This window comes from Novosphingobium soli, assembly GCF_042432915.1.
Classification (GTDB): Bacteria; Pseudomonadota; Alphaproteobacteria; order Sphingomonadales; family Sphingomonadaceae; genus Novosphingobium; species Novosphingobium soli.
The window spans coordinates 1-53,870 of the sequence record NZ_JBHLWK010000021.1 but is presented as its reverse complement, the minus strand read 5'-3'; the positions used below and the strand labels follow the sequence as shown (position 1 = coordinate 53,870).

At 68.8% G+C, this 53,870-nt stretch carries 57 protein-coding genes and 2 tRNA genes; 31 read left to right on the top strand and 28 right to left on the bottom strand.

Going from position 1 to position 53,870, the window contains the following annotated elements:
* Positions 1 to 93: 93 nt before the first annotated feature.
* Positions 94 to 567 (bottom strand): hypothetical protein, encoded by a 474-nt coding sequence (locus tag ACFFJC_RS16860; RefSeq protein ID WP_379488658.1) that lies wholly within the window; start codon positions 565 to 567, stop codon positions 94 to 96.
* 209 nt (positions 568 to 776) lie between these two features.
* Complete coding sequence (locus tag ACFFJC_RS16855; RefSeq protein ID WP_379488657.1) at positions 777 to 1,097, bottom strand: hypothetical protein; 321 nt, start codon at positions 1,095 to 1,097, stop codon at positions 777 to 779.
* Between the two features lie 238 nt (positions 1,098 to 1,335).
* On the opposite strand from ACFFJC_RS16855, the gene ACFFJC_RS16850 reads away from it, so the two are divergent.
* The 7 genes from ACFFJC_RS16850 to ACFFJC_RS16820 all read left to right on the top strand — a co-directional run bounded on the left by ACFFJC_RS16850 (position 1,336) and on the right by ACFFJC_RS16820 (position 8,386).
* Positions 1,336 to 1,605, top strand: coding sequence for a hypothetical protein (locus ACFFJC_RS16850; protein ID WP_379488656.1), 270 nt, complete (start codon positions 1,336 to 1,338; stop codon positions 1,603 to 1,605).
* Positions 1,606 to 1,747: 142 nt separating this feature from the next.
* Entirely contained in the window at positions 1,748 to 2,476 is a 729-nt protein-coding gene (locus ACFFJC_RS16845) for a response regulator transcription factor (RefSeq protein WP_379488655.1), read from the top strand.
* Complete coding sequence (locus ACFFJC_RS16840) at positions 2,476 to 3,798, top strand: ATP-binding protein (RefSeq protein WP_379488654.1); 1,323 nt, start codon at positions 2,476 to 2,478, stop codon at positions 3,796 to 3,798. Before ACFFJC_RS16845 ends, ACFFJC_RS16840 begins: the two co-directional genes overlap by 1 nt.
* Positions 3,799 to 3,928: 130 nt before the next feature.
* Entirely contained in the window at positions 3,929 to 4,618 is a 690-nt protein-coding gene (locus tag ACFFJC_RS16835; RefSeq protein WP_379488653.1) for a carbonic anhydrase, read from the top strand.
* Positions 4,619 to 4,644: 26 nt separating this feature from the next.
* Positions 4,645 to 6,165, top strand: coding sequence for a SulP family inorganic anion transporter (locus ACFFJC_RS16830; RefSeq protein WP_379488688.1), 1,521 nt, complete (start codon positions 4,645 to 4,647; stop codon positions 6,163 to 6,165).
* A gap of 302 nt (positions 6,166 to 6,467) precedes the next feature.
* Complete coding sequence (locus ACFFJC_RS16825) at positions 6,468 to 7,319, top strand: TorF family putative porin (protein ID WP_379488652.1); 852 nt, start codon at positions 6,468 to 6,470, stop codon at positions 7,317 to 7,319.
* Between the two features lie 206 nt (positions 7,320 to 7,525).
* Positions 7,526 to 8,386, top strand: a complete 861-nt coding sequence (locus ACFFJC_RS16820; protein ID WP_379488651.1) for an outer membrane protein — start codon at positions 7,526 to 7,528, stop codon at positions 8,384 to 8,386.
* A 141-nt stretch (positions 8,387 to 8,527) separates the two neighbouring features.
* Here ACFFJC_RS16820 and typA read toward each other — a convergent pair whose 3' ends face one another.
* A complete protein-coding gene (typA, locus tag ACFFJC_RS16815; protein ID WP_379488650.1) occupies positions 8,528 to 10,360 on the bottom strand; it encodes a translational GTPase TypA in 1,833 nt (610 codons plus the stop codon).
* 269 nt (positions 10,361 to 10,629) lie between these two features.
* Between typA and ACFFJC_RS16810 the strand changes: the two genes are divergently transcribed.
* Positions 10,630 to 11,106: an RDD family protein gene (locus tag ACFFJC_RS16810; protein WP_379488649.1), complete on the top strand. Its 477-nt coding sequence runs from the start codon at positions 10,630 to 10,632 to the stop codon at positions 11,104 to 11,106.
* Between the two features lie 18 nt (positions 11,107 to 11,124).
* Here ACFFJC_RS16810 and ACFFJC_RS16805 read toward each other — a convergent pair whose 3' ends face one another.
* A complete protein-coding gene (locus ACFFJC_RS16805; RefSeq protein ID WP_379488648.1) occupies positions 11,125 to 13,674 on the bottom strand; it encodes an ABC transporter permease in 2,550 nt (849 codons plus the stop codon).
* Positions 13,667 to 14,383 carry an ABC transporter ATP-binding protein gene (locus tag ACFFJC_RS16800; RefSeq protein WP_379488647.1) on the bottom strand — a complete coding sequence of 239 codons (717 nt, stop codon included), beginning with the start codon at positions 14,381 to 14,383 and terminating at the stop codon, positions 13,667 to 13,669. Before ACFFJC_RS16800 ends, ACFFJC_RS16805 begins: the two co-directional genes overlap by 8 nt.
* A 50-nt stretch (positions 14,384 to 14,433) precedes the next feature.
* Here ACFFJC_RS16800 and ACFFJC_RS16795 point away from each other — a divergent pair, with 50 nt between their 5' ends.
* Positions 14,434 to 15,135, top strand: a complete 702-nt coding sequence (locus tag ACFFJC_RS16795) for an arylesterase (protein ID WP_379488646.1) — start codon at positions 14,434 to 14,436, stop codon at positions 15,133 to 15,135.
* A 41-nt stretch (positions 15,136 to 15,176) separates the two neighbouring features.
* Here the strand turns inward: ACFFJC_RS16795 and recF are convergent, their stop codons facing one another.
* Positions 15,177 to 16,280 (bottom strand): DNA replication/repair protein RecF, encoded by a 1,104-nt coding sequence (recF, locus tag ACFFJC_RS16790; RefSeq protein ID WP_379488645.1) that lies wholly within the window; start codon positions 16,278 to 16,280, stop codon positions 15,177 to 15,179.
* A 71-nt stretch (positions 16,281 to 16,351) separates the two neighbouring features.
* On the bottom strand, positions 16,352 to 17,092 hold the full coding sequence (locus ACFFJC_RS16785; protein WP_379488644.1) for a queuosine precursor transporter: 741 nt from the start codon (positions 17,090 to 17,092) through the stop codon (positions 16,352 to 16,354).
* Between the two features lie 99 nt (positions 17,093 to 17,191).
* On the opposite strand from ACFFJC_RS16785, the gene ACFFJC_RS16780 reads away from it, so the two are divergent.
* A tRNA-Arg gene (locus ACFFJC_RS16780) sits at positions 17,192 to 17,268 on the top strand.
* A 139-nt stretch (positions 17,269 to 17,407) separates the two neighbouring features.
* Positions 17,408 to 18,658, top strand: coding sequence for an MFS transporter (locus ACFFJC_RS16775; protein WP_379488643.1), 1,251 nt, complete (start codon positions 17,408 to 17,410; stop codon positions 18,656 to 18,658).
* 3 nt (positions 18,659 to 18,661) lie between these two features.
* Here ACFFJC_RS16775 and ACFFJC_RS16770 read toward each other — a convergent pair whose 3' ends face one another.
* The 8 genes from ACFFJC_RS16770 to ACFFJC_RS16735 all read right to left on the bottom strand — a co-directional run bounded on the left by ACFFJC_RS16770 (position 18,662) and on the right by ACFFJC_RS16735 (position 23,534).
* On the bottom strand, positions 18,662 to 19,456 hold the full coding sequence (locus ACFFJC_RS16770; protein ID WP_379488642.1) for an NUDIX hydrolase: 795 nt from the start codon (positions 19,454 to 19,456) through the stop codon (positions 18,662 to 18,664).
* 328 nt (positions 19,457 to 19,784) lie between these two features.
* Positions 19,785 to 20,114, bottom strand: a complete 330-nt coding sequence (grxD, locus tag ACFFJC_RS16765; protein ID WP_379488641.1) for a Grx4 family monothiol glutaredoxin — start codon at positions 20,112 to 20,114, stop codon at positions 19,785 to 19,787.
* 31 nt (positions 20,115 to 20,145) lie between these two features.
* Positions 20,146 to 20,379, bottom strand: coding sequence for a BolA/IbaG family iron-sulfur metabolism protein (locus ACFFJC_RS16760; protein WP_379488640.1), 234 nt, complete (start codon positions 20,377 to 20,379; stop codon positions 20,146 to 20,148).
* A 13-nt stretch (positions 20,380 to 20,392) separates the two neighbouring features.
* On the bottom strand, positions 20,393 to 20,710 hold the full coding sequence (locus ACFFJC_RS16755; RefSeq protein ID WP_379488639.1) for a DUF1476 domain-containing protein: 318 nt from the start codon (positions 20,708 to 20,710) through the stop codon (positions 20,393 to 20,395).
* Positions 20,711 to 20,840: 130 nt separating this feature from the next.
* On the bottom strand, positions 20,841 to 21,440 hold the full coding sequence (gene leuD, locus ACFFJC_RS16750) for a 3-isopropylmalate dehydratase small subunit (protein WP_379488638.1): 600 nt from the start codon (positions 21,438 to 21,440) through the stop codon (positions 20,841 to 20,843).
* Positions 21,440 to 21,622, bottom strand: a complete 183-nt coding sequence (locus tag ACFFJC_RS16745) for a hypothetical protein (RefSeq protein ID WP_379488637.1) — start codon at positions 21,620 to 21,622, stop codon at positions 21,440 to 21,442. The genes leuD and ACFFJC_RS16745 overlap by 1 nt, the downstream gene beginning before the upstream one ends.
* A 13-nt stretch (positions 21,623 to 21,635) precedes the next feature.
* A complete protein-coding gene (gene leuC / locus ACFFJC_RS16740) occupies positions 21,636 to 23,090 on the bottom strand; it encodes a 3-isopropylmalate dehydratase large subunit (RefSeq protein WP_379488636.1) in 1,455 nt (484 codons plus the stop codon).
* A gap of 72 nt (positions 23,091 to 23,162) precedes the next feature.
* The gene (locus ACFFJC_RS16735; RefSeq protein ID WP_379488635.1) at positions 23,163 to 23,534 is read right to left on the bottom strand and encodes a hypothetical protein; all 372 of its coding nucleotides are present in this window, start codon (positions 23,532 to 23,534) and stop codon (positions 23,163 to 23,165) included.
* Between the two features lie 209 nt (positions 23,535 to 23,743).
* Between ACFFJC_RS16735 and ACFFJC_RS16730 the strand changes: the two genes are divergently transcribed.
* On the top strand, positions 23,744 to 24,280 hold the full coding sequence (locus ACFFJC_RS16730) for a sterol desaturase family protein (RefSeq protein ID WP_379488634.1): 537 nt from the start codon (positions 23,744 to 23,746) through the stop codon (positions 24,278 to 24,280).
* 30 nt (positions 24,281 to 24,310) lie between these two features.
* Here the strand turns inward: ACFFJC_RS16730 and ACFFJC_RS16725 are convergent, their stop codons facing one another.
* Both ACFFJC_RS16725 and ACFFJC_RS16720 read right to left on the bottom strand, forming a co-directional pair.
* Entirely contained in the window at positions 24,311 to 24,670 is a 360-nt protein-coding gene (locus ACFFJC_RS16725; RefSeq protein WP_379488633.1) for a YbaN family protein, read from the bottom strand.
* Complete coding sequence (locus ACFFJC_RS16720) at positions 24,657 to 25,067, bottom strand: SufE family protein (protein ID WP_379488632.1); 411 nt, start codon at positions 25,065 to 25,067, stop codon at positions 24,657 to 24,659. The genes ACFFJC_RS16725 and ACFFJC_RS16720 overlap by 14 nt, the downstream gene beginning before the upstream one ends.
* 167 nt (positions 25,068 to 25,234) lie before the next feature.
* On the opposite strand from ACFFJC_RS16720, the gene ACFFJC_RS16715 reads away from it, so the two are divergent.
* Positions 25,235 to 27,289 carry an NAD(+) synthase gene (locus tag ACFFJC_RS16715; RefSeq protein WP_379488631.1) on the top strand — a complete coding sequence of 685 codons (2,055 nt, stop codon included), beginning with the start codon at positions 25,235 to 25,237 and terminating at the stop codon, positions 27,287 to 27,289.
* Positions 27,290 to 27,379: 90 nt separating this feature from the next.
* On the opposite strand, the gene infB is transcribed toward ACFFJC_RS16715, so the two are convergent.
* The 6 genes from infB to pspF form a co-directional block, all read right to left on the bottom strand.
* A complete protein-coding gene (infB, locus tag ACFFJC_RS16710) occupies positions 27,380 to 30,112 on the bottom strand; it encodes a translation initiation factor IF-2 (protein ID WP_379488630.1) in 2,733 nt (910 codons plus the stop codon).
* A 22-nt stretch (positions 30,113 to 30,134) separates the two neighbouring features.
* Complete coding sequence (locus ACFFJC_RS16705) at positions 30,135 to 30,878, bottom strand: DUF448 domain-containing protein (RefSeq protein ID WP_379488629.1); 744 nt, start codon at positions 30,876 to 30,878, stop codon at positions 30,135 to 30,137.
* Entirely contained in the window at positions 30,859 to 32,496 is a 1,638-nt protein-coding gene (gene nusA / locus ACFFJC_RS16700; protein WP_379488628.1) for a transcription termination factor NusA, read from the bottom strand. The genes ACFFJC_RS16705 and nusA overlap by 20 nt, the downstream gene beginning before the upstream one ends.
* Before the next feature lie 3 nt (positions 32,497 to 32,499).
* The gene (gene rimP, locus ACFFJC_RS16695) at positions 32,500 to 33,072 is read right to left on the bottom strand and encodes a ribosome maturation protein RimP (RefSeq protein ID WP_379488627.1); all 573 of its coding nucleotides are present in this window, start codon (positions 33,070 to 33,072) and stop codon (positions 32,500 to 32,502) included.
* 191 nt (positions 33,073 to 33,263) lie between these two features.
* Entirely contained in the window at positions 33,264 to 34,031 is a 768-nt protein-coding gene (locus tag ACFFJC_RS16690) for an EAL domain-containing protein (RefSeq protein WP_379488626.1), read from the bottom strand.
* A 119-nt stretch (positions 34,032 to 34,150) separates the two neighbouring features.
* Positions 34,151 to 35,233, bottom strand: coding sequence for a phage shock protein operon transcriptional activator (pspF, locus tag ACFFJC_RS16685; protein WP_379488625.1), 1,083 nt, complete (start codon positions 35,231 to 35,233; stop codon positions 34,151 to 34,153).
* Positions 35,234 to 35,390: 157 nt separating this feature from the next.
* Between pspF and ACFFJC_RS16680 the strand changes: the two genes are divergently transcribed.
* The 7 genes from ACFFJC_RS16680 (at position 35,391) to ACFFJC_RS16650 (ending at position 38,034) form a co-directional block, all read left to right on the top strand.
* Positions 35,391 to 35,585, top strand: a complete 195-nt coding sequence (locus tag ACFFJC_RS16680) for a hypothetical protein (protein WP_379488624.1) — start codon at positions 35,391 to 35,393, stop codon at positions 35,583 to 35,585.
* Entirely contained in the window at positions 35,582 to 36,397 is an 816-nt protein-coding gene (pspA, locus tag ACFFJC_RS16675; RefSeq protein ID WP_379488623.1) for a phage shock protein PspA, read from the top strand. The genes ACFFJC_RS16680 and pspA overlap by 4 nt, the downstream gene beginning before the upstream one ends.
* Before the next feature lie 29 nt (positions 36,398 to 36,426).
* Positions 36,427 to 36,819, top strand: a complete 393-nt coding sequence (locus ACFFJC_RS16670) for a PspC domain-containing protein (protein ID WP_379488622.1) — start codon at positions 36,427 to 36,429, stop codon at positions 36,817 to 36,819.
* Positions 36,820 to 36,883: 64 nt separating this feature from the next.
* Positions 36,884 to 37,165 (top strand): hypothetical protein, encoded by a 282-nt coding sequence (locus ACFFJC_RS16665; RefSeq protein WP_379488621.1) that lies wholly within the window; start codon positions 36,884 to 36,886, stop codon positions 37,163 to 37,165.
* Between the two features lie 10 nt (positions 37,166 to 37,175).
* A complete protein-coding gene (locus ACFFJC_RS16660; protein WP_379488620.1) occupies positions 37,176 to 37,484 on the top strand; it encodes a coiled-coil domain-containing protein in 309 nt (102 codons plus the stop codon).
* Positions 37,481 to 37,786 carry a hypothetical protein gene (locus ACFFJC_RS16655; protein WP_379488619.1) on the top strand — a complete coding sequence of 102 codons (306 nt, stop codon included), beginning with the start codon at positions 37,481 to 37,483 and terminating at the stop codon, positions 37,784 to 37,786. Before ACFFJC_RS16660 ends, ACFFJC_RS16655 begins: the two co-directional genes overlap by 4 nt.
* Entirely contained in the window at positions 37,783 to 38,034 is a 252-nt protein-coding gene (locus ACFFJC_RS16650) for a hypothetical protein (RefSeq protein ID WP_379488618.1), read from the top strand. Before ACFFJC_RS16655 ends, ACFFJC_RS16650 begins: the two co-directional genes overlap by 4 nt.
* 519 nt (positions 38,035 to 38,553) lie before the next feature.
* Here ACFFJC_RS16650 and ACFFJC_RS16645 read toward each other — a convergent pair.
* Positions 38,554 to 38,865 carry an RcnB family protein gene (locus tag ACFFJC_RS16645; protein WP_379488617.1) on the bottom strand — a complete coding sequence of 104 codons (312 nt, stop codon included), beginning with the start codon at positions 38,863 to 38,865 and terminating at the stop codon, positions 38,554 to 38,556.
* 111 nt (positions 38,866 to 38,976) lie between these two features.
* On the opposite strand from ACFFJC_RS16645, the gene rbfA reads away from it, so the two are divergent.
* Complete coding sequence (gene rbfA, locus ACFFJC_RS16640; protein WP_379488616.1) at positions 38,977 to 39,369, top strand: 30S ribosome-binding factor RbfA; 393 nt, start codon at positions 38,977 to 38,979, stop codon at positions 39,367 to 39,369.
* Between the two features lie 10 nt (positions 39,370 to 39,379).
* Here the strand turns inward: rbfA and ACFFJC_RS16635 are convergent, their stop codons facing one another.
* Positions 39,380 to 40,942: a DUF1963 domain-containing protein gene (locus ACFFJC_RS16635; RefSeq protein WP_379488615.1), complete on the bottom strand. Its 1,563-nt coding sequence runs from the start codon at positions 40,940 to 40,942 to the stop codon at positions 39,380 to 39,382.
* Between the two features lie 152 nt (positions 40,943 to 41,094).
* On the opposite strand from ACFFJC_RS16635, the gene ACFFJC_RS16630 reads away from it, so the two are divergent.
* The 5 genes from ACFFJC_RS16630 to pnp all read left to right on the top strand — a co-directional run bounded on the left by ACFFJC_RS16630 (position 41,095) and on the right by pnp (position 46,077).
* Positions 41,095 to 41,685, top strand: coding sequence for a thymidine kinase (locus tag ACFFJC_RS16630; protein ID WP_379488614.1), 591 nt, complete (start codon positions 41,095 to 41,097; stop codon positions 41,683 to 41,685).
* A gap of 99 nt (positions 41,686 to 41,784) precedes the next feature.
* The gene (locus ACFFJC_RS16625; RefSeq protein WP_379488613.1) at positions 41,785 to 42,291 is read left to right on the top strand and encodes a DUF2239 family protein; all 507 of its coding nucleotides are present in this window, start codon (positions 41,785 to 41,787) and stop codon (positions 42,289 to 42,291) included.
* Entirely contained in the window at positions 42,291 to 43,202 is a 912-nt protein-coding gene (gene truB / locus ACFFJC_RS16620) for a tRNA pseudouridine(55) synthase TruB (RefSeq protein ID WP_379488612.1), read from the top strand. The genes ACFFJC_RS16625 and truB overlap by 1 nt, the downstream gene beginning before the upstream one ends.
* A gap of 5 nt (positions 43,203 to 43,207) precedes the next feature.
* Entirely contained in the window at positions 43,208 to 43,477 is a 270-nt protein-coding gene (rpsO, locus tag ACFFJC_RS16615; protein WP_379488611.1) for a 30S ribosomal protein S15, read from the top strand.
* A 257-nt stretch (positions 43,478 to 43,734) separates the two neighbouring features.
* A complete protein-coding gene (gene pnp / locus ACFFJC_RS16610) occupies positions 43,735 to 46,077 on the top strand; it encodes a polyribonucleotide nucleotidyltransferase (protein ID WP_379488610.1) in 2,343 nt (780 codons plus the stop codon).
* Positions 46,078 to 46,328: 251 nt separating this feature from the next.
* Here pnp and ACFFJC_RS16605 read toward each other — a convergent pair whose 3' ends face one another.
* Both ACFFJC_RS16605 and ACFFJC_RS16600 read right to left on the bottom strand, forming a co-directional pair.
* The gene (locus ACFFJC_RS16605) at positions 46,329 to 47,009 is read right to left on the bottom strand and encodes a peptidylprolyl isomerase (protein ID WP_379488609.1); all 681 of its coding nucleotides are present in this window, start codon (positions 47,007 to 47,009) and stop codon (positions 46,329 to 46,331) included.
* Positions 47,010 to 47,013: 4 nt separating this feature from the next.
* Positions 47,014 to 47,730, bottom strand: coding sequence for a GcrA family cell cycle regulator (locus ACFFJC_RS16600; RefSeq protein ID WP_379488608.1), 717 nt, complete (start codon positions 47,728 to 47,730; stop codon positions 47,014 to 47,016).
* A gap of 92 nt (positions 47,731 to 47,822) precedes the next feature.
* Here ACFFJC_RS16600 and ACFFJC_RS16595 point away from each other — a divergent pair, with 92 nt between their 5' ends.
* A complete protein-coding gene (locus ACFFJC_RS16595) occupies positions 47,823 to 48,716 on the top strand; it encodes an ABC transporter permease (RefSeq protein WP_379488607.1) in 894 nt (297 codons plus the stop codon).
* 141 nt (positions 48,717 to 48,857) lie between these two features.
* Complete coding sequence (locus tag ACFFJC_RS16590; RefSeq protein ID WP_379488606.1) at positions 48,858 to 51,026, top strand: putative bifunctional diguanylate cyclase/phosphodiesterase; 2,169 nt, start codon at positions 48,858 to 48,860, stop codon at positions 51,024 to 51,026.
* Positions 51,027 to 51,062: 36 nt separating this feature from the next.
* On the opposite strand, the gene hspQ is transcribed toward ACFFJC_RS16590, so the two are convergent.
* The gene (gene hspQ / locus ACFFJC_RS16585; RefSeq protein ID WP_379488605.1) at positions 51,063 to 51,443 is read right to left on the bottom strand and encodes a heat shock protein HspQ; all 381 of its coding nucleotides are present in this window, start codon (positions 51,441 to 51,443) and stop codon (positions 51,063 to 51,065) included.
* A gap of 157 nt (positions 51,444 to 51,600) precedes the next feature.
* On the opposite strand from hspQ, the gene ACFFJC_RS16580 reads away from it, so the two are divergent.
* The 3 genes from ACFFJC_RS16580 (at position 51,601) to ACFFJC_RS16570 (ending at position 53,856) form a co-directional block, all read left to right on the top strand.
* Positions 51,601 to 51,690 (top strand) — tRNA-Ser (locus tag ACFFJC_RS16580).
* A gap of 153 nt (positions 51,691 to 51,843) precedes the next feature.
* The gene (locus ACFFJC_RS16575; RefSeq protein WP_379488604.1) at positions 51,844 to 53,043 is read left to right on the top strand and encodes a tyrosine-type recombinase/integrase; all 1,200 of its coding nucleotides are present in this window, start codon (positions 51,844 to 51,846) and stop codon (positions 53,041 to 53,043) included.
* Between the two features lie 165 nt (positions 53,044 to 53,208).
* Entirely contained in the window at positions 53,209 to 53,856 is a 648-nt protein-coding gene (locus tag ACFFJC_RS16570) for a type IIL restriction-modification enzyme MmeI (RefSeq protein WP_379488603.1), read from the top strand.
* Positions 53,857 to 53,870 lie beyond the last annotated feature (14 nt).

Here is a 53,870-nt window from a genome sequence, read left to right as displayed (position 1 = left end):
CTTGGCGAGGGTGCATCATGGCGCACCCGCGACGCGTTGCGAATGGCGGCCGGCCCAAGGGGCCGGCCGCCGAGGGATTAACGCTGCAGCCCGTCAGCGACGGCGATCGTATCGATCGTACCTGTCGTAGCGATCGCCACGCCGATCGTCGCGGCGATAGTGGTCGCGCCGGTCGCCCCGCCGCCAGTCGTCGCGGCCCCGGCTCCAACGGTTGCCGGACCAGCGGTCGCGCGACCACGACGAGTAGTAGCGATCGTAGTACCGGTCGCGATAGTACCGGTTCGGGGCGCCATCGTAGTAGTAGTAATAGCCGGGCCGATCCCGGACGGTGACGTAGCGCCGCGATCCCCAGTAGCCGCGGTCGTAGTAGTAGCGGTCGTCCCGATCCGCCAGCGCTGCTCCCAGTGCAAGACCGATGACTCCGGCACCGATGGCGATGGCCGCGGTGTCGTTGCCGCGGTCGTAGTACCGGTCGCGAGCCTGCGCCGGCGAGGTGGCGAGCAGCGCCGATGCGGACAGTGCCGCACCGAGGATGAACTTCTTTCCAATCGACTTCAGTTGATTCATGACTTTCGTCTCCCTTTCCGGGCCAACCGGGTAACGGCGGTTGCGGTGGGCACGTTGCCTCACAGGATTAACGCGGAGCACTGAACCGCAACTGAACCCGAGGTCCAGTGGGCCGGACGTGCGACAGGCCGACGCGAAGACGCCCGGCCAGGAGGAGGGCCGGGCGTCTCGCCGCCGGGTAGGGGAACTCCGGCGGCATGGGCAGGGGGTCAGTAGCCGCGGCGGTGGTCGCTGCGGTCGTGATCGTAGCCGCGGCGCCAGTCGCCACGCACGGGCTGGCGCTGATACCGGTAGTCGTCGTTCCGCCAGCCGACCGTGCCACGATAGCGGTTGTCATAGTAGCGGTCGTGATCGTCGTCCGACGAGGCGGCGATGGCGCCGATCGCCAGGCCAAGGATGCCGGCGCCGATGGCGACGGCCGCCGTGTTGTCATTGTCCCGGTATCCGTCCCGGGCCATCGCGGGTGTCACGCCGGCGACGGCAGTGGCGGCAAGGCCGGCAGCGATGGCGGTCTTCTTGAAGACATTCATGAGCAAACTCCTGTCGGGACGCGCTTCAACCAAGTCATTGTCCCGCTGTGGAGTTTCTTGTATCGCACCGTGGCTGAACCGCGTCGGAGCGGGTCTGGCAGATACCATTCAAGTTTGTACGCAGATGTATGCGCGGCGCTGCGCCGCAGCGTGGCAACATTTCGTAATCTTCCAGACCGAAGTGCGACACGCGCGGCCCTCAGTCTGCCTCCATTGCCTTGCCCAGTGGAGAAGCCTGATGATGTCCGCCCCCCTTGTTGCCCTCGTCTTGCTGTCGGGCGCCCCATCCCCTGCTGCGGCTTACGCGGGTGACACCGTTGTCGCCGCAAAGGGCCATCCCACGCCTGCCAAGCCTGCTCGGCTCGCAAAGAGCGCCGCGCCCGTGGCCTGTCACCCCGACCCCTCCAAGGGCCGCGTGTGCCGCCACAACATCGTTCAGGCAGAAGAGCAGGAAGGCCGGCGCGCGGTGCTAGCCCACCGTAACGCTGCCGGCGTCGCTCAGGACTGAGTCTCCGGCCGGCCCTGCAAGGGCGCTGGCGGGGACAATTCGGCCGGCGCGGTTCCCCTTGCCGCGCCGGCTCCCTATAAGCACCAGAGACAAGCATAGAACGATGACGGTCGCCCCTCGCTACAGACTCTCTCCGGACACCATGACCACGCCCCCTACCATTCTGCTCGTCGAGGATGATGGCGCGCTTCGCACCCTGACCGCGCGGGCGCTCCGCCAGAGCGGGTTCAACGTGCTGACCGCGGCCACCGGCGCGGAGATGTGGGTCACCTTGCGGGAGACCACGGTGAACCTCGTGGTCCTCGACATCATGCTGCCGGGCACCAGCGGCTTCGATCTCTTCCGCCGCCTGCGCCGCGAGAGCGACGTGCCGATCATCTTCATCAGCGCCCGCGGCAGCGAGGAGGATCGCGTGCTCGGCCTGGAGCTGGGTGCCGACGACTACCTTGCCAAGCCCTTCAGCACGCGCGAGCTCGCCGCCCGCGTCAGCGCGGTCTTGCGCCGCGGCGGCGGCCTGGACTCGGCCAGCGAGCCGATGGGCGAGAGCCGGGCGGCCGACACCGTCAGCTTCGATGGCTGGGAAGTCTCGATGGCGCGGCGCGAGCTCCGCTCGCCCAGCGGCGCGATCGTCGACCTGACCGGGGCCGAGTTCGACCTGCTTTCGACCTTCCTGGGCTACCCCCAGCGCGTGCTCGGGCGCGAACGCCTGATGGAGCTGTCCCGCTCGCGCATCGGCGATAGCTCCGACCGCAGCATCGACGTGCTGGTCAGCCGGCTCCGCCGCAAGCTCCAGGCCGAAGGCGTCGAGCCGCCGATCGTCACCGTCCGCGGCGTGGGCTACATGTTCAAGGCGGAAGTGACACGCAGCTGATGCCGCGCAGGCTCGTCGCCCTGTTCAGGCGGATGGGCCTGCCCGAGCGGCTGCTCGCGGTGCTGCTCCTGGTCGTCGTCGTCGACTTCGCGGCGAACTCGTTCATTTTCGAGCGGGTGAACTCGTTCGAGCTCAATCGTGACGATGCGGAGCGGATCGCCGAGAACCTCGTCCTGGCGCGCCGTACGCTCGAGCATGCGCCACCGTCCGAGCGCGCCGACATCGCGCAGGTGCTCAGCACCGGGCGGTTCACCCTGGACTGGATGGCGCCCGGGGAGCGCAGGAGGGGCTCGCTCGGCCTCGCCAACTTGCGGTCCCAGGTCATGGAGATCGAGCCCGAACTGGCGCTCGCCGACCTGGAACTGCATCTGGAGGAACTGCCGGGGCGTGGGAACATCGGCGGGTCGATCCGTCTGTCCGATCGCAGCCTGGTGCGGTTTCACACGCATGCCAACGCCGTCTGGAAGCTGACGGCGGGGCGCCTCGCCAGCCTGGTGCTGCCCACCTTGCTGCTGATCGCGCTTGCCTGGGTGCTCCTGCGGGCGACGCTCAGGCCCCTGCGCAACCTGATCGGAGCGACCCGTCACCTCGGGTCGGGCCCGCCGCGGCCGGTGCCGGAGCGAGGGCCCGACGAGCTGCGCGAGCTGATCCGCGCTCTCAACGAGATGCAGGATCGGATCCACCAGTCGCTGGTGGATCGGACCCAGACGATGCTGGCCATTGGCCACGACCTCAAGACCCCGCTCGCGCGCATGCGGCTGCGGCTGGACGAGGACAGCGTCGATCCGGAAGTGCGGGAGGGCCTTTCGCACGACATCGAGGAGATGCGCATGCTCCTCGATTCGCTCCAAGCCTATGTCGACAGCGATGGCCGGTCGATCCCCGCGGAGCGCATCGACGTCGCCGTCATGGCCGAGACGCTGGTCGACACCGCGGCCGACCACGGGGCCGATGCCACGTATTCCGGCGTCCCCAACCTGGAGATCACCGTGAGGCCCGTGGCGATCCGCCGCGCGCTGTCCAACCTGATCGAGAACGCGCTGCACTACGGCGGTTGCGCGCGGGTCAGCGTGCGGCGCGACGGTGGAGCTGCGGAGATCGTGGTCGAGGACGAAGGGCCGGGAATTCCCGAAGATCGCATCGCCGACGCCCTGCAGCCGTTCGTGCGGCTCGACACGGCACGCGGACGCGATACCGCCGGGATGGGCCTCGGCCTGCCGATCGTGCGCAAGGCGGTGCGCGCCGAGAACGGCACCCTGGATCTGCGTAACCGTCCCGAAGGCGGGTTGCGCGCCACCATCCGGTTGCCGCTCCCGAAGTGAGTTGCGCTGCATCGCAGCAAACTTTCGTAACGCCCGCGCACGATGATCGACAATCTGGACATCTAGCTTTTCAAGCAAGCTCGAGGCCGTGCGCCGGCGGGCAGTGCATAACAGTTGAAAGGTGTCCAAGGTGAACGAGCTCATCGGTCGCGTCTTCCACTTCGAGAAGACGATCTTCCCCGCCAGCAGCGAACTGTTCGGCAAGCTGACCACCCACGGGCAGGAGCCCAAGGCGCTGATGATTTCCTGCGCCGATTCGCGAATCGTGCCCGAGCAGATCATGCAGGCGAATCCCGGCGACCTTTTCGTGTGCCGCAACGCCGGCAACATCGTGCCGCCTTACGCCACCCAGAACGGCGGCGTGACCTCTACCGTCGAATATGCGGTGGCGGCGCTCGGCGTGCGCGACATCATCGTGTGCGGCCATTCGGACTGCGGCGCCATGAAGGCGCTCAGCGATCCGACCGGCCTGGAGACCATGCCCAATGTCGCCGCGTGGCTGAAGCATGGTGCAGCGGCCGAGCACATCGTCAGCACCTGCCATGCGGACCTCGAGGGCAAGGAGCGCGTGCGCGCCATCAGCCTCGAGAACATCATCGCGCAAATCAGCCACCTGCGCACGCATCCCTCCGTGGCGGCCGCCATCGCGCGGGGCGAGATGACGCTTCACGGCTGGTTCGTGGACATCCATGCCGGGCAGGTGCTCGGTCTGAATGGCGACACCGGTGAGTTCGTGCCCCTGCGCGAGGATCGCGACCTTCCCGTCGCTCTGGCCGCGCGCACCCGATTCGCCACCGAGTTGGCCGAGGCGGCAGAGTGAGCACGTCCGCATCCGCAGGCGTTCCCATCGGGGAGGGCCGATCCGGGCTTTTCGCCCATTTCGGCCGGGACTTCACGGCGTCCATCGTCGTGTTCCTGGTCGCCATGCCCCTCTGCATGGGGATCGCCATCGCCTCGGGCGTGCCCCCGGAAAAAGGACTCGTCACCGGCATCATCGGCGGCCTGGTCGTCGGCATGCTGGCCGGTTCGCCCCTTCAGGTGAGCGGCCCCGCTGCCGGCCTAGCGGTCATCGTGTTCGAGTTCGTGCGTGAGAACGGCCTGGCGGCTCTCGGTCCCGTGCTGCTGCTGGCCGGCGTGCTCCAGCTCGTCGCGGGCGTGCTGCGCCTGGGCGGGCTGTTCCGCGCGATCAGCCCCGCCGTGGTCCACGGCATGCTGGCAGGCATCGGCGCGCTGATCGTGATCGGCCAGTTCCACATCCTGTTCGATGCCAAGCCGCTGTCGAGCGGGCTCCAGAACCTGGCGGCGATGCCGTCCCGCGTGTTCGGCCTGGACTTCTCGAACGCCGCGGCGACTGAAATGGCGCTGCTGATTGGCGTGCTGACGATCGTCGTCATGCTCGGCTGGGAGAAGCTGCGACCCAAGTCGCTGGCGCTCGTCCCGGGCGCGCTCCTCGGCGTTGTCGCTGCGACCGTCGCGGCCTGGAGCCTCGGACTGGACGTCGCGCGCATCGAAGTCCCGGCGTCGATCGGCGCGGCGTTCGCGCTGCCCACCAGCGCAGCCTGGTTCGCCCCGCTCGCCAATCCGGCCCTGATCGTCGCCGCGCTTGCCATCGCCTTCATCGCCAGCGCCGAGACGCTGCTCTCGGCGGCTGCGGTGGATCGCATGCACGACGGCGTGCGGACGCAGTACGACAAGGAACTGCGGGCACAGGGCGTGGGCAACCTGCTGTGCGGCGTATTCGGCGCGCTGCCGATGACCGGCGTCATCGTGCGCTCCTCCGCGAACGTGCAGGCCGGCGCCAAGACACGCCTTTCCACAATCATGCACGGCGTCTGGATCCTGGGCTTCGTGGCGCTGCTGCCCTGGCTGCTGCGCGAAGTTCCGATGGCGGCACTCGGCGGCATCCTCGTGGTCACCGGCTGGCGCCTGGTGAGCGTGAAGCACGTCAGGCACCTGTTCAAGGCGCATGGGCCGCTGCCCGCCGCGATCTGGGCCGTGACCTTCGTGCTGGTTGTGACCACCGACCTGCTCACCGGCGTGCTCGTCGGCCTGGCGCTGTCGGTTGTCGAACTGCTGCCGCACGTGAAGCACTTGCGCCTCAAGGTGGCGGAACACGACGAAGGCGAAGCGACCCGCGTGGAGCTGAACGGCGCCGCCACCTTCGTGGGCCTCACCCGCCTTAACGCGGTTTTGGAGAAGCAGCCGGCCGACCGCCCGGTTCATCTCGACCTCGGCCGGGTAAAGGCCATGGACCATACGACGGCCGAGACGCTGTCCGAATGGATCAGCCGCCGCCGCAAGACCGGGCAAAGCGACCGCGTCACGGGGCCCGATTCCATCCTGCGTCCGCTTCCGCTGGCGGGCTGAGCGATCAAACCTGGCGGGTCGGGATCCTCACACCCGGCCCGGCACACCTGAAGGGCGGAGCGCGCAAGCGTCTCCGCCCGTTTTTCTGTGTGGGGAGCCCCAAGATTGCCTGTGGCACTGCCACCACACTTGCTGCGCTGCAGAACACAGCAACATTTCGTCGCAATTCAGAAAACAACGAGAATGCTGGCCGCCATATCGCTGATAGGGCCGGCGCGAAACGGACCCGCCAAGCAGCGAGATCCGCGCGACGGCCGCAGGACGGAACATACCACAACAGTAACATGAGGGTGTTCCGCGATATGAAGTCTCGTCTTTTCGCCGGCGTCGCCGGCCTCTCTGCCGCTTTCCTTGCGGCCGCGACTCCCGCGATCGCGCAGGAGGAAGCGCCCAGCGAAATCACCGTCTCCGGCACTGTCGGTCTCGTCACTGACTACCGCTTCCGCGGCGTCTCGCAGACGGACAAGGAGATGGCTGTGCAGGGCGGTGTAACCGTGTCGCATGCCAGCGGGTTCTATGTCGGCACCTGGGCTTCCAACCTCTCCGGCTGGGGCACGTTCGGCGGCTCCAATATGGAACTGGATCTCGTGGGTGGCTTCTCCACCGAGGTTGCGAGCGGGGTCAATCTCGACGTCGGTCTGACGTGGTACATGTATCCGGGCGGCGCTTCGGAGACGGACTTCGCGGAGCCTTACGTCAAGCTTTCCAGCACCATGGGACCTGCCAAGGTCCTGGTCGGCGTCGCCTACGCGCCCAAGCAGCAGGCGCTCGGACGGTGGTACTACGACGCGGACGCCTACGCCGAGGGCACTCCCGACGATCCGGGCGCGAAGTCGGACAACTTCTACGTCTGGGGCGACGTCAGCGGCGGCATTCCCGACACCCCCCTCAGCCTGAAGGCGCACCTGGGCTACTCGGACGGCAACTCGGGCCTGGGCCCCAACGGCACCAGCGTCGCGCCCACCGGCAGCTACCTGGACTGGATGCTCGGCGCCGACCTGGCGCTCGGGCCTGTGACCCTGGGCGTGGCCTATATCGACACCGACATCTCGAAGTCGGAGTCCGCCTATCTCTACCCGAACTTCGCATCGACCAAGAACGGATCGTCGATCGCGGGATCGACGGCGGTGTTCTCGCTTTCGGCGGCGTTCTGATCGCCTGATCCCCGCCGGCTCAATGCCGCGGGGCCAACTGTGACAGAAGTGCGACGGAGCGAGGGAACTCGCTCCGTCGTGTGCCATGTAAGCAACACATTGAGTAGAAATGGTTTTCCGTTCTGAGTCCGGGAAACCAAGGGGTCAGCCTGAGACTTCATCCTTCCGCAGGGCGACGTTTGGCCCGATGCATCAGGAAGGACATCATGACTCAGAACACCCGTCTCCTGGCGGCCCTTGCCGTGGCCGCTGCCGTGACGGCGGCTCCCGCCTCCGCCCAGGACGCGACGGCGACCAGCGGCCGCGACAGCCACTTCGATGGGCCCTACATCCAGGCGTTCGGCGGCTATTCCGTCCAGAACAAGGACAGCTACGACACGCTCGTCTTCGACACCGACGGCGATGGCGACTACGACAACGGCGTTGCCACCACCACCGGCGCCGATGCCTTCTCGCCCGGCTTCTGCAACGGCCTGGCGCGTGGTGCGACCCGCGGCGCGGGCGGCTGCCGCGGTGATCGCGACGGGGCCGAGTACGGCGTCCGCATCGGCTATGACCGCCGCATGGGCGACTGGGTCTTCGGCGGCCTGATCGAAGGCTCGAAGACCGAAGCCAAGGATGCGGTGTCCGGCTACAGCATCACCCCGGCCTCCTACGCGATTCAGCGTGAGATGGACTACAACGTCTCGGCCCGCCTTCGTGCCGGCTACACTCCCGGCGGCGGCGCGCTGTTCTATGTCACCGGGGGCGGCGGCATCGCCAAGCTCGACCACAGCTTCTTCACCACCAACACGGCCAACTCGTTCGACCCGCAGCGCGACGGCAAGGTCGTGTGGGGCTGGCAGGCCGGCGGCGGCAGCGAGATCATGCTGAGCGACAAGATCAGCCTTGGAATCGAATACCTGTACAACCGCTATAACGACAACAAGTACAACGTCGTGGTCGGTCCGGGCACGGCGCCTGCGACCAACCCGTTCCTCCTCGACTCGGGTTCGACCCGTATCAAGGGCAACGACAAGAACTTCGACTACCACTCGCTGCGGGCAGTGGTCGGCTTCCAGTTCTGACCCGAGCGCCGCTCCCTGAAGAGCGCGGGTGGTGCAACAGCCCACCCGCGGTCTTTCAACCGGAGGCGGCCCATGAAAAAGGGCGCGACGGTCAGCCGTCGCGCCCTTTTTCTCATTGAAGTGGCCGAAGGGCCGGACGGCTCAGGCCAGTTCCTTCTTCCGGCTCGCCTTCTTGCGCTCGTGCGGGTCGAGGATCGCCTTGCGCAGGCGGATCGACTGCGGCGTCACCTCGACCATCTCGTCATCGTCGATATAGGCGATCGCCTGCTCGAGCGTCATGATCTTGGGCGGGGTCAGGCGGATGGCGTCGTCCTTGCCGGTCGAACGGAAGTTCGTCAGCTGCTTCGACTTCATCGGGTTCACTTCGAGATCGTCGGGCTTGGCGTTCTCGCCGATGATCATGCCCTCGTAGATCTTCTCCTGCGGCTTCACGAAGAGGATGCCGCGCTCTTCCAGCGAGTTGAGCGCATAGCCCACCGCCTCGCCGGTGCCGTTGGAGATCAGCACGCCGTTCAGGCGGCCCTCGATCGGACCCTTGTGCAGGTCGTACTTCTCGAACAGGCGGTTCATGATGCCGGTGCCGCGCGTGTCCGACAGGAACTCGCCGTGGTAACCGATCAGCCCGCGCGAGGGCGCCGAGAAGGTGATGCGCGTCTTGCCCGAGCCCGAGGGACGCATGTCGGTCAGTTCGGCCTTGCGGCGCTGCATCTTCTCCACGACCGTGCCCGAGTATTCGTCGTCCACGTCGATGACCACGGTCTCGTAAGGCTCCGTGCGGTTGCCAGCCTCGTCGGTGCCGAAGAGCACGCGCGGGCGGCTGATGCCCAGTTCAAAGCCTTCGCGGCGCATGGTCTCGATCACCACGCCGAGCTGAAGCTCGCCGCGGCCGGCGACTTCGAAGCTGTCCTTGTCGGCGCTTTCGGTGACGCGGATGGCGACGTTGGTCTCCGCCTCGCGCATCAGGCGGTCGCGGATCATGCGGCTGGTCACCTTGTCGCCCTCACGACCCGCGAGCGGCGAATCGTTGACGGCGAAGCGCATCGCCAGGGTCGGCGGGTCGATCGGCTGGGCCTTGATCGGCACGGTCACTTCGGGCGCGGCGATGGTGTTGGCGACGGTCGCCTTCTCCAGGCCCGCCAGCGCGATGATGTCGCCCGCGCGAGCTTCGTCCACCGGCACGCGTTCGAGGCCGCGGAAGGTCAGCACCTTGGTGGCGCGGCCCACTTCGACGACCTTGCCCTCGGCATCGAGCGCGCGGATCGGGTCGTTGACCTTAAGCTTGCCCGACTGGACGCGGCCGGTGAGCACGCGGCCCATGAAGTTGTCGCGGTCGAGCAGGGTCGCCAGGAACGAGAACGGCGCGTCCACGTCGAGGTTCGGCGCGGGAACGTGCTCGACGATCTTCTCGAACAGCGGCGTCAGCGTGCCTTCGCGCGCATCGGGATCGTAGCTGGCGTAGCCGTTGCGGCCCGAGGCGTAGAGGGTCGGGAAGTCCAGCTGCTCGTCGTTGGCGTCGAGGCTGACGAACAGGTCGAAGACTTCGTCCAGCACTTCCGCATGGCGGCCGTCGGGTCGGTCGATCTTGTTGACGACGACGATCGGCTTGAGGCCGAGGCCGAGCGCCTTGCCGGTGACGAACTTGGTCTGCGGCATCGCGCCTTCTGAGCTGTCGACCAGCAGGATCACGCCGTCGACCATCGAAAGGATGCGCTCCACCTCGGCGCCGAAGTCGGCGTGGCCCGGCGTGTCGACGATGTTGATGCGATAGCCGTTCCACTCGATCGAGGTCGGCTTCGCCAGGATGGTGATGCCGCGCTCCTTCTCGAGGTCATTGCTGTCCATCGCGCGCTCTTCCACGCGCTGGTTGTCGCGGAAGGTGCCGGACTGGCGGAAGAGCTGGTCGACGAGCGTGGTCTTGCCGTGGTCGACGTGCGCGATGATCGCGATGTTGCGCAAGGGAAGCGGGGCGGACATTCGTGTCTTCTTTCGAAAGGAGGGCTTGGCGTGCAGATGCGTGCTGCACTGCAAAATTGGCGCGCCCTTACCCGATGTCGATGATTTCGGCAAGGTGCCTGCGACGGCCTGCATCTGGCCTGCCGCGGCTTAACTATCGAGAAAACGGGGCGGCCGCAGAATCCCTTTGTCTTTTGCGCGTGGGGATGGATAGGTCGGCCCTTAGCGGAGCGCCGGGCACGTGTGCGGCGGCCGAGCGGGTGGCAACTCGCTTGAAAGGGGGATTTCGCATGGTTCCTTATGGTGGTTTCTGGTGGCGCGTGCTCGCCTACTTCCTCGACGCGATCATCCTCAACATCGCGAGCTCGTTCATCGGCGGTGTGCTGGGGCTGGGCGTCGGAATGGCGATGTTCGGGATCGACGCGGATGTGGTGACCGGCGCCGCCGTCGCCTCGTCGGTGGCCATCAGCTTCGTCGTGAGCTGGCTCTACTTCGCCGGCCTCGAATGCTCGCGCCTGCAAGGCACCTTGGGCAAGCTGGCAGTCGGGCTGGTGGTCACCGACTTGCGGGGCGAGCGGATCAGCTTCCTGCGCGCGACCGGCCGCTACTTCGCGAAGATCCTGTCTGGCATGATCTTGCTGATCGGCTTCATCATGGTCGCGTTTACCGAGCGCAAGCAGGGATTGCACGACCTGCTGGCCGGCACGCTGGTCTATCGCACGCGCGACCCCAGCAGCGTCTACGATTCGAGCGACGTCTTCGCCTGACCGGTCGGCTGCCGACGCTCAGAGCTCGCGCAGCGCCTGCGCGGGTCGGGCGCGGAGCAGCGGCAGCGATCCACCGAGGGCGAAGGCCAGCACCAGCATCACCCCCGCGGCCAGGACAGCGAGCACGCGGGGCCAGGCAGGCATCCAGGCGAACTCGAAGAGCTTGACCACGACGAGCCACGCCATGGCGCTTCCCGCCGCCAGCGCCAGCAGAGCGAGCACACCGGCGATGAGGCCGTACTCGGCCAGCTGCAGCACCAGCAGCTGGCCCCGGCTCGCGCCGAGTACGCGCAGGATCACGGTGTCGTAGGTCCGGCTCGCGCGGGCGGCGGCGATGGCGCCGAGCAGCACCGCAAGCCCCGCCAGGACGGCCACGGAGGCCGCCGCCAGGATGGCCGTCGACATCTGGTCCAGCAGGGCCCGCGCATCGCGCAACAGCCCTCCCGTCTCGATCACCGAGGCGGCGGGGAAGGCGCGCACGAGCCGCGGCAGGAGCTCGGTCGTGGCCATACCGGGCGGCACTTCGATGGTCGCGGCGAGGTTGTGGGGCGCATCTGCCAGCGCATCGGGTGAGAAGACCAGGACGTAGTTGAACCCCAGCGTGTCCCAATCGATCCTGCGCAGCGCTGCGACCCGGGCGGTGCGCTCCACGCCGAGCACGCCCACCGTGATGTAGTCGCCCACGTGGAGGCCGATCGCCTCCGCCAGCTGCTCGTCGAGCGAGACCTGCGGCTCGCCCCAGGGGATTTCCGGCCACCACTCGCCTTGCGTGACCGTGCTGCCTTCCGGGACATGGACCGAGTACGTGATCCCGCGTTCGCCCTTGAGCGCCCAGGCGCCCTCCGGCAGGTCCTTGCCGAGGCTGGAGACGCGGGTCATGTGTCCCTTCGGACCATAGGCGAGGATGCGGCCGCGCAAGTTGGGGACCACGTGCGTCGTGGCGCCGGGTGCGGCCTGCTCCACGGTGCGGCGGAAGGCCTCGGCCTTGTCGCGCGGGATGTCGAGCACGAAGAAGTCCGGCGCGCGCTGGGGCACCGTGCGGCGGATGTTGGCATCGAGGCTGGTCTGGACCGCGGCAATCAGGACGAAGGCGGAGAGGCCGAAGCCGAGCGCGGTCACCAGTGCGCCCGTCTGCGCGCCGGGTCGGTGGAGGTTCGCGAGCCCCGCACGCAGCATCGGGCCGCGCGGCCGGGGAAGACGCGCGGCGGCCTTGCGGATCCCGAGACCGGCAAGCCCGAGCAGCGCCAGAAGCGCTGCGGAGCCGCCGAGGAAGCCCAGCGTCACCAGCGGCTGCGCGGCGTTCGCCAGCGCCAGCGCCAGGATCGCCGCCAGCCCCAGGCCAACCGGCAGGGCGAGCGCCTTGCGATCGGCCGAGAGCCGCGCCACGCGGGCGCGCATCAGCGCCATCGCCGGCCACCCGCGGGCGCGCACCAGCGGCGGCGCGGAGAACACGAGCGCGACGAGCAGGCCGTAGGCGGCGGCCGTCGCCAAGGCCGCGGGCGAGACGGTGAACCCGGCCTCGACCGGAAGCAGGCTCTGCAGCGCCGACGCCAGCAGCGGCGTCACCAGCACGCCCGCGGCCAGGCCGGCGGCGCTACCCGCCAACGCCGCGGCGCCGACCTGGAGGAGGTAGATCCGCACGATGTCCCCGCCCGTCGCACCCAGCACCTTGAGGGTCGCGATCGCGCCGCGGCGGGCCTCCAGGTACGAGGACACGCCCCCGCCGATGCCGATGCCGGCGATCACCAGCGCGGCCAGCCCGACCAGAACGAGGAACTCGCCCATGCGGCCGACGAAGCGCTCGGTCGAAGGCGACGCGGCATGGCGCGTGCGGGTCTCGAAAGCATTGTCGCCGAAGCGGACCTTGAGCGCATCGACTTCCGGATCCGGGTCGCGGAGCGGATCGGCGAACCGCACGCGCGTCACGCTCCGGTACATGGCGCCGGGGGCGGTGAGCCCGGAGCGGGACGGCAGATCGAACGGCACGATGGCGCTGTCGCCCAGCGCGAAGCCTTCGCTCATCTGCTCGGGATCCGTCGCGATGATGCCCCCGACCGTGACCGGCACGCCTCCGATCGCGATACGCGACCCGATCCGCGCGCCCAGGCGTGCGGCCGTCTCCTTGGCGATCCAAGCCGTGCCCGCAGCGGGTGCGCCGACGCGGCGGCCGTCGACCAGCGACAGGCGGCCATACAGCGGCCAGGCCCCGTCCACGGCCTTGAGCGCGACGGGTGCGGTGGCATCGCCGCGGCTGGCGATGGCCTGCATGCGCAGCCCGCGCGAGACGGTGCCGAGCCGCGCCAGCGCCGCCCTCTCGGCGGGCGAGAGGGCGCGCTGCCACGCGCGCAGCTCCAAGTCGCCCCCGAGTATTTCGCGCCCGCGCGCGCCGAGCTCGTGCTCGATCGAGCCGGTCAGCGTGCCGATGGCTGCGATCGCACCGACCCCCAGGAACAGGCAGACGAGCAGGAGTCGCAGGCCCTTGAAGCGGGCCGAGAGGTCGCGCCGGGCCAGGGTCCAGGCGGTGCGCCAGGGCAGCGCGCCGGCGCGGGGGGCGGCGCGCTCAGGCATGCGTGTCGCTGGCGATGCGGCCGTCCGCAAGGGTCACCACGCGCTCGCACTGCCGCGCGAGGTTGGCGTCATGGGTGATGATGAGCAGGGTCGCTTCTGCCTCGACCCTGCGGGTGAACAGCAGATCGACGATGGCCGCGCCGGTGCCCGCATCGAGGTTGCCGGTCGGCTCGTCGGCGAAGACCAGCGCCGGCCGTGGTGCCAGCGCCCGGGCGATGGCGACGCGCTGCTGCTCGCCTCCCGAGAGCTGTGCCGGATAATGCGACAGGCGATGCCCCAGGCCCACGGCGGCAAGTTCCGCCTCCGCCCTGGCGCGCGCATCGGGCATGCCGGCCAGCTCCAGGGGGGTGGACACGTTCTCCAGCGCGGTCATCGTCGGCAGGAGGTGGAAGGCCTGGAGCACCACCCCGATGCGGCCACGCCGGGCGCGGGCGAGCGCGTCCTCGTCGAGCCCGGCGAAGTCCTGCCCCGCCACGTGCAGCGTGCCTGAACTGGCGCGCTCCAGCCCGCAGAGCACCGCCATCAGCGAAGACTTGCCCGAACCCGATGGGCCCAGCAGAGCCAGCGTCTGCCCGCGCGGCACCGCAAGGTCGATCCCTTTCAGGATCTCCACGGCGCTAGCGCCCGAACCCAGCGTCAAACGCAGGTCTTGGGCGAGGATGGCGGTATCGGGGGCGGCGAAGTGGTCAGGGCTTGTCACCACTCCCATATGGGATAGCACCGTAGCATCCGGCAAGTCGGCCGCTCCAGGAGAATGTCTTGCGTCCCGTCCCTTTCGCACTGCTCGCCGCGTCCGCCTGCCTGCTGTCGGCGTGCGACAAGGCGCCGTCGCCAGCCCCGCAGGCCAGCGAGGCGGCTGCGGAGGCGCCGCCCGTGATCCCGGTGATGGGGCCGGAGCGGCACATCCTCGCCTTCGGGGACTCGCTCCTGGCGGGCTATGGGCTGGAGGATGGCGAGAGCTATCCCGAACGGCTCGAGCAGGCGCTGCGCGCCCGCGGGATCAATGCCCGGATCGCCAATGCCGGGGTCTCGGGCGACACCACCGCCGCGGGCCTGCAGCGGCTGGACTTCACGCTCGGCAGCCAGCAGCCGAAGCCGGAGCTGGCGATCATCAGCCTGGGCGGCAACGACATGCTCCGTTCGCTTCCGCCCGCGCAGACGCGCACCAACCTCGAGGCGATCCTGAAGCGGCTGCGGCAGGACGGCATCCCGGTGGTGCTTCTCGGCATGTTGGCCGCGCCCAATCTCGGGCCGGACTACGGGAAAGCGTTCAATCCGATCTACCCGCAGCTGGCGGAGAAGTACGATGCGGTGCTGGTGCCATTCTTCCTGCAGCCGGTGATCGACAAGCCGGACCTCATGCAGGGCGACCACGTCCATCCCACGGCCATCGGCATCGACGCGATCGTCGCAGCGACCGTGGACGATGTCGCGGACGCGCTGCCGAAGCGAGCCCGCTGACACCCCGCTTTCCGACGATCACCGGGACGTGCTGCAGGCGCTCAACCGGCCCGGCGCACGGTCCCGGCGCTGACCTCCCACACCGCCGCGTCGCCGGTGATCGCGGCGAAAGGACCGGTCTCGGTGCCGGTGAGCCAGACTTGCGCTGATCCGGCCCGCAGGCGGTCGAACAGCGCCTCGCGGCGGACCGGATCGAGGTGCGCGGCCACTTCGTCCAGCAGCAGGAGGCGCGGCCGGCGGGCCTCGTCCTGCGCGCCGGTGCCCTCCAGCAGCTGCGAATGGGCGAGCGTCATCGCGATCAGCATCGCCTTCTGCTCCCCGGTGGAGCATTCGGCGGCGGGCTGGCCCTTGCCGGCCATGGTCACAGCCAGCTCATCGCGGTGAGGGCCGGCCAGCGTGCGCTGCGCGGCCCGGTCTCGCGGCCGTCCCTCGCGCAGCGCGGCGGCGAGGCTCTCCGCGGTCATCGGCCCGCCGGCCCGGTACGCCAGCGCGGGCCGTGCGAAGGGCGCGTCCGGAAGCCGTTCCAGCGCGGTATCCAGGCTGGCCACGAGATCGGCGCGCGCTCCCGCCACCCGGGCACCCGCTTCCGCGATCTGCGCTTCGATCGCATCGAGCCAGCGCGGGTCGGGTGCCCGCTCGTCCGCCAGCATGCGGTTGCGCTCGCGCAGCGCCGTCTCCAGCCGCGCGGCATGGCTCGCGTGACCGGGCGAGAGCGCCAGCACCATCCGGTCGAGGAACCGCCGCCGCGCACCCGCGCCTTCGACGAAGAGGCGGTCCATCGCCGGCGTCAGCCAACCGATCGAGAGCCATTCGGCCAGGCTCACGGCGGAAGCCTGGGCTCCGTTGACCTGTACCAGCCGCCGTCCGGGCCGCTCGGCAGCGATGCCCGTGCCCAGGCGCACTGGCTCGCCGGCGCCGGCCTGCAGCGCCGCGCTCACCGCGAAGCCGCCGTCGCCGCCCTGCGCAGGCATGTCGGCCAGTTGCGCGCGGCGCAGGCCCCGGCCGGGTGCCAGCAGGCTGATCGCCTCCAGGACGTTGGTCTTGCCCGCGCCGTTCTCGCCCACCAGCAGGTTGAACTGCGCCGTCCCCTCCACCACGGTTTCGCGGTGGTTGCGGAAACGGGACAGGATGATGCGGTCCAGCATGTCGGCTGGCTGACTAGCCGCACTTGCCGGTTATGGCGAGGACCGAACGTGCTCGACCCGCGGGCCGACCGTCAGGCCTGTGGCGCCTTCGCGAAGGGGGAGAAGTCCAGGTTCTCGTCGAAGACTTCCACGCCCTCGCGGCCCTTCAGCCAGCCGACGACAGCATAGGTGAGCGGCGTCAGGAGCGCTTCCCAGAGCACCTTCATCCCCCAGTTGGTGACCATCACCGTCAGCACCTGCTCGTGCGTCCAGGTGCCGAGAAACGCGATGGGATAGAACAGCGCGCTGTCCACCGCCTGGCCGAACACGGTCGAGCCGATGGTGCGGGACCACAAGTGCCGGCCGCCGGTCAGCAGCTTCATCTTGGCCAACACGAAGGAATTGACGAACTCCCCGGCCCAGAACGCCGTCAGCGAGGCGAGCACGATGCGCCAGGTGGAGCCGAACACCGCTTCGTAGGCGGCCTGTCCCGTCCAGTCCGCCGCCGGGGGCATGGCGACCACGACGAAGCTCATGAAGGCCATGAAGATCATCGCGAAGAACCCCGCCCAAACGCAGCGGCGGGCATTGGCGTAGCCGTAGACCTCGGTCAGCACGTCGCCGATGACGTAGCTCACCGGGAAGAACAGGATGCCGGCCCCGAACGTCACGCCGCCGAGCGAGGCGAGCTTGGAGGCGCCGATGAGGTTCGAGAGCAGCAGGATCGCGACGAAGGCCGCCATGACGTAGTCGAAGTAGCGGAAATGGCGGCGCGCACCGGCCATGCCGTCGAGACGGGAGAGGTTCGCGTGATCGTTGGTGCCGGCGCTCATCAAGCCTGGGTAACGCGGCTTCGTTGCGGCGCAAAGCACAAGTTCACGCGGCGCTTCCGGTTTGCGCCGCCGCGCAAGCGCGCTATGGGGAGCACGCGCGCGCCCGTAGCTCAGCTGGATAGAGCACGAGCCTTCTAAGCTTGGGGTCGCAGGTTCGAACCCTGCCGGGCGCGCCAATTCGTCGACCGGCAGCGTCGCCGGGGCGAATTCTCGTTCGAACCCGGCGAATTCTCTGGCCAATCCGCGCGGCGGCCGAGCACACTCGCTTTGCATGACCGGCGCGAAGCCGGCGCGGCAAGCATCGGGAGAGAGCGCTTGGCTTACGACACCGGCCCCGGCACCGAGGTCCCCAACCATCCACTCGCGGTCCGCATGGGCGTGATTGCGGGCGTCTCGCACAACGTCGTGATCGGCACGGTCATGGGATCCTTCGGGCTCATGCTGGCCTCGGTCGAGCAGCGGCTGGGCGTGAGCGCGGAGCAGGCGGCGGCGGGCATTCCGCTGGTGCTGGTGGGCTCCTCCGTCCTGGCCCCCTTCGTGGGGGTGCTGATCGCCAAGGTCTCGCTGCGGCTGCTGCTGCTGATCGGCGCGCTGCTCACCGTCGCCGGCTACCTGACGCTGGCCTGGACGCAGAGCTATGCGCTGTACCTGCTGGCCTACGGGCTGTTCTTCGGTCCGGCGATGAGCCTGGCGGGCTCGATCGGACCGGCGACGCTGGTGACGCGCTGGTTTCATCGCAATCGCGGGCTGGCGCTCGGCATCGTCCACCTTCCTGTGGTGATCGCCGTCGTGCCATGGACGCTGGAGCGCGCGCTCTCGGTGGTCTCGGCCTCGACCATCTATCTCACCATCGGGGTGGCGGCGGCGGTGCTGCTGCTGCCCTTGGCGCTGCTGGCGGTCGACCACCCGCCGGGGCAGGAGAGCGTGGCGCCGGCGTCCACCGAAAAGCGCACCGCCGACGGTTCGCTCAGCGTCGCACAGCTGCTTTCGCGGCCTCGGTTCTGGGCGATCTCGCTGGCCGCGGTGGCGAGCATGACGAGCTCGGTGGCGCTGGGCTCGCTGCTGGTGCCCATGGGCATGTCCTGGGGCTTCACCCGCCCGGAAGCGGCGCTGCTGCAGTCGATCATGTCGCTGGTGGGCATCGCCGGATCGGTGCTGTTCGGCTGGGTGGCGGACAAGCTGGGCGGCGCCCGTGCGCTGGCGCTCATCGGCTTCGACTGCGCAGTGCTCTGGGCCATCCTGCTGCAGCACCCGCCGTTCTGGCTGGCGGCGGTCGTCATCGGGCTGATCGGCATGCACGGCGCGGGGGCGATCCCTACGCTGGGGCGCGGCCTGACGGATGCCTTCGGCCAGGCGAGCTACAGCCGTGGGTTCGGGCTGAACACGCTCATCGGACTGCCGTTCATCGCCGTGGCCGTGGTCGGTTCGGCGCGTATCCATTCGGTCACCGGCAGCTACGACGGCGCCATCGTTGCGGTCAGCGGCTTCTTCGTGCTGGCGATCGCGCTCGGCCTCTACGGCGCGAGCGGCCCCAAGGCGCAGGAGCCCTTGGCGGTCCCTGCCTGAGCCCTATCCGCGCCGCGCGGTCGCCTTGAGCTGGCCGCGCACGGGGTAGCCGTGGCCCTCGGGGATGACGATCCACTCGCCGTCCACGCGTTGCTCGTTCGCCGGATGCACGCGCGAGACGGGATAGGCCGCGATGTCGGCCAGTGCCTCGGCATGGCTGGTATACTGGGCCAGCCGTTCCAGATTGCGGCGGGTGGGGAAGATCACGGAGATCTCGCCCCGGTCCGCCATCTCCAGCGCCTGCGCCGCGCTTGCCCAGAACAGGCGGGTGTTCTCCGTCGCGTCCACCTCGATGTCGACCGCGCCGGTGCCGAGATCGGTGAGGAAGAAGCGCGTGTCGAAGGCCTTGTCCCACAAGGGGCACCAGTGCGCGAAGAAGGCGAGCGCCTGGGGCTCGAGCTCCCACCCGAAACGCTCGAGCACCGTATCGAGCCGACCGCAGGCCAGCAGCGCCGCACGCGCCTCGGCCGCCTGGGCCGCGGCGATGGGCTGGCGCGTCGCGATCATCAGGCCGGTCTCCTCCAGCGTCTCGCGGATGGCGGCGATGCGGGCGGCGGCGATCTCCTCGGCTTCGTCCGGCAGCAAGCGCCGCGCCAGCTCGCGGTCGGCGGGATCGACGCGGCCGCCGGGGAAGACCGCCGCACCGCCCGCGAAGCGCAGACCCGCGGCCCGCTGGACCATCAGAAGCTCTGGCGCGCCGCCGCCCGCGGGTCGGCGGAAGATCACCACGGTGGCCGCCGGGATGACCGCAGGGGCGTCAGGCGGCATCGGCTGGTCGGAGGGGGCGCTGCAGAGCATTCGACCGCTGTCGCGCGGCGCAGCCGCCGTCGCAAGGGGTTTCGCTTGCCGCTGAGGGCAGGAGTGTCGGCCAGGTTTACACATGAGGCGGGAGCGACCGGACACTCCGGGGGAGAAACGGCGGAAATCCAACGAAAATTGAACTTGGCACGCGCCGTGCATTATCTTTGGCGTACCCGTAGCACTTGTTGCTAGAGGCGGGGCCGAGATGTCTCCCGGTCCCGCCTCCCCGGCTCTCCCAAGCACACTCGACGCAACAGCGAAAAGGCCCGGGATCGCTCCCGAGCCTTTCGATGCCGCCCGTGGCGGCTCAGCGCCTTCGCGGGAGTCAGCCCTGCGCGGCGATCCCCGAATCAGCCAGGAGCTGGTGCAGCTCGCCCGCCTCGTACATCTCCATCATGATGTCGCTGCCGCCCACGAACTCGCCCTTGACGTAGAGCTGGGGGATCGTGGGCCATTCCGAGAAGGCCTTGATGCCCTGGCGGATTTCCATGTCCTGCAGCACGTCGACGCTCTCGTACGGCACGCCCAGGTGCTCGAGGATGGCGATCGCGCGGCTGGAGAAGCCGCACTGCGGGAACAGCGGCGTGCCCTTCATGAAGAGGACGATGTCGTTACTGTTTACGATGTCGCCGATGCGGGCGTTGACGTCGGACATGAAGATGGAACCCTTGAAAGCGTATGCGACGTCAGTTGGGGACGGCGGTGGTCAGTTGCAAGGCGTGGAGCACGCCGCCCATGCGGCCGCCGAGCGCCTCGTAGACCAGCTTGTGCTGCGCCACGCGCGGCCGGCCCACGAAGGCGGACGAGACGACGTGGGCGGAATAGTGATCGCCGTCGCCCGCGAGGTCGGTGATCGTCACTTGCGCGTCGGGCAGCGCGGTGCGGATGAGGGTCTCGATCTCTTCGGCGGACATCGCCATGGCAGCAGCCTCCTCAGCCCAGGAACTGGCGGCGCGCCTCGACCGTCTTGGCGTCCAGCGCGGCGCGCACTTCGCCCTCGCTCGCCTCGACGCCGGCGGCGGTGAGGTCACCCAGGATCTTGCGGATGACGTCCTCGTCGCCCGCTTCCTCGAAGTCGGCCTGGACCACGGCCTTGGCGTAAGCCTCGGTCTCGGCCTGCGAGAGCTTCATGCGCTCGGCCGCCCATTCTCCTACAAGGCGGTTGCGACGGGCCTGGATGCGGAACTGGGTGTCGGCGTCGTGCGCGAACTTCGCTTCCTCGGCGCGCTCGCGGTCCTCGAAACTCGTCATCGGATACCTCGAATGGTGGCTTCCAGGTGGCGATAGGGAAGGGCGCGCGCCGGGGCAATCCCCGATTCGCAACAGCGGCAGGGATCGCCGCGCTGTCGGTCCGGGGGGCGCCGTTCCCCCGGCGGAGAGCTCAGGCGCTCGCCAGCGTCCGGGCCAGGAACGGCAGCGTCTCGCGCGCCTTCGCCTCGTGCTTGGAGATGGCATCGCCCTGGGCCATGGTCAGGCCCACTTCGTCGAGGCCGTTCAGCAGGCAGTGCTTGCGGAACGGATCGATCTCGAAGGCGAAGCGGTCCTGGAACGGTGTCGTGACGGTCTGCGTCTCGAGGTCGATGTCGATGGGATCGGTCTGTGCCACCTCCATCAGCCGGTCGACCGCTTCCTGCGGCAGCGCCACCGTCAGGATGCCGTTTTTGAACGCGTTGCCCGAGAAGATGTCCGAGAAGCTGGGTGCGATCACGCAGGTCACGCCCATGTCGAGCAGGGCCCAGGCGGCATGCTCGCGGCTGGAGCCGCAGCCGAAGTTGTCACCGGCGATGAGGATCGGCGCGCCCGCGTTGGCGGGGTCGGCGAAGACGTTGCCCGGCTCCTGCTTCACCGTCTCGAAGGCGCCGCGGGCCAAGCCTTCGCGGGTGATCGTCTTGAGCCAGTGCGCGGGGATGATGACGTCGGTGTCGACGTTCTTGCGGCCGAAGGGGATCGCCTTGCCGGCGACGTGGCTGATCGCCTGCATCAGTCGGTCTCGGCCGGATAGTGCGGCGCGGTACCGGTGACGGGGGGCTGCCCGTCGCGCGCCTTGCGATCCTTGCGGCGCTTCACGTAGAGCAGCGCGGCGGCGATCGCCGCCGAGCCGATGGCGGCCCCGGCGGCCATGGCGGCCTTGCCGGCCAGCGTGTTGTCGGAGTCCTGGGACATGGCTGTGGTCCTATCAGTTCGCGCCGGTCAGCGCAGGGGAGACGAGTTCGCGCACGTCGGTGAGCTTGCCGGTCACCGCGGCGGCGGCGGCCATGGCCGGGCTCATCAGATGGGTGCGTGCGCCCGGGCCCTGGCGGCCGGTGAAGTTGCGGTTGCTGGTGGAGGCGCAGCGCTCCCCCGCGGGAACCTTGTCCGGGTTCATCGCCAGGCAGGCCGAACAGCCCGGCTCGCGCCATTCGAGGCCGGCTTCGACGATGATCTTGTCGAGCCCCTCGGCCTCGGCCTGTTCCTTGACGAGACCCGAGCCAGGGACGACGATCGCCCACTTGACCGAATCCGCCTTGCGACGGCCCTTGAGAACCGCGGCGGCGGCGCGGATGTCCTCGATGCGGCTGTTGGTGCAGCTGCCGATGAACACGTTCTGCACTTCCACCTCGGTCAGCGGCGTGCCGGGGACGAGACCCATGTACTCCAGGCTGTGCTTCACCGCGTCGCGCTTGGAAGCGTCGGCGAAGTCCTCGGGGCTCGGCACGATCCCGCCGATGCCCGAGGTGTCCTCGGGGCTGGTGCCCCAGGTGACGGTGGGCTGGATGTCCTCGGCCCGGATGTGGACGGACTTGTCGAAGCGGGCGCCCGGATCGGTGGCCAGGCTCTTCCACCAGGCGACGGCCTTGTCCCAGTCCGCGCCGACGGGGGCGTAGGGACGGCCCTTCAGGTAGGCGAAGGTCTTCTCGTCGGGCGCGACCAGGCCGGCGCGGGCGCCGCCCTCGATCGACATGTTGCACACCGTCAGGCGGCCTTCGATCGACATCTCCTCGAACACGTTGCCGCAGTATTCGATGACGTAGCCGGTGCCGCCCGCCGTGCCGATGACGCCGATCACGTGCAGGATCACGTCCTTGGGCGTGACCCCGGCGCCGAGCTGGCCTTCGACGCGCACCTCGAAGCTCTTCGACTGCTTGAGCAGCAGCGTCTGGGTGGCGAGCACGTGCTCGACCTCGCTGGTGCCGATGCCGAAGGCCAGCGCGCCGACGCCGCCGTGGCTGGCCGTGTGGCTGTCGCCGCAGACGATCGTCGCGCCTGGGAGCGAGAAGCCCTGCTCGGGCCCGACGACGTGGACGATGCCCTGCTCGCGGTCGGCATCGCCGATGTAGCGGATGCCGAAGGCGGGCGCGTTGACTTCCAGGGCGGCGAGCTGCTGCGCGCTCTCGCGGTCGGCGATGGGCACGCGGTTACCCTGGGCATCGCGCCGGGCGGTGGTGGGAAGATTGTGGTCCGGCACCGCAAGGGTGAGGTCGGGACGGCGCACCGGGCGACCGGCGGCGCGAAGGCTTTCGAAGGCCTGCGGGCTCGTCACCTCGTGAACGAGGTGCCGGTCGATGTAGATGAGGCAGGTACCGTCGTCGCGCGTGTCGACGACGTGGGCGTCCCAGATCTTCTGGTAGAGGGTGCGCGGAGTCGTTGTCATGATCCGGCGCGAATAGGCGCGCTCGCCACGCAATTCAAGCGGTGCGAACGCGCCGTTCCGTGCAATTATCGATCAGCCGCGACGACCGTCGTAGTCATGGCGCTCCAGCCGCAGCGCGACGCGAACCTTGTTGACGCGGTTGACGAGGACGCGGGTTTCCTGGCCGCTCAGTCCGCCGCGGGCGTATTGGCTGTAGAGACGCTGGACGTCGGCGGCATCGCGGCGCAGGCCGGTGGCCTCGCGCTGCGAGATCGTGCGACGCGCGGCGGCGCGGTCGATCTGGCTGCGCAGCGCCTGGATGTCGGAGCGGATCGAAGCGTTGCGCGCCGGGGTATAGCGGGCGGCCTCGTGGCGCGGCGCGGCTTCGGCGATTGCCGGCGCCACGGCGGTCATGCCGAGCGCGGCGACGAGGGCAGGGGCGACGAGCTTGGTGAACTTGCGCATGGGAACACTCCTTGGCTTGAACTTCCGGTCAGGGCGAGGGTTCGCCCTCGCTTCCGATGCATTCAGGTTTAGAGCTTTCCAGATGAACGCCAGATCAATGGATCGTCGCAGGGGCGTGATGCTTGGTCGCAGAATGTCGCAGTCTGCGAAATCGTGCGGAGCCCGCCGAAGCTTTGCGCAAGGGGCGCGTTGCGCGCTATAAGGCGGCCATGTCGCCGCTTGCCATCGTCCTCCTCGTCCTCGCCACCGTCGCTGCGATGGAGTTCGTCGCCTGGTCGAGCCACAAGTACATCATGCATGGCTTCGGCTGGGCGTGGCACCGCGACCATCACGAGCCGCACGACCGGGTGCTGGAGAAGAACGACCTCTACGCGCTGTTCGGCGCCGGGATCAGCATCGCGATGTTCGCGCTCGGCTCGCCGATGGTGATGGGCACGCGCGCCTGGGAGCCGGGCACGTGGATCGGCCTCGGCGTCCTCATCTACGGCGTGATCTACACGCTGATCCACGACGGGTTGGTCCACCAGCGCTACTTCCGCTGGGTCCCCAAGCGCGGCTACGCCAAGCGGCTGGTCCAGGCGCACAAGCTGCACCACGCGACAATCGGCAAGGAGGGCGGCGTCAGCTTCGGCTTCGTGGTCGCGCGCGATCCCGCCGCGCTCAAGCGCGAACTGCGCGCGCAGCGGGCCCGCGGCATCGCCGTTCTGCGCGAGGCGGTGGAGGAAGGCGCGCCGCGCCGCGGCTGAGCGGCCACTCCGCGGCTGCCGCTGCGTACGCTACTCCGGACGGGTCCAGATCCAGGTACCGACCGAGGCGAGCACGGCAACCGGGATCAGCGTCCACCATCCTCCGACGGTGAGCGCCACCACGCCCACGCTCAGCGCCATCATCGCCGTGGCGGCGACCTTGCCCTTGCGGCTCACCGCGCCGCGATCGCGCCAGGCGACGAGGTGGGGCCCGTACCGGGGGTGGGCATAGAGCCGCTCGGCCCATTCGGGATGGCTCTTGGAAAAGCACCAGGCCGCCAGCAGGTAGAACACCACGGTGGGCAGCAGCGGCACGAACATGCCGAGCGTCCCCAGCCCGACGAAGAAGAGACCGCCGGCGATCCAGAGCGGACGGCTAATCCTGCGCATAGCGCGCAGCGGTCTCCCGGATCAGCGCGATCATGTTCGGCACGCCCTGGGTGCGATTGGACGAGAGCTGGTTCTTCAGGTCGAACGGCTCGAGCGCGGCGGCGATGTCGGTCGCCGCGACATCCGCGGCTGGCCTGTCCTGCACCGCCGCGATCACCAGTGCGACGATGCCCTTGGTGATGGCCGCGTTGCTGTCCGCCAGGAAGTGCAAGGTGCCGTCCTCGCGCGCGGCAGGATAGACCCAGACGCTGGCCGAGCATCCGCGCACGCGGGTGGCGTCGGTCTTCAGCGCGTCGGGCATCGCGTCCAGCTCGCGGCCCAGTTCGATCAGCAGCCGATAGCGCTCGTCCCCGTCGAGGAACTCGTACTCTTCGCGGATATCGTCGAGAGATCGCATGCACTTGGCATTTAGAGGCGGGAACAGCGAGGGCAAGCGGAACATTGCCTGCGCAGAGCGTTCCTGTCAGGGAAGCTCCTATGCGCACAACGTAACGGATCCGCCATTCCCGGCCGCGCCGCTGTCCCGGGAAGATGGCGAGGAGCGATGTTCTTGAGGAAGTGCCGATGACCGACCGCAGCCACCCCTTCTTTGCGATGCACGGCCACGGCTTCGTGCGCGTGGCCGCCTCCACCCCGCGCGTGCGCACGGCGGACGTCGCCTTCAACCGCGACGCGGTGCTCGCCGAGGTGCGGCGGGCGCACGAGGCGCACGTCGACCTGCTGGTCTTCCCCGAGCTGTGCCTGTCCTCCTACGCCATCGACGACCTGCACCTGCAAAGCGCCCTGATCGAGGCGGTGGAAGCGGCGATCGCCGAGATCGTCACCGCCAGCGCCGATCTTTCGCCGGTGCTGCTGGTCGGGGCGGCGCTGCCGCGCAAGGGTCGGCTGTACAACTGCGCGCTGGTGATCGCGCAGGGCCGGCTGCTGGGCGTGGTCCCCAAGTCCTACCTGCCCAACTACCGCGAGTTCTACGAGAAGCGCTGGTTCGCCAGCGGCAAGGCGATCCGCAACGCCACCATCGCCGTGAACGGGCAGGAGGTGCCTTTCGGCGTCGACCTCGTCTTCGCCTCCGAAGTGCTGGCCAACTTCCGGTTCTTCGTCGAAATCTGCGAGGACTTCTGGGCCGCCACCCCGCCCAGCTCGCTCGGTGCGCTCGCCGGTGCGACGATCCTGTGCAACCTCTCGGCCTCCAATATCGTCATCGGCAAGTCGGACGAGCGGCACATGCTCTGCCGCTCGCAGTCCGCACGCGCGGCGGCAGCCTACATCTACTGTGCCGCCGGACACGGCGAGAGCACCACCGACCTCGCATGGGACGGGCAGGGGATCGTCTACGAATTGGGAGACCTGCTTGCCGAATCGGAGCGCTTCGCCCTCGACCCGGAGCTGTGCATCGCCGACGTCGACTGCGATCGCATCGCCATGGACCGCCTGCGCCTGCCGACCTTCAACGACGCCGCCGAAGTCGCCGGCCGCCCGGAGGAGACGTTCCGCACCATCCCCTTCGCCCACGCCCCGTCGACGGGAGACATCGGCCTGGTGCGGCCGATCCGCCGCTTCCCCTTCGTCCCCGCCCGCGCCGACAAGCTGGATGCCGACTGCTACGAAGCGTTCAACATCCAGGTCGACGGGCTGATGCGCCGGATGGAATCGACCCGCTCGCAGTCGCTGGTGATCGGCGTCTCGGGTGGCCTCGATTCCACTCACGCTCTGATCGTCGCGGCGCGCGCCTGCGATCGCCTCGGGCTGCCACGCACCACCATCCGCGGCTACACGATGCCCGGCTTCGGGACCAGCGAGGGCACTAAGTCGAACGCCTGGAAGCTGATGAACGCGGTGGGGATCACCGCCGAGGAGATCGACATCCGTCCCGCGGCCAGGACGATGCTCAAGGACATCGGCCATCCCTTCGCCGGCGGGGAGCCGGTCTACGACGTCACTTTCGAGAACGTGCAGGCGGGCCTGCGCACCGACTACCTGTTCCGCCTCGCCAGCCAGCATTCCGGCTTCGTGGTGGGGACCGGCGACCTTTCCGAGCTGGCGCTGGGCTGGTGTACCTATGGCGTCGGCGATCAGATGAGCCACTATGCCGTCAATGCCGGCGTGCCCAAGACGCTGATTCAGTACCTGATCCGCTGGTGCGCAACCACCGGCCAGTTCGAAGCCGCGACCGAGGAAATCCTGCTCTCGATCCTCGCCACCGAGATTTCCCCCGAGCTGGTCCCCGCCGGCGAGGATGGGGAGATCCAGAGCACCGAGGGGAAGATCGGGCCCTACGAGCTCAATGACTTCTTCCTCCACCACATCATGCGCTTCGGGCAGAAGCCGTCGAAGGTCGCCTTCCTGGCCTGGCACGCATGGCGCGACGCGGCGGCCGGCAACTGGCCGGCACATTTTCCCGAGGAGAAGAAGAACGCCTACGAGCTGGCGACGATCCGCTCGTGGCTGGAGCAGTTCCTGCGCCGCTTCTTCGCGTTCAGCCAGTTCAAGCGCTCGGCGATTCCCAACGGCCCGAAGGTTTCCTCCGGCGGCGCCCTGAGCCCGCGCGGCGACTGGCGTGCGCCCTCGGACGCGAGCGCGGCGGTGTGGCTGGCGGAGCTGGACGCGCGCGTCCCGTAAGTCGGCCTTGCGCCAGGCGGAAACGGCAGCGGCCACTGCCGGGCTCTCCTGCCCGGCGGTGGCCGCCGTGTCGACCGGTCGAAAGCGGCCTTAGCCGACCGTGCGCTCGCGCTCGCTGACCTCGAAGACTTCCAGGTGGTCGCCCGGCTTGATGTCGTTCGTGTCGGCCAGCACCACGCCGCACTCGAGGCCGGCGCGGACCTCGTCCACGTCGTCCTTGAAGCGACGCAGCGATGCGATGGTCGTGCGGCTGACGATGACGTCGTTGCGGGTGAGACGCGCGTTGATGCCCTTGCGGATGTAGCCCTCGACCACCAGCAGGCCCGCCGCCTTGTCGCGCTTGCCGGCCGGGAAGACCTGCTTGACCTCGGCGCGGCCGACGACCGTCTCGATCCGCTCGGGACCCCAGATGCCGGCCATCTGCTTGGCGACCTCGGCAGTCAGCTCGTAGATGATGTCGTAGTACATCATCGGCGTCTTGGTCTTCTCGAGCTGCTCGCGCGCCTTGGCGTTCGGGCGAACGTTGAAGCCCACGATCGGCGCGCCGCTGGCCGAGGCCAGGGTGACGTCCGATTCGGTGATGGCGCCCACGCCCGAGCTCAGGATGCGCACCTTGATCTCGTCGTTCGAGAGGGCGTTGAGCGCGGCGTTGATCGCCTCGACCGAACCCTGCACGTCGCCCTTGATGACCACCGGGTACTCGATGACGTTCTGCTTGGCGGCGAGCGCCGAGAACATCGTGTCGAGGCTGGTGGGCGCGGTGGCGGTGCGCTTGGCCGTGGCCTGCTCCTGGCGGTAGGACGAGACCTCGCGGGCACGCTGCTCGCTGTCGACCACCGAGAGGCGGTCGCCCGCCATCGGCACGCCGCCGATGCCCAGCACTTCCACCGGCATCGAGGGAGGCGCCGCCTTCACCTGGCGGCCCTTGTCGTCGAGCATGGCGCGCACGCGGCCGCTCTCGGTGCCGACGACGAGGATGTCGCCGACCTTGAGCGTGCCGCGGTTGACCAGCACGGTCGCCAGCGGGCCCTTGCCCTTGTCGAGCTTCGCCTCGATCACGGTCGCCTCGGCCTCGCGGTCGGGGTTGGCCTTGAGCTCCATGAGCTCGGCCTGGAGCAGGATCTTCTCGATTAGCTCGTCCAGGCCCGCGCCGGTCTTGGCCGAAACCTCGACGTCCTGCACTTCACCCGACATCGCCTCGACGACGACCTCGTGCTCCAGCAGGCGCTCGCGCACCTTCTGCGGGTTGGCCTCGTGCTTGTCGATCTTGTTGATCGCCACGATCATCGGCACGCCCGCGGCACGGGTGTGATTGATGGCCTCGACCGTCTGCGGCATGATACCGTCGTCGGCCGCCACCACCAGCACCACGATGTCGGTGACGTTGGCGCCACGCATGCGCATCTGGGTGAACGCGGCATGGCCCGGCGTATCGAGGAAGGTGACGAGCTCGCCGCCCTTGGTCTTGATCTGGTAGGCGCCCATGTGCTGGGTGATGCCGCCGGCCTCGCCGCGCACCACGTCGGTGCCGCGCAGCGCGTCGAGCAGGCTGGTCTTGCCGTGGTCGACGTGGCCCATGATCGTGACCACCGGCGGACGCGGCTGCAGCGTTTCCTCGGCGTCGACGTCGGTCGTCGTGTCGAGGTCGACGTCGCTCTCGGACACGCGCTGGATGTTGTGGCCGAACTCGGTCACGAGCAGTTCGGCCGTGTCCTGGTCGATCGTCTGGTTGACGGTGACCATCATGCCCATCTTGAACAGCGACTTGACGAGGTCCGCAGCCTTTTCGGCCATGCGGTTCGCCAGCTCGGCGACAGTGATCGCCTCGGGCACGACCACGTCGCGCACCTGCTTGTCACGCTGCTGCGACTGCCCGCCGAAGTGGGCGCGACGCTCCTTCTCGCGCGCGCGCTTCAGAGCGGCGAGCGAGCGGGCGCGGGCGCCCTCGTCGTCGTTGAGCGCACGGCTGACCGTGAGCTTGCCCGACTGGCGACGGTCGCCGCCCTTGTTGCGGTCGGGCTGCGAGCTGGGACGGGCCGGCGCGGCCGGGCCCTTCTTGGCGGCGTCCGGCTTCTTGGCGACGCCGCCGGTGCTGGCCGGGCTGGCCGAAGCGGTGCCCGCAGCCGGCGCGGCCGGCTCGGCACGGCGCGGCTCGGGACGCTGCACCGGGGTGAAGCGGCGCGGCGCCGGCACCGGCGTCGCTGCGGGAGCGGGGGCTGGAGCGGCGGCTGCAGCAGCAGGAGCGGCGGCGCGGGCGGTCTCGGGCGCCGGGGCGGCGGGCGCCTCGGCAGGAGCCTGCGCGGCGGGAGCCGGAGCCTCCACCGGAGCGGCGTCTTCGACCACGGCCGGAGCCTCGGCGGCTGCGGCGGCCTCGGCAGCGGCCTGGGCGGCGGACGCGGCAGCCTCCTCCTCGGCCCGGCGGTTGTCCTCGGCGCGGCGCTTCTCTTCCTCGATTGCGCGTAGCTTCTCTTCCTGCTCGCGGCGAGTCGCCTCCTCGAGCATCGCCAGGCGCGCTTCCTCGGCCTCGCGCTGCAGGCGCGCGACGCGCTCCTGCGGCGTCTCGTTGGACGGGGCGGGACGCTTGACCGGCGGCGGCGCTGCCGGACGCGGCGCGGCGGCCTGCGGAGCCGGGGCGGGCGCCGCCGGAGCGGGCGCGGCCTCGGCTTCGCCGGGCTTGCCGATCAGCTTGCGGCGCTTCACCTCGACCACCACCTTGTTGGTGCGGCCGTGGCTGAAGGTCTGCTTGACCTCACCCGCTTCCACCGAGCGCTTAAGCCCAAGCGGCTTGCGGCCCAGGGTCGGTTTGTTGTCGGTCTCGCTCATATTTCTCGTCTTCGCCCTTCGGTCAATTCGTCGTCGCGGACGCGGCGTGTGCCGGTTCGCTGGCATTCTTCATGCCTTCATCATCCATGCCGGTCTCGCCGTCTTGCCGGCTGGTGACCTGCCCCTGGAAATGCAGGAGGCGCTGCAGTTGCGTTTCGACTCGCTCGGCCGCCCCGCGATCGTTCAGCGCCAGGTGAACGACGTTGTCGCGGCCCAATGCCACAGACAGCGTCTCCCGGTCCAGAGGCAAGCGCGTGCCTTTCAGACCGGATCCTTCCGCCTCGCGACCCACCCGCCAGGCCTGGTCGAGCTTGCGCGACCCGTCCTCGCGCGCGTCGGCGGCATGGGCCAGCCACGTGACCCGGCCCTCTCGCGCGTTCTGCGCAATCCGGTCCGAGCCCATGAGCAGCCTGCCCGATTTGAGTTCGAGGCCCAGCCGGTCGGTCAAGGCGCGCGACAGCGCCGCCTCGATCCGATCCGCCAGGTCGTCGGGAATGGTGAGCGGCGCGCCCTTGTGGGCCCGCGCCAGCGCTCCCTTCAGTTTGTTCTTCTGGATCGCCTTTTCAAGGTCTGCGCGCGAAACGCCGATCCACGCGCCGCGCCCGGGGGCGCGCGCGTGGACGTCGGGAAGAACCAATCCCTCCGGCGAGATCGCCAGCCGGATCAGGTCCTGCCGCGCAGCCTTCCGGCCGGAGAGGATGCAGGTCCTCTCCGCCGGGTCGCCGTCGATGTCGGAGCTTACGCGCTCATTGCGAGGATTCCGCATCGGCGGCCTCCTCGGCTTGCGGCTCGTCCTGCGCGTCCGGCTCGTCGTCGAACCAGTGCGCGCGCGCAGCCATGATGATCTCGTTACCCTGCTCTTCGGTCAGGCCGTACTCGCCGAGCACGCCGCCCTTGTCCTCGTCGCGGGCGCGGCGGTTCACCGAGCCGTCGCGGCGGCGCTGCTCGGTGCGCTTCTTGGCGATGAGCTCGTCCGTGGCGAGGTCGGCGAGGTCGTCGAGCGTCTTGATGCCGCTCTTGCCCAGCGTGACCAGCATCGCCTCGTTGAGGTGCGGCAGGTCGGCCAGCGCGTCCTCGACGCCCAGGCTACGGCGCAGCTCGCGGTTCGCTTCCTCGCGCCGCTCGAGCGCCTCGTGCGCGCGGCTCTGCAGTTCCTCGGCGAGCTCCTCGTCGAAGCCCTCGATGTTCGCCAGCTCGGCGACGTCGATGTAGGCGACTTCCTCCAGCTCGCTGAAGCCTTCGGCCACCAGCAGCTGCGAGAGCGTCTCGTCGACGTCGAGTTCCTCCTCGAACATCTTCGAGCGCTCGACGAATTCCTTCTGGCGCTTCTCCGAGCTCTCGGCCTCGGTCATGATGTCAATCTGCGAGCCGGTCAGCTGCGAAGCAAGGCGCACGTTCTGGCCGCGGCGGCCGATCGCGAGGCTGAGCTGGTCGTCGGGCACCACCACCTCGATGCGGCTCTCCTCCTCGTCGATGACGACGCGGCTGACGGTCGCGGGCTGGAGCGCGTTGACGACGAAGGTCGCGGTGTCCTCGCTCCAGGGGATGATGTCGATCTTCTCGCCCTGCAGTTCCTGCACGACGGCCTGGACGCGGCTGCCCTTCATGCCGACGCAGGCGCCGACCGGGTCGATCGAGTGGTCGTGGCTGATGACGCCGATCTTGGCGCGCGAGCCCGGGTCGCGGGCGGCGGCCTTGATCTCGATCACGCCATCGTAGATCTCGGGCACTTCCTGCGCGAACAGCTTCTTCATGAAGTCGGGGTGGGCGCGCGACAGGAAGATCTGCGGGCCGCGGTTCTGGCGCTCGACCCGCAGCACCAGCGCGCGCACGCGCTCGCCGACGCGGGCGGCCTCGCGCGGGATCTGCTGGTCGCGGCGGATCACGCCCTCGGCGCGGCCGAGGTTGACGATGACGTGGCCGAACTCGACCGACTTGATGACGCCGGTGATGACTTCGCCGGCGCGGTCCTTGAATTCCTCGTACTGGCGATCACGCTCGGCGTCGCGGACCTTCTGGAAGATCACCTGCTTGGCCGATTGCGCGTCGATGCGGCCGAGGTCCACCGGGGGCAGCGGATCGACGATGAAGTCGCCGATCTGCGCGCCCTTCTGCAGCTTCTCGGCCTGCTTGAGGTCGACCTGCTTGAAGTAGTCCTCCACCTCCTCGACCACCTCGACGACGCGCCATAGGCGCAGGTCGCCGGTGCGCGGGTCGAGCTTGGCCCGGATGTCGTTCTCGGCGCCGTAGCGGTTGCGGGCCGACTTCTGGATGGCTTCTTCCATCGCCTCGATGACGATCGACTTGTCGATCATCTTCTCCGACGCGACGGAGTTCGCGATCGCGAGCAGCTCGGCGCGGTTGGCGGAAATCGCACTGGCCATGGCTTAGTCTTCCTGTTCCTCAAGAATGTCGTCCGCGCCACTGGTGTCCAGCGGCCGGGTTGCTGCGATGAGCTTGTCGGTAAGGATCAGCCTTGCCGACTGGATGTCCGCCAGCGGGAAGCTGACGCGGCCGGACTTGCGGTCCTCCAGCGTCACCGTCTCTGCGCCGGCCTCGCCCTCGATCCCGACGAGGTCGCCGTGGAGCGCCTTGCGGTTGCCCTCGACGGGGGTGACGAGGTTCACCTTCGCCTCGTGGCCGGCCCAGGCGGCGTAGTCCTTGGGGCGGGTGAGCGGGCGGTCGATGCCGGGCGAGCTGACCTCGAGGCGATAGGCCTCCGCGATCAGCACTTCGCCCGCTTCCTCCAGCGCGTCCATGCGGTCGGAGATGCGGTGCGAGAGCGCCACGCAGTCGTCGAGGACAAGCTGGCCGGTCTCGGGCCGCTCGGCCATGACCTGGAGCGCGATCTCGTCGTCTCCCACTTCGCTCTTGCCGAAGATGCGCACGCGCACGAGGTCGAAGCCCAGGGCCCTGACCTCGGGTTCGATCACTTCGGTAAGGCGTGCGGTATCGACCAATCCTGGCTCCGTTTCGTGTGTGCTCAATGGCATGCGCAACAGGTGCAACGCGGTTTCGCGCCGGCCCCTACCGGCGCCAGCCCGTTCGTTGTTTCACCAATTACGGGATGAGGCGCAGATAAGCGCGATTCCGGGAAATTGCAAGCGGAGATGGCACGGTGGCCTGTGCTCCAAAAACTTTCCCGCCGGCTCTAGGCGGCGTCGGTGTGCCGCGTGCCAGGCAGGGCGATCTCGGGCAGGCGGCCCAGCGCCGGGCGGGCGAGCAGATAGCCCTGCAGGTAGCGCAGGCCCAGCCCGCGCAGGGTCTCGTACTCAGCCAGCGTCTCGATCCCCTCGGCGATGACGGTGATGCCGATCGCCTCCGCCATGCGCGCCACGCCCTCCACGATCAAACGGCGCGGCCGGTTGGCGTCGATCCCGCGCACGAGTTCCATGTCGAGCTTGATGAAGTCCGGCTGGAAGCGGGCCAGCAGCGCCAGTCCCGAGTAGCCGGCGCCGAAATCGTCAAGCGCTGTGGCAAATCCCATCCTGCGATAGGTCTCGACGATGGTGCGGACGTGGTCGGTGTCGACGATCCGCTCGTTCTCGGTGAATTCGAACAGCAGCCTGTCGGTGGGAAAGCCGGTCTCCTGCGCGGTCTTGAGGGTCAGCTGGATGCAGGCGACGGGCGAGTAGACCGCGTTCGGCAGGAAGTTGATCGAGAGCCGGGCTCCGGTGTCGAGGATGCCCGCCGCCACCGCGCCCCGGATCGCGGCGACCCGGCACTGCTGGTCGAAGGCGTAACGGTTGTCCGGCGTCACGCGTGACAGGACCGCGCCGGCGCCTTCGCCGGCCTGGCTGCGCACCAGCGCCTCGTAGGCGAAGACCTCGCCGGTCTCGGCATCGACGATCGGCTGGAACGCCATCGCGATCCCGAAGTCATGCTCCGGAGAGTGGCAACCCTGGCAGCCCGTCGGCATGCGTCCTCGCCTCCTGGTCGCGCGGATGGATCCCGCGAAGTTCTGAAGATGGGTGAAAGCGGAAGAACGATGGCGGGTCCGGACCTTGGTTCCCGCCGATCGGCGAGGACCCCCGCTCCTCAAACGACGGGGCCGGCGCCCGGTTCCCCGGGCGGCGGGGCGCCTGCACGGCCGCGGTGCAGGCCGTGCTTCTTGAGGCAGTGGCGCAACTGGTCGTAGGTCAGCCCCAGCGCCCCGGCCGCCTTGCGCTGGTTCCAGCGCAGCCGCTCCAGCGCCGCCAGCAGGAGGCTGCGCTCGTGCGCCTCCACGGCCTCGCGCAGGGATGCGGGGAGGGCGCTGGGGAGGGGGGCGGGGCGCTCCGGCGACGCCGTCTCCGGCGCCGAGGCGCAGGGCAGAGCCGGCGCCGCTGCGGCCAGCCCGCGCAGCGTCCACTCGCTGGCGAAGGGATCGAACACCACCGCGTCGATCGCCGTCGCCGCCTCGCCCCAGCGGTACACCGCGCGCTCGACGACGTTGCGCAGTTCGCGCACGTTGCCTGGCCAGTCGTGCGCCTCCAGGGCCGCCATCGCCGCGGCGGAGAAGCCGGGCCAGCGCTCCCACTCCAGCTCGCTCGCCATGCGGCGGCCGTAGTAGTCGGCCAGCTCGGCGACGTCGCCCTCGCGCGCGCGCAGCGGCGGCAGGGTGATGACCTCGAAGCTCAGGCGGTCGAGCAGGTCGGCGCGGAACGTGCCCTCGTCCGCCATGCGCGGCAGGTCGGCGTTGGTGGCGGCGACGATCCGCACATCCACTGTCAGCGGCCGCGACGAGCCGATCCGCACCACCTCGCCGTATTCGATCGCGCGCAGCAGGCGTTCCTGCGCCGCCATCGACAGGTTGCCGAGCTCGTCGAGGAACAGGGTGCCGCGATCGGCCTCCTCGAAGCGCCCGGCGCGCGCGCGGGTGGCGCCGGTGAAGGCCCCCGCCTCGTGGCCGAACAGCTCCGCCTCGATCAGCGTTTCGGGCAGCGCGGCGCAGTTGAGCGTGACCAGCGGCTCGCCCCAGCGCGGCGACAGGCGGTGGAGCCGCTGCGCGATCAGCTCCTTGCCCGTCCCGCGCTCACCGATCACGAGCACCGGGCGGCGCACCGCCGCGGCGCGGCTCGCCCGCTCGACCGCGTCGAGGAAGGCGGTGGACTGGCCGATGAACTGCGTCTCGCGCTCCATGCCCAAAACTTAGTGGTTTTTCCCGTTCATTGGCAATTCATTTTCAAACCTCCGCTCCGCGCATCCCTGAAAAGCGCGGAAATCCGGCCGGATCACGATTTGGCACGGAGGTTGCTGTAAGATCCGCAAGACGTTCAGGACCAGAGGAAACACCACGATGCTCCCGATCACCGCCCCGACTTCCGGACCCGGACCGCAGCGCACCGCGCCGGCTCGCACCCGGCTCGACTGGGTCATCATCGTCAGCCTGCTGGCGATGGGCGCGCTCAACCTGCTGGCGCTCGCCGACAAGGTCGGCGTGGCGCAGGCGCAGGCCGCACCGGTCCACGCCTGCGGAGCGCCGCTCGCATGAGCAGGCTCGACGCAGAGATCGAAGTGCTTCAAAATCCGGGCAAGGCCGAAAGCCGCGCCTACCGCTTCGAGGCGGACCATGCCGGCGAGCCGACCCGGCCCACGAACCACGCACGAGGAAACACCGCCATGGGCATCTTCTCCCGCACCCGCGACATCGTCGCCGCCAACTTCAACGACCTGCTCGACAAGGCGGAAGACCCGGCCAAGATGATCCGCCTGATCATCCTGGAGATGGAGGAGACGCTGGTCGAGGTGCGGACCAGCTCGGCCCGCACCATCGCGGACCAGAAGGAGCTGCGCCGGCACGTGGGCAAGCTGGAGAAGCTGCAGGCCGACTGGGCCGACAAGGCCCAGCTCGCGCTCAGCAAGAACCGCGAGGACCTGGCCCGCGCCGCGCTGCTGGAGCGCAAGAAGGCCACCGACATGGCGGAGCAGCTTGCAGCCGAGATCCTCGTGCTCGACGACGCCCTGCGCGCCTACGAGGCGGATATCGAGAAGCTGCAGACCCGCCTGCGCGAGGCCCGCAGCCGGCAGTCGTCGATCGCGGCGCGCTTGCAGAGCGCGGAAAACAGGGTCAAGCTGCGCACGCTGCTGTCGAACGAGCGCGTGGACGAGGCGATGGCCCGGTTCGACCAACTCGAGCGCCGCGTCGACTATGCGGAAGGCCGTGCCGAGGCAATGAGCCTCTCCGACCGCCGCCAGCCCACGCTCGCCGAGGAGATCGCCGCGCTCGCCGATGGCGACACCATCGAGGCGGAGCTCGCCGAGATGAAGCGGGCGATGGGCGCCAAGCCGCAGACCGAACAGTAACGCTGCATTTCGAGGGAAGGGAAAAGACAGTGTCACGCGGACAGTTCTATCTCGACAAGTCGAACGCCAAGCTCGCCGGCGTCTGCGCCGGGATCGCCGACTACACCGAAGTGGATGCGTTCTGGGTCCGCCTTGCCGCGGTGCTCCTGCTGATCTTCGTCTCGCCGGTGGTGATCCCGATCTACATCGCCGTCGCCGTGCTGGCCGACAAGCGGCCGATCGGCCTCTACTCCGAGGAAGAGGAGATGCGCCTGCTGCGCCGCTACGAGCGCCGCCGTGCCCGCAAGGGCCTGGGCCGCGCCTCGGGCTCGCGTCGCCTCGACTCCGACCTGTCCGACATGGACCGGCGGATCGCGGAGATGGAAGCGCACTATTCCAACAGCAACTCGCGCCTCGCGGCCGAGATCGACAGCTTGCGCTGACCGCATCCGGGCGTTCGCGCAGAGCCCCGGGCATCGGCCCGGGGCCAACAGGGACACACACGACATGTTCAACTTCGGCGACCTCATCCCCATCGTCGCGCTTTCCATCCCGCTGATGGCGATCTGGACGCGGCACCAGCGCAAGATGGCTGAGATCCAGGCGGAGGCCACGGCGGAGAAGGCGGCGCTCTACGCCACCAACAACGCCGAGATGGAACAGCGCATCCGCGTGCTGGAACGCATCATCACCGAGGGCGGGTACGACACCGCGCTGCAGATCGAGGCGCTGCGCGACACGCGCCAGGTCCAGGCGGCGCGCGGTCCCGCGGCCGACACCGTCAACTGAGGAGGCGGCGATGAACTGGGGCGGCCCCGAATTCGTGATCGCCATCATCGCCCTCTCGACGGGCGGCTGGCTGGTCAACAACTGGATCCGCGCGCGCCACGGCTATGCGCTGGAGGACGAGTGGAGCGGCAAGACCGAGCGGCCCGACCATGCCGCCGCCGCGCGGCTGGCCGAGGAGAACGCCGCGCTGCGCGCCCGGGTCGAGGCGCTGGAAGGGCGCGCCGCCGTGCTCGAGACGATCGTCACCGACACCGGCTACGCCACCGCCGCGCAGATCGAGAGCCTGCGCACGCTCCCGCAGGAGGTCCACGCACGATGAGCTTCGGGGATTTCATGGGCCTGTCCGCCGTGCTGGGCAGCATGATCGCGGTCTTCGGCATTCTCGCGGGTGTGTACAAGCGCCGGCTGGAGTACCTCGAGCGCAAGCTGCAGATCACCGCCGGTGCTACGGCGGAAAAGGCCGCGCAGTACGCCACCCACAACAGCGAGATGGAAAACCGCTTGAGAGTCCTGGAAAGGATTGTCACGGAGGGAGAAGGCGGCCGCGACATCGCGCTGCAGATCGAAGCCCTGCGCGAGCGCGATGCGCCGGGCGTGCTGACGAAGGTGACCACGCAATGAGCTTCTGGACTGCCGTCGTCGTGCTGTTCTCCGTCGGCTGCGTGACATGGCTCAAGGCCCAGCGCTACCGCGCCCTCGGCCATTCGCAGCGCGACACTAGCGGCGACTACGACCACACCGCGCGCGAGCACGAGCTGGAGCGCGAGGTGGAGGAGATGCGCAAGCGCATCGCCGTGCTCGAGCGGATCGCCACCGACGACCAGCGCGGCAAGGATCTGGCGCGGCAGATCGAGTCGCTGCGCGACTGAGGCGCGTGGCCCCTTGACAGTTAGTGCCAGATAGGTTATAAGCTNTGCGGAGCGTGCGCACGTTCCGAAGCGGTGTTTCGGGCCGGCGTCGTGGGCCGTACGCGAGTGCAAGTCGTGGACCACGCCCACAGCGTCCCCCGGAGCGGTTCCGGGTACCGCGATCCGTCGAGGTACCAAGGCCTTCCGCAAACGGCCGGCCCTCACGAGGGTGGTTTCCCGGAAGTAGCCTGAGAGGACCGGCGCTCGCCTGCGAGTCCGCGCCGCCGGTTCGTTCCGCTCCGCCAGGACCGAGCCGGGCTGCCAGCATGCTACCCGGCCGTTCGCACAGAGCAGGCCCCCTCCTTGCGTGCCGCAAGGACGCCCCGACGCCGGCCCGATGTTCCTTCTTCGGCTGCGTTCCTACCCAGGCGTTATCCCGCGCTCGCCGGCGGGCGATGGCGTGTACGCGGCGCGATCGAGAGGGGCGGGTGGCCCCCACCCCCCTCTCGGCCCTGGCTCCGACTCAGCGGACCTCCCGGCTCAGCGGAACATGCCGCTCCGTACCGAGGACACCACGCCGCTGGTGCGGCCCACCAGCAGCAGGTCGTTGCCGGCGCGGACGTAGCGGTAGCCCTGCGGCGGCGCCTTGATGCCGCGGTAGCGGCGGTAGTCGACTTCCTGGTAGTTGCGCGCGTGGCGGCTGTCGAAGCGGTCCCCCTTGCGGAAGGTCTTGTAGGTGACCTTCTTCGTCACGACGGTCCGATGGTGGTCGTCCTTCGCGAGGGCGGGGACGGCCGACACGGCAGGGGCGACCAGCGCGGCGGCGATCAGGGCGGCAGTGAACCTCTTCATTGTGCGACTCCTTCTGGGCTCGTTGTCGCCGGGGATAATGCGCGAGGGGGGTCTGGGGAGCCGTAATCAATTGTTGCAAATTGTCGCGAGGGGCCCACATGGCGAGGAACGATGGCACGCCACCAGACCACTCCCGAACAGCACTCCGTCCGCCTGCTCAAGGTGGGCGAGCAGGTGCGCCATATCCTGTCAGAGATCCTCGCGCGCCAGCAGGTGCATGACAGCACGCTCAGCGCCCACTCGGTCTCGGTGACCGAGGTGCGCATGACGCCCGACCTGCGGCAGGCGACCGTCTACGTGAAGCCCCTGCTGGGCGAGGACGAAGAGGCGGTGCTCAAGGCGCTGCGCACCAACACCGCGTTCTTCCAGCGGGAGGTGGCGCAGCGGCTCAAGCTGAAGTTCGCCGCCAAGATCCGCTTCCGCCCCGACGAGACCTTCGACGAGGCGAGCCGGATCGACGCGCTGCTGAACGATCCCCGGGTCAAGCGCGACCTCGAGGACTGAGCCCTCCGGGTCAGTCGCTCTCGAACGCCAGCCGCGCCGCCGACCAGTCGCCCGCCGCCGCGGCGCGCGCGGGGATGCGGAAGCGGTAGGTCCCGGTCTCGGCCCAGCTCCACTCCATCATGTCGTCGTGGGCGAGCTGCAGCAGCAGCAGGTCGTCGCCGTCCGGCTGCGCCGCCTCGGGCGCCGCGCCGAACATGCGGTGCTGCAGGACCGGCGGCAGGCGGTACTCGCGGTTGATCCGCGCCAGCACCTCTGCGGGCATCGCCGCCAGCGTCTCCGGCGGGCCGGAGACCATCGCGCGCAGCGAGATCGTCGCGAGCTGCGCGAGCGAGCCGGAGACGTGGCGCCGCACGATCTCGCCGTAGCGCTCGTGGACCTCGGACAGGATGTCCGCGGCGACCTCCCGTTCCTCGGCGGTCAGCGGGGTCCAGGGATCGCGCCCCTCGACGAAGCCGTCGAGCGCGCGCACCATTTCCGGCAGCTCGGCGCGCTGGGCCTGGAGCAGCTCCGCCTCGGCCTCGATCCGCTCCAGCTCCTCGCGCGCGTCCTGCACCGCGTAAGGCGCGGCGTCGGGATCGTGCGCGACCTCGGCCAGCGCGCCGCGCTGGCGAGCGGCCGCCTCGGCCCAGGCGGCCAGCGGCGTCGCGCCATCGTCGAGTGCCTCGTGGAGCTGGTCCGCGAGGTGGATCATCGAGTGCCACCACAAGGCCTCCACCGGCGCGCCCACCCCGGCGGCGTAGAAGGGATGGTCGCGCAGCATGGCCTCCCCCGCGAGGCGCTCGGCCAGGGCGTCCTCGATCGCCGCGTCGTCGGCGCTGCCGGAAAGCTCCAGGGCGACGGGCTCGACCGGCCAGAACGGGAAGAACCAGCGGCTGAGCCGGCCCGCGCGCACCGGGAAGGGCGCGCCGCCGGCGTCGTAGGCGGGGGGCAGCCCCTCAGGCGGGTCGGCGAAGTCGGCGCCGTCCGGCACCGCCACGACCGCGCCGGCGCCGAGGAAGAACGCCAGCGAGCCGCGGTTGGGCAGCGGCGCGCCGGGGGTGAGGGCGGCCAGCTCGGCCAGGTCGATCTGGGCGGCGAACGGCAGCGGCGTGCCCGCCGCGTCGCGCGGCCAGGGCCTGTCGCCGAGGCGTGGCAGGCCGCCGAACCAGCTGCGATCGCCGAACCAGTCGCGGCTGCGCTCCCGCGGCTTGCGCACGAGCACCACCGGCCCGGGCGCCAGCAGGCGAGGCGCCGGGGCTAATGGCTGCGGCGGTGGCGGTGGCGGTGGCGGGGCGGGCGGGGTCGATGCCGGGACGGGCTCCGCGGCTTCGGGCTCGGCGGCCGGCTCCTCGGGCCATTCGAACGGTGCGAGCGGGGGCGGGCGCCGGCGGGTGACGAGCGCGGCTACGATCGCCAGCACCAGTCCCAGCCCAAGCAGCGCCAGCACCGCGGCCTCGCGGCCCTGCAGGGCGATGAGGCGGGCGGCGATGCGGTCCGGCCCGGTGAACGCCCCGCGCAGCGGCGCCTGTCCGACGTAGGCCGCGATGGCGGCCGGCGGGGCGAAGGCGGCCAGCGCGGCGATCAGTCTCTTCATGCCCGTTCCCGATCCCTGCATCCTCGTTCCGGCCCCGGGCCGCCGGCGGCCCGGCACCGGATGTCCCGGGGGATGTTACGGGGAAACGAGCCGGGGAGAAGCCCGCCGCCCCCGATGCGCGCCGGGTCGGGCGATGTTATCCCCAGCAAGCGATGGCCAAGCTCTATTTCTACTATGCCAGCATGAACGCCGGCAAATCGACCACGCTGCTGCAGGCGGACTTCAACTACCGCGAGCGCGGCATGCGCACCATGCTGTGGACCGCCGCCATCGACGATCGCACCGCCGTTCTCGGGTCCGAGCATGCGATCGAGAGCCGGATCGGGCTTCATGCCGCGGCGCATCGCTTCGGGGCCGAGACCGACCTGCTCGACCAGGTGCGCGCGGCCCACGCGGTGGAACCGATCTCCTGCGTGCTGGTGGACGAGGCGCAGTTCCTCACTCCCGACCAGGCCTGGGAGTGCGCGGACATCGCCGACAAGGCGGGTATCCCGGTGCTCTGCTACGGCCTGCGCACCGACTTTCGCGGCGAGCTGTTTCCCGGCGCGGCGGTGCTGCTGGGGATCGCCGATACCCTGGTCGAGCTGAAGGCGGTCTGTCACTGCGGGCGCAAGGCCTCGATGAACCTGCGCGTCGACGACACCGGCCGGGCCGTCAGCGAAGGCGCGCAGACCGAGATCGGGGGCAACGACCGCTACGTCGCGCTGTGCCGCCGCCACTTCAGCGAGGCGCTGGGCCGCTGACCCGCAGCATCCCGGACTTTCCACCCGGGTGCATTGACGATATCGCCCGGGTAAATGTATGGGCCCGCGAAAGCACGCGGCCCGCGAAAGGACCAAGGCATGCCCGTGACCGTATTCTACAAGGACGAGGTGATCGCCCGCGGCTCGCCCAGCGATTTCGTCGGCGCGCTGCGCGACCTCGGCCCGCTCGCCCGCAGCAGCGACCTGCTCGCCTTCGACGACGACACCGGGCGGCAGGTCGACCTCGACCTTTCCGGCGCCGCCGCGCCGCGCCCCCGCGGGCGCCCGGCGCTGGGCGTGGAGGCGCGCGAGGTGACGCTGCTGCCGCGGCATTGGGAGTGGCTCTCGGCCCAACCCGGCGGCGCCTCGGTAACGCTGCGCAAGCTGGTCGAGGCGGCGATGCGCGCCGGGCGCAGCGAGCGCGAGTGCCTCGATGCGGCGTGCCGCTTCCTCACCGTCATGGCCGGCGACCGCCCCGGCTACGAGGAGGCGATCCGCGCGCTCTACGCCGGCGACCGGGAGAACTTCGACGCGCTCTGCGTGCTGTGGCCCAGCGCCGTGGCCGCGCATGCCCGCGCGCTCGCCTGGCCGCGGGACGCCGGCTGATGCCGCACGGCTGGATCATCCTCGACAAGCCGCTCGGCCTTGGCTCGACCCAGGCGGTGGCGGCCGTGAAGCGCAACTTGCGCGAGGCGGGGTACGGCAAGAAGGTGAAGGTCGGCCACGGCGGCACGCTCGACCCGCTCGCCTCAGGCATCCTCCCGGTGGCGCTGGGCGAGGCGACCAAGCTGGCGGGGCGGATGCTAGACAGCAGCAAGGCCTACGCATTCACGGTGCGCTTCGGCGAGGAGACCGACACGCTCGATCTCGAAGGCCGGGTGATCGCCACCAGCGCGGTGCGCCCCTCCCGCGACGAGGTGGCGGCGGTGCTACCCCGCTTCACGGGTCCGATCGTGCAAGTGCCGCCCGCCTACTCGGCGCTGAAGGTCGATGGCGAGCGCGCCTACGATCTCGCCCGCGCCGGGGTGGACGTGGCGCTGAAGGCGCGCGACGTCACGATCCACGCGCTCGAGATCGTCGAGCAGGAGCAGCAGGCCGAGGGAGAGGTCACTCTCCTGGCGAGCGTGTCCAAGGGCACTTATATCCGCAGCCTGGCGCGCGACATCGCGCAGGCTCTGGGCTCGTGCGGCACCGTCACCATGCTCCGCCGCACCCAGGCCGGGCCGTTCGACCTCAGTCACGCGATTTCGCTGGACAAATTGAACGAAGTCGGTAAGGGCGCGCCTCTTGAACAGATACTCTTGCCGCTGGAGGCGGGGCTGGACGACATCCCGGCCATCGACCTCGACCCGGAGCAGGCAAGGGCGGTCCGCCAGGGCCGCGTTCTGACCGGAATGCCCCATGATGATGGGCTGTACTGGGCGAGGCAAGGGACCGTTCCCGTCGCGCTGGTGGAGCTTTCGGACGGAGACGTCCGCGTCGTCAGGGGTTTCAACCTCACGGATGTCGCGGAGTAACGTACATGTCGGTCACCGCCGAGAAGAAGCAGGACATCATTTCGGACAACGCCCGCGCCGCTGGCGACACGGGCAGCCCCGAAGTTCAGGTCGCGATCCTCACCGAGCGCATCAAGAACCTGACCGAGCACTTCAAGTCGCACCACAAGGACAACCACTCGCGTCGCGGCCTGCTGGCCATGGTCAACAAGCGCCGCTCGCTGCTCGACTACCTCAAGAAGAAGGATGTCGAGCGGTACAACGCTCTGATCCAGAAGCTTGGTCTGCGCAAGTGACGTGAAGCCCCGGCCCGCCCTTCGGCGGGCCGTTTGGTATTTGCGTCCCGGCGCCGCCGATGACCCATCGGGCGTCATCGCCGGATGGTACAAGGAAACCCCGCTTTTCGCGGGAATGACGAGAAAAGGGGCGAGGCTTCGCAATAAGGCGGAGTCCGAGCCGATGGGGCGAGACATGCCCCGCACCGGACCGGGACGGTATCCCCGGCAGTAAACCCCGCCGTTGCAATAGGGCCGGCGGGTCGAGGAAATTTCATATGTTCGACGTCAAGACCGTAAGCATGGAGTGGGGCGGCAAGACCCTCACCCTGGAAACCGGCCGCATCGCCCGTCAGGCCGACGGCGCGGTCCTCGCCACCTACGGCGAAACCGTGGTGCTCTGCGCGGTGACCGCCGCCAAGTCGGTGAAGGAAGGCCAGGACTTCTTCCCGCTGACCGTGCACTACCAGGAGAAGTTCTCCTCGGCGGGCCGCATCCCCGGCGGCTTCTTCAAGCGCGAGCGTGGCGCCACCGAGAAGGAGACGCTCACCAGCCGCCTGATCGACCGTCCGGTGCGCCCGCTGTTCCCCGAGGGCTTCTACAACGAGATCAACTGCATCGCGCAGGTCCTCAGCTATGACGGCGAGACCGAGCCCGACGTCGTCGCGATGATCGCCGCCTCGGCCGCGCTCACCATCTCGGGCGTGCCCTTCATGGGCCCGATCGGCGCCTGCCGCGTCGGCTTCGTCGACGGCGCCTACACGCTGAACCCGAAGCAGGACGCCGCGCTCACCGACGGTCGCCTGGACCTCGTCGTCGCCGCCACCGGCGATGCCGTGATGATGGTCGAATCGGAAGCCAAGGAGCTGACCGAGGAAGAGATGCTGGGCGCCGTCATGTTCGCGCATGACGAGTGCAGGAAGGTGGTCGACCTCATCATCGACCTGGCCGAAAAGGCCGCCAAGGATCCCTGGGAAGTCGACCTGTCGGACAACACCGCCGACATCAAGAAGAAGCTCAAGAGCCTGGTCGGCAAGGACATCGCCGCCGCCTACAAGCTGACCAACAAGTCGGCCCGCTCGGACGCGCTCAATGCCGCCCGCGCCAAGGCGAAGGAAGCGTTCTCCGACGAGACGCCGCAGACCCAGATGGTCGCCATCAAGACCATGAAGAAGGTCGAGGCGGACGTCGTGCGCAGCGCCATCCTCAAGGACGGCCAGCGCATCGACGGTCGCAAGCTCGACCAGGTCCGCCCGATCGAATCGATGGTCGGCTTCCTGCCGCGCACCCACGGCTCGGCGCTGTTCACCCGCGGCGAGACGCAGACCATCTGCACCACCACCCTGGGCACCAAGGACGCCGAGCAGATGATCGACGGCCTGGAAGGCCTGTCGTACTCGTCGTTCATGCTGCACTACAACTTCCCGCCCTACTCGGTCGGTGAAGTCGGCCGCTTCGGCGCCCCGGGCCGCCGCGAAGTCGGCCACGGCAAGCTGGCGTGGCGCGCGCTGCACCCGGTGCTCCCCGCCAAGGAGGACTTCCCCTACACCATCCGCGTCCTCTCGGACGTGACCGAGTCGAACGGCTCGTCCTCGATGGCGACCGTCTGCGGCGGCTGCCTGTCGATGATGGATGCGGGCGTCCCGATCGCGCGCCCCGTCTCGGGCATCGCCATGGGCCTGATCCTGGAAGGCGACGAGTTCGCCGTGCTCTCGGACATCCTGGGCGACGAGGACCACCTCGGCGACATGGACTTCAAGGTCGCGGGCACCGAGAACGGCATCACCACGATGCAGATGGACATCAAGATCGCCGGGATCACCAAGGAGATCATGGGCAAGGCGCTGGAGCAGGCGAAGGCCGGCCGCGCGCACATCCTGGGTGAGATGACCAAGGCGCTGGGTTCGGCCCGCACCGAGCTGTCGGCCCATGCCCCGCGCATCGAGACGATCCAGATCGACAAGTCGAAGATCCGCGACGTCATCGGCACCGGCGGCAAGGTGATCCGCGAGATCGTGGCCGAGACCGGCGCCAAGGTCGACATCGACGACGAGGGCGTGATCAAGATCAGCTCGTCCGATATCGCGCAGATCGAAGCCGCCAAGAAGTGGATCCTCGGCATCGTCGAGGAAGCGGAAGTCGGCAAGATCTACAAGGGCAAGGTCGTCAACATCGTCGACTTCGGCGCCTTCGTGAACTTCATGGGCGGCAAGGACGGCCTCGTCCACGTCTCCGAGATGAAGAACGAGCGCGTGGAAAAGCCCACCGACGTCGTCAAGGAAGGCCAGGAGGTCTACGTCAAGGTCCTCGAGATCGACCAGCGCGGCAAGGTCCGCCTGTCGATGCGCGTCGTCGACCAGGACACCGGCGCGGCGCTGGAGGACACCCGTCCGCCGCGCGAACCGCGCGAAGGCGGCGATCGTGGTCCGCGCCGTGAAGGCGGCGATCGCGGCGGTGACCGTCGTGGCCCGCGCCGGGACGGTGGCGGTCGTGATGGCGGCCGGGGCGGCGACCGGGGTCCCCGCGGTGGCGGCGATCGCGGTCCGCGCGGCGGCCGTGACGGCGGCGGCAGCGAAGGCGGCAACCCCGACCACCTGCCGGCCTTCCTGAAGGAAGACTGATCGGCAGGCCTCGGCCCGCACGGCATCAGGACAGGGGTCGCGCGAAAGCGCGGCCCCTTTTCGTTGTCGGCCTCCCATCATCCGGTTCGGCAGAGACGGGAAAGGGGACGGTCGCGATGCGGCCGGCGGAGGGGTAGGGCGGCGAGCGCAAGCGGCGGCTGCGCGGCCCATGGGGCGCGGCCGCGGCCCACGCTCTTGCGGCTCTCTCGTGCTGTGCGATGCGCCGCCGGGGAACGGAGGCGGGCGGCCGTTCAGGGCGCGGGCGGCGCGCTCACGCGGCGGGCGCTGAGGATCTTCACCGGCGGCTCCAGGATCTGCCCGCGCATCACGCCTTCGCCCTTGGTGGCGGAGCGCGGCGCGTTCCAGATCGCCTGCACCACCTCCATCCCGCCCACGACATGCCCGAAGGCGGCGAAGCCGGCGCGGGTCTCGGGGTTGTCCGAGGCGGGCTGCGCGTCGAGCGAGGTCAGGTCGCCCAGCATGATCGTGAAGTCGGCGGTGGCGCTGCCCGGGGCGAAGCGGGCCATCGAGACGGTGCCTGCGGTATGGCTCAACCCGGTGACGTTGGTCGGCTCGTGCGCGATGGGCGGCAGGACCTTGCCCGGCATGCCCTGAAGGCCGCCCTGGAGCAGGCCGGCCGGCGGCTCGCCCCAGTCGAGGTGCATGGCGCGGTAGAAGGTGGCGCCGTCGAGGCGCTTGCCGTCGACGTACCTCAGGAAGTTGGCGACCGTGATCGGCGCGTGGGTCTTGTCGAGCGCCAGCGTGATGACCCCCTGCGGCGTGGTCAGGGCGACATGGACGTACTCGGCGCGCGCCGCCGCAGGAGCGGCGTTTTCGCCCGGCGCCGCCGGGGCGACATCCTGTGCCGCGGCCGGCGCGATCGCCAGGACGAGCGAGGCGAGCCCCGCCCGGAGTACCGCGCGGGCCCTCACCGGCTCAGCGGACCCGCGGACCGCCGAAGGGCAGCGGCGGAGGAGGCCGGCGGGCACCACGGGGCAGCTGCGCCTGGTAGGCCCGGCCGCAGTGCTCCACGCAATAGGGGAACCCGGGGTTCACCTTCTCGCCGCAGAAGTGGAAGTCCGGCTCGCCGGGGTGGCCCATCGGCCAGCGGCAGATGCGGTCGTTGAGGTCGAGCAGGCTGGTCTTGCCGGCGATGTCGGCGCTCGGCTTGGCGGGAACCAGGCGGCGCGGCGGTGCGGGCGGGATCGGCTGCTGCTGGTCGCCGGGGCCCTGGCGTAGGAAGCCGCCCGGGCCGACCGAGACGATCCGCGGCTGGGGCGCCGCCGCCGGTTCGGTCGAGGGTGCGGCGGCCGGTTCCGCCGCGCGCGGTGCCGGGGCCGGAGCCGCCGGCGCGGGCGGTGCGGCGCGGGCGACCGGCGCCTCGGGCTGCGGTTCGGGGGCGCGGGCCGGAGCCGGGGCCGCGTCCACCGGCTTCGCCTTCTTGGGCGCGGCGGCGGGGGCTGCGGCCGGTGCGCGCGCGGGCTTCTCGTTCGGCTTCACCGGGGACGGGCGCGCCTTGAGGCCCAGGCGATGGGCCTTGCCGATCACGGCGTTGCGGCTGACACCGCCGAGTTCGTCCGCGATCTGGCTGGCGGTCGCGCCGCCTTCCCACATCTTGGTCAGCTTCTCGATCCGCTCGTCAGTCCAGCTCATTACACTTCCATCCTCGAGGGGGCGATCGGGAATCGCCCCGGCTATCCAGGCGCCGCTTGCCTCGGAAGGCGTCAGCCGATAGTCGCCGGTCCATGGCCGATCAACCCCATTCGACTGAGCTGCCGGACACCCCCGGGATCCTTGAACCCAGCGACAATCCGGCGCGCCGATTTCCGGCAAAGGGAGAGCCGGTGATCCACCAGGTGAACTGGGTGGGGCTCAAGACGCTCTATATGAAGGAGGTCCGCCGTTTCTTCAAGGTGCAGACCCAGACGATCTGGGCCCCGGCGATCACCACGCTGCTGTTCCTGGTGATCTTCACCGTCGCCCTCGGCCGGGGCGGGCGCGAGGTCCTGGGCGTCAACTTCGCGACCTTCGTGGCGCCGGGCCTGATCGTCATGGGGATGATGCAGAACGCCTTTGCCAACGCCAGCTTCTCGTTCCTTTCGGGCAAGATCCAGGGGACCATCATCGATTTCCTGATGCCGCCGCTGACCGAGGCGGAGCTGATGCTGGCGATGATCGGCGCGGCCGTCACGCGCGGCGTGCTGGTGGGGCTGGCGCTGACGGGCGCGATGCTGCTGTGGCCAGGCGTGGACCTTTCGGTGGCGCATCCCTGGGCGGTGATCTGGTTCGGCCTGGCGGGGTCGGTGTTCCTCTCGCTCCTGGGGTTCCTCTCGTCCATCTGGGCCGAGAAGTTCGACCACAACGCGGCGGTCACCAACTTCGTCATCGCCCCGCTCTCGCTGCTCTCGGGAACGTTCTACGTCATCGACAACCTGGCCCCGGCCTTCCAGGCGATCAGCCGCGCCAACCCGTTCTTCTACATCATCTCGGGCTTCCGCTTCGGGTTCCTGGGCGCGAGCGACATCGGCGACACCAACATGGCGGTGCTGCACAGCGCCCTGGGCCTCGGCATCCTCGATGCGGCGCTCGCAGTGATCGTGTTCCTGGTGCTGCGCTCGGGATGGAAGCTGAAGGGTTGAGCGCGCCCGGCGCATGACGGGGACCGTCACAATTCATTAACGAAACGTTATTCGCTCCAGTGCACATTCCATCGTGTGAGGCCTGGAAGCAACCCAACCGAAAGCCGAGGTCAGACTGTCGCGCGATTCACCGCGCCGATCGTGATCGCGGTGCTCTGCCTGCTCGTGGTCACGCTCGCGCTGCTCTACTGGTCCGGTCGCGAGGTGGACCGCATCGCGCAGGATCGTGATCGCGCCATCGCCTCGCTGGTCATCGCGCAAGGGATCGAGCGCGTCGGCCACGCCCAGGAATCGACGACGGTCTGGGACGAGGCCGTGCTGCAGGTGCGTCGGACCCCGCTCGACCTCGCCTGGATCGACGCCAACCTCGGCGCGTGGTTCCACCGCTACGCCGGGATCGACGAGGCCTATATCCTCGATCCCCACGACCAGCCGATCTATGCCATGCGCGCAGGCCGCCGTTCCCGGCCCGAGAGCTTCATCGCGATCGAGGGCGCGGCCCGGCCGCTGGTTTCGGTCCTCCGCCGTACGCACGAGCGCGGTCGGCGCAACGAGTTGGACCTCGCGCTGCTGTCACCGGGCCAGGCGGACCTCGCCGTCGTGCGCGGGCATCCCGCGATCATCAGCGCCAAGCCGATCATCTCGAACAGCGGCGCTCTGCCGCAGGCGCCCGGGACCGAGTCGGTCCATGTCGCCGTGGTCTATCTCGACGAGCAGTTCTTCTCGCGCATAGGGCGCCAGTACGGCCTGGCCGACGCGCACTACGCGATCGCGGCGCGGGAAGACCGGGAGACCCGCTCGATCGCGCTGCGCGCGCGTTCGGGGTCGACCATCGGCTACCTGCTGTGGAAGCCTTTTGCGCCCGGACGGCAGGTGACTGGCGCGCTGGCGCCGGCGCTGATCGTGGCGCTCCTGCTCTCGGCCGCGATCATTTACGTGCTTTCCAGCCGCCTGGTCCGCCGGACTCACGATCTGGAGGAGAGCCGCGTGCGCGCCGAGCATCGCTCCCTCCACGACGAACTCACGGGCCTCGGCAATCGCGCGATGTTCGACCAGTGCCTCGACCAGGCCCTCGCGCGCGTGCGGCGGCACGGCACGCTGCTCGCGCTGCTCTATATCGACCTCGACCGTTTCAAGCAGGTCAACGACACGCTCGGCCATCCCGCCGGCGACGCGCTGATCCGACAGGTGACGCGCCGGCTGCTGGGCGAAGTGCGCGCCTATGACGTCGTTGCCCGGCTCGGCGGGGACGAGTTCGCCATCCTGATCGGCGAGCCGGAGAACGAGGAAGCGATCGAGCGGATCTGCGCGCGCATCGTGGCCGAGCTGGAGCGGCCCTTCGACCTCTCGGGATCGCAGGCCTTCATCGGCGCGAGCATCGGCGTCGCCGTGGCGCCGCTGCATGGCGTCGACCGCACCGAACTCGCCCGCAAGGCGGACATCGCGCTCTACAAGGCCAAGACCGAGGGCCGCAGCCGCTTTGCCTTCTTCACGCCCGAGATGGACCTCGACGTCCGCTCGCGCGAGGAGATCTACCGCGAGCTGCGCGTGGCGCTGGCCGACCGCGACCGCCAGCTCGAACTCCACTACCAGCCGATCTACGCGCTCGAGGACGGGCGCATGGTGGGCGTGGAGGCGCTGCTGCGCTGGCACCATCCCGATGTCGGCCTGGTCTCCCCGGCGGAGTTCGTTCGCTCGGCCGAGGAGACGGGACTGATCCAGGTGCTGGGGGAGTGGGTGCTGCACCGCGCCGTGGAAGACGCGCGCGCCTGGCCGGACTTGCGCATCGCGGTCAACGTCTCGCCCATCCAGCTGCGCAGCCGCGAATTCGTCGAGACCGTGCGGCGGCTGGTGGACGAGGGGCACATCGTCCCCGACCGGCTCGAGGTGGAGCTGACCGAGACCGCGCTGCTGGGCGCCTCGGGCGAGGTTGCCCGCTCGCTTTCCGAGCTGCGGCGACTGGGGGTTGCCTGTGCGCTCGACGATTTCGGTACGGGCTATTCCTCGCTCAGCCACATCCGCGATTTCGCGGTCGACCGGATCAAGATCGACCGCTCCTTCGTGCAGGCGCTCAACACGGTGCCGGGCGCCGCCCTGGTGGAGGCGATCGTGAGCCTCGCGCGCGCCAACGGGCTCCAGCTCACGGCGGAAGGAGTGGAGCGGGTGGATCAGTACGAGTTCCTGAAGAAGGTCGGCTGCCACGAGGTTCAAGGCTATCTGCTCTCGCGCCCGCTGCCGGCGGAGAAGCTGGTCGCACTGCTGGCGCGGCGGCATGGCGCCGGGCTGGACCTGCCCTCCCGGCCCGTGTGACGGCGAAGACCGTGGCTTGCCGGGGCGACCCGCCGATCAGTGGGCCAGGCCGCGGCGCAGCGGGTAGCGGCCGTTGCTGAAGGCGTCGAACATCTCCGAAAGCGAAGGGTGCTCGACCGGGCCGCCATCGGCATCCCCGGTCAGGTTCTGCTGGCTGACATAGGCGACGTAGCTCGACTCCTCGTTCTCCGCGAGAAGGTGGTAGAAGGGCTGGTCGCGACGGGGCCTGACCTCGGCCGGGATCGACTGGTACCACTCCTCGCTGCTGGCGAAGACGGGGTCGATGTCGAAGACGACGCCGCGGAAGTCGTGGTGCTTGTGCCGCACGACGTCGCCGATGCCGAAACGCGCCCGCGTCTGCCGCGGCGCCTCGATCACGCGTCCGGCCTGAGGAGAGAAGAAGGACGCTCTGTTCATGGCTCTCGATATAGGTCTTGCACGAAAGGCAAACAAGCGAGCGCCAGGCGCTGTTCCCCGAAATTGCAAATCGGGGCTTGCCGAGCCCGATCAAGTCGGCTACCGGCGCGCTTCTCCCGACCCGGCGGACAGTCTCCGCTGCATCGCGATCTCTTGCGGAGAGGTGGCAGAGTGGTCGAATGCGCCGCACTCGAAATGCGGTGTACGGGTAACCGTACCGTGGGTTCGAATCCCACCCTCTCCGCCAAGAGTTCATCCAAAATCGTTCGTAAATGTCCACGGAACCCGCAGAAAAGCGCGGGTTTTACGGCTTATCCCACGATTATCGTTCGTCGTGGTTCTTCCCCGTTCGCATGCAATCGGTCAGATTGTGGTGGGACAGATGGTGGGATGAAGAACGATGCCGCTCACACAGATAGAAATCCGCAACGCAAAACCGGGCATGCACGCTGACGGAGGCGGTCTCTATCTCTCAGTGAAGTCCAGCGGGGCTAAGAGCTGGCTATATCGCTATCAGATCGCAGGCCGTCGCCGTGAGATGGGCTTGGGGGCGCTGACTGTTCTCCCGCCGGTGGAAGCACGCGCGGAAGCTGCCCGCCTCAAGGCGACTGTTCGTCAAGGTACGGATCCTCTGGAGGTGAAAGCTGAGGAACAGCGCGAGCGACAAATCGCTGCGCAGATCGAACAGGTGGGGCAAAAGCTTCAAGCGGCGACGTTTCGGCGTGTCGCCGAAGATCACATCGCGATGCAGGAAGCTGGCTGGAAGAACAGCAAGCACCGCCAGCAATGGGAGAACACGCTCAAGACCTACGTATACCCGGTAGTCGGCGACATGCCGGTTGGTGAGATAAACGCAGAGCATGTCCTCCAGATCTTGAAGCCGATTTGGAACAACAAGACTGAGACCGCCACCCGGGTTCGCATGCGAATCGAGGCTATTCTCGATGCTGCAAAGGTGAAAGGCTTGAGGCAAGGAGAGAACCCAGCCAGGTGGCGCGGCAATCTCGATGCGGTCCTTCCAGCCAAATCAAAGGTCCATAAGGTCAAGCACCATGACGCCATGGATTGGAAGCTTGTGCCAAGTTTTTGGCGGTCGCTCGTTGACCAGCCGGGAATGGGGGCTCTCGCACTGCGGCTTACGATCTTGACTGCCCTGCGCTCTGGGGAAGTGCGAAAGGCTACTTGGGATGAGTTTGACCTTGATGAAGCGATATGGACGATCCCAGCCGAGAAAATGAAGGCGGATCGCGAGCATCGCGTCCCACTTTCCCCGCCGGCGTTAGAGCTTCTTCGATCGTTGCCGCGTATGGTTCAGACCGATTTAGTGTTTCCGGGAGTCCGGGTCACGTCGCCACTATCAGATATGACACTGTCAGCCGTGCTTCGGCGTATGGGAATTGATGACGTAACAGTGCATGGTTTCCGCTCCTCATTCCGCGACTGGGCTGCAGAGGAGACCCATCACGACGGTGACACCGTCGAACTTGCTCTTGCGCACGTCGTCAAGAATCAGGTGGAGCGCGCCTATCGTCGTGGAGATCAACTTGCGAAGCGTCGAGCGCTCATGGACGATTGGGCAAAATGGTTAAGCGGCTGTTGATTGTCATGCGAACCGCGCAGCTTCGTTGTGAGATCCCTTTCGAGATGCGGTGATCAGTGCTGATTAACATCTTCGAAAACTGATTTTCTTTCTTTGGCCAAAGCATTTTCGGTGGCTTCAAGATTGGGCGTCACTTAGCTATGGGTAAGCATCTCGAGGCCCTTGATGAACCCTACTGAAATTTATGACGCGTTGGCGGAGATTGCCGCCGAACCGTTTGACGCCACCGAATTCCCTTTCGCCTTTGCCGCCGCCACAGATGGTGCCAAGGCAGCGATCTCCAAGCTGCGGAGCGGGTTAACCAACAAGTCCGACCTTCAAGGCGGTGTGCTGTTCGGCAAGAAGTTCCACTATGCCCCCGCGCTGGCGGGCATGACCGATGGCGCGCTGGACCAGCTGCGTAGCTCGAAGAAGACCAAGACCTCAAAGCCCGCGATTTTGATCGCCACCGATGGCGAGATGATCTCGGCCGAGCATCCGGCCTCGGGCGATACACTCCATTGCCGCTTTGCCGAGCTTGGCGACAACTTCGGCTTCTTCCTGCCTGCCGCGGGCAAGGAACGCTACCGTGCGGTCGAAGAAAATCCCGTCGACGTTAAAGCGACCGGCAAGCTGGCCCGGCTCTATGACGCGCTGACCAAGGCCAATCCGGATTGGGGCGGCTACGAACGTCGGCATGAGATGAACCAGCTGATGATGCGGCTGATCTTCTGCATGTTCGCCGAGGATGTCGGCATCTTCCCCAACAATCAGTTCTCGCGCCTGCTGTTCACCCATGCGGGCGATAAGGTGTTGATTGCCACTGAGAAGTGACCCGGGAAGGCTAT

Bases quoted from the DNA above. Each gene is read 5' to 3' on its own strand.
- ACFFJC_RS16600 (WP_379488608.1), bottom strand. From the start codon at position 47,730: ATGAGCTGGACTGACGAGCGGATCGAGAAGCTGACCAAGATGTGGGAA.
- ACFFJC_RS16690 (WP_379488626.1), bottom strand. From the start codon at position 34,031: ATGCCGACGGGCTGCCAGGGTTGCCACTCTCCGGAGCATGACTTCGGG.
- ACFFJC_RS16825 (WP_379488652.1), top strand. From the start codon at position 6,468: ATGAAGTCTCGTCTTTTCGCCGGCGTCGCCGGCCTCTCTGCCGCTTTC.
- rbfA (WP_379488616.1), top strand. From the start codon at position 38,977: ATGGCACGCCACCAGACCACTCCCGAACAGCACTCCGTCCGCCTGCTC.
- pnp (WP_379488610.1), top strand. From the start codon at position 43,735: ATGTTCGACGTCAAGACCGTAAGCATGGAGTGGGGCGGCAAGACCCTC.
- ACFFJC_RS16725 (WP_379488633.1), bottom strand. From the start codon at position 24,670: ATGCGCAGGATTAGCCGTCCGCTCTGGATCGCCGGCGGTCTCTTCTTC.
- ACFFJC_RS16800 (WP_379488647.1), bottom strand. From the start codon at position 14,383: ATGGGAGTGGTGACAAGCCCTGACCACTTCGCCGCCCCCGATACCGCC.
- ACFFJC_RS16850 (WP_379488656.1), top strand. From the start codon at position 1,336: ATGATGTCCGCCCCCCTTGTTGCCCTCGTCTTGCTGTCGGGCGCCCCA.
- ACFFJC_RS16755 (WP_379488639.1), bottom strand. From the start codon at position 20,710: ATGACGAGTTTCGAGGACCGCGAGCGCGCCGAGGAAGCGAAGTTCGCG.
- ACFFJC_RS16805 (WP_379488648.1), bottom strand. From the start codon at position 13,674: ATGCCTGAGCGCGCCGCCCCCCGCGCCGGCGCGCTGCCCTGGCGCACC.
- ACFFJC_RS16770 (WP_379488642.1), bottom strand. From the start codon at position 19,456: ATGCTCTGCAGCGCCCCCTCCGACCAGCCGATGCCGCCTGACGCCCCT.
- ACFFJC_RS16655 (WP_379488619.1), top strand. From the start codon at position 37,481: ATGAGCTTCGGGGATTTCATGGGCCTGTCCGCCGTGCTGGGCAGCATG.
- hspQ (WP_379488605.1), bottom strand. From the start codon at position 51,443: ATGAACAGAGCGTCCTTCTTCTCTCCTCAGGCCGGACGCGTGATCGAG.
- pspA (WP_379488623.1), top strand. From the start codon at position 35,582: ATGAGCAGGCTCGACGCAGAGATCGAAGTGCTTCAAAATCCGGGCAAG.
- ACFFJC_RS16855 (WP_379488657.1), bottom strand. From the start codon at position 1,097: ATGAATGTCTTCAAGAAGACCGCCATCGCTGCCGGCCTTGCCGCCACT.
- ACFFJC_RS16595 (WP_379488607.1), top strand. From the start codon at position 47,823: ATGGCCGATCAACCCCATTCGACTGAGCTGCCGGACACCCCCGGGATC.
- ACFFJC_RS16735 (WP_379488635.1), bottom strand. From the start codon at position 23,534: ATGCGCAAGTTCACCAAGCTCGTCGCCCCTGCCCTCGTCGCCGCGCTC.
- leuC (WP_379488636.1), bottom strand. From the start codon at position 23,090: ATGACAACGACTCCGCGCACCCTCTACCAGAAGATCTGGGACGCCCAC.
- ACFFJC_RS16820 (WP_379488651.1), top strand. From the start codon at position 7,526: ATGACTCAGAACACCCGTCTCCTGGCGGCCCTTGCCGTGGCCGCTGCC.
- ACFFJC_RS16785 (WP_379488644.1), bottom strand. From the start codon at position 17,092: ATGAGCGCCGGCACCAACGATCACGCGAACCTCTCCCGTCTCGACGGC.
- ACFFJC_RS16660 (WP_379488620.1), top strand. From the start codon at position 37,176: ATGAACTGGGGCGGCCCCGAATTCGTGATCGCCATCATCGCCCTCTCG.
- ACFFJC_RS16715 (WP_379488631.1), top strand. From the start codon at position 25,235: ATGACCGACCGCAGCCACCCCTTCTTTGCGATGCACGGCCACGGCTTC.
- ACFFJC_RS16760 (WP_379488640.1), bottom strand. From the start codon at position 20,379: ATGGCGATGTCCGCCGAAGAGATCGAGACCCTCATCCGCACCGCGCTG.
- ACFFJC_RS16730 (WP_379488634.1), top strand. From the start codon at position 23,744: ATGTCGCCGCTTGCCATCGTCCTCCTCGTCCTCGCCACCGTCGCTGCG.
- ACFFJC_RS16575 (WP_379488604.1), top strand. From the start codon at position 51,844: ATGCCGCTCACACAGATAGAAATCCGCAACGCAAAACCGGGCATGCAC.
- ACFFJC_RS16705 (WP_379488629.1), bottom strand. From the start codon at position 30,878: ATGCGGAATCCTCGCAATGAGCGCGTAAGCTCCGACATCGACGGCGAC.
- ACFFJC_RS16810 (WP_379488649.1), top strand. From the start codon at position 10,630: ATGGTTCCTTATGGTGGTTTCTGGTGGCGCGTGCTCGCCTACTTCCTC.
- ACFFJC_RS16570 (WP_379488603.1), top strand. From the start codon at position 53,209: ATGAACCCTACTGAAATTTATGACGCGTTGGCGGAGATTGCCGCCGAA.
- ACFFJC_RS16630 (WP_379488614.1), top strand. From the start codon at position 41,095: ATGGCCAAGCTCTATTTCTACTATGCCAGCATGAACGCCGGCAAATCG.
- ACFFJC_RS16860 (WP_379488658.1), bottom strand. From the start codon at position 567: ATGAATCAACTGAAGTCGATTGGAAAGAAGTTCATCCTCGGTGCGGCA.
- grxD (WP_379488641.1), bottom strand. From the start codon at position 20,114: ATGTCCGACGTCAACGCCCGCATCGGCGACATCGTAAACAGTAACGAC.
- ACFFJC_RS16845 (WP_379488655.1), top strand. From the start codon at position 1,748: ATGACCACGCCCCCTACCATTCTGCTCGTCGAGGATGATGGCGCGCTT.
- leuD (WP_379488638.1), bottom strand. From the start codon at position 21,440: ATGCAGGCGATCAGCCACGTCGCCGGCAAGGCGATCCCCTTCGGCCGC.
- ACFFJC_RS16645 (WP_379488617.1), bottom strand. From the start codon at position 38,865: ATGAAGAGGTTCACTGCCGCCCTGATCGCCGCCGCGCTGGTCGCCCCT.
- ACFFJC_RS16635 (WP_379488615.1), bottom strand. From the start codon at position 40,942: ATGAAGAGACTGATCGCCGCGCTGGCCGCCTTCGCCCCGCCGGCCGCC.
- ACFFJC_RS16840 (WP_379488654.1), top strand. From the start codon at position 2,476: ATGCCGCGCAGGCTCGTCGCCCTGTTCAGGCGGATGGGCCTGCCCGAG.
- recF (WP_379488645.1), bottom strand. From the start codon at position 16,280: ATGCTGGACCGCATCATCCTGTCCCGTTTCCGCAACCACCGCGAAACC.
- infB (WP_379488630.1), bottom strand. From the start codon at position 30,112: ATGAGCGAGACCGACAACAAACCGACCCTGGGCCGCAAGCCGCTTGGG.
- typA (WP_379488650.1), bottom strand. From the start codon at position 10,360: ATGTCCGCCCCGCTTCCCTTGCGCAACATCGCGATCATCGCGCACGTC.
- ACFFJC_RS16745 (WP_379488637.1), bottom strand. From the start codon at position 21,622: ATGTCCCAGGACTCCGACAACACGCTGGCCGGCAAGGCCGCCATGGCC.
- ACFFJC_RS16680 (WP_379488624.1), top strand. From the start codon at position 35,391: ATGCTCCCGATCACCGCCCCGACTTCCGGACCCGGACCGCAGCGCACC.
- truB (WP_379488612.1), top strand. From the start codon at position 42,291: ATGCCGCACGGCTGGATCATCCTCGACAAGCCGCTCGGCCTTGGCTCG.
- ACFFJC_RS16625 (WP_379488613.1), top strand. From the start codon at position 41,785: ATGCCCGTGACCGTATTCTACAAGGACGAGGTGATCGCCCGCGGCTCG.
- rpsO (WP_379488611.1), top strand. From the start codon at position 43,208: ATGTCGGTCACCGCCGAGAAGAAGCAGGACATCATTTCGGACAACGCC.
- ACFFJC_RS16665 (WP_379488621.1), top strand. From the start codon at position 36,884: ATGTTCAACTTCGGCGACCTCATCCCCATCGTCGCGCTTTCCATCCCG.
- nusA (WP_379488628.1), bottom strand. From the start codon at position 32,496: ATGGCCAGTGCGATTTCCGCCAACCGCGCCGAGCTGCTCGCGATCGCG.
- ACFFJC_RS16720 (WP_379488632.1), bottom strand. From the start codon at position 25,067: ATGCGATCTCTCGACGATATCCGCGAAGAGTACGAGTTCCTCGACGGG.
- ACFFJC_RS16650 (WP_379488618.1), top strand. From the start codon at position 37,783: ATGAGCTTCTGGACTGCCGTCGTCGTGCTGTTCTCCGTCGGCTGCGTG.
- pspF (WP_379488625.1), bottom strand. From the start codon at position 35,233: ATGGAGCGCGAGACGCAGTTCATCGGCCAGTCCACCGCCTTCCTCGAC.